Origin of the sequence: Burkholderia sp. BCC0398 (assembly GCF_902833245.1) — a bacterium.
GTDB classification, from domain to species: Bacteria; Pseudomonadota; Gammaproteobacteria; order Burkholderiales; family Burkholderiaceae; genus Burkholderia; species Burkholderia sola.
The window spans coordinates 175,592-231,462 of record NZ_CADFEM010000008.1 but is presented as its reverse complement, the minus strand read 5'-3'; the positions used below and the strand labels follow the sequence as shown (position 1 = coordinate 231,462).

General features: G+C 67.7%; 56 protein-coding genes (1 of these 56 cut by a window edge). 19 read left to right on the top strand and 37 right to left on the bottom strand.

What is annotated here, in order from left to right; genetic code table 11:
- Positions 1–4, top strand: the 3' end of a protein-coding gene (locus HWX76_RS19340; RefSeq protein ID WP_176016191.1) for an RNA-guided endonuclease TnpB family protein. Its footprint begins 1,049 nt before the window's first position; only the last 4 of its 1,053 coding nucleotides appear in the window; the start codon falls outside the window, past its left edge; it ends in the stop codon at positions 2–4.
- A 13-nt stretch (positions 5–17) separates the two neighbouring features.
- Here HWX76_RS19340 and HWX76_RS19335 read toward each other — a convergent pair whose 3' ends face one another.
- The 9 genes from HWX76_RS19335 to HWX76_RS19295 form a co-directional block, all read right to left on the bottom strand.
- Complete coding sequence (locus HWX76_RS19335) at positions 18–1,019, bottom strand: glycosyltransferase (protein ID WP_176016190.1); 1,002 nt, start codon at positions 1,017–1,019, stop codon at positions 18–20.
- Positions 1,019–2,761 (bottom strand): carbamoyltransferase C-terminal domain-containing protein, encoded by a 1,743-nt coding sequence (locus HWX76_RS19330; RefSeq protein ID WP_089490323.1) that lies wholly within the window; start codon positions 2,759–2,761, stop codon positions 1,019–1,021. Before HWX76_RS19330 ends, HWX76_RS19335 begins: the two co-directional genes overlap by 1 nt.
- Before the next feature lie 3 nt (positions 2,762–2,764).
- Complete coding sequence (locus tag HWX76_RS19325) at positions 2,765–3,967, bottom strand: glycosyltransferase family 9 protein (protein WP_089490471.1); 1,203 nt, start codon at positions 3,965–3,967, stop codon at positions 2,765–2,767.
- A complete protein-coding gene (locus HWX76_RS19320) occupies positions 3,964–4,575 on the bottom strand; it encodes an HAD-IIIA family hydrolase (protein WP_050014010.1) in 612 nt (203 codons plus the stop codon). Before HWX76_RS19320 ends, HWX76_RS19325 begins: the two co-directional genes overlap by 4 nt.
- Entirely contained in the window at positions 4,566–5,315 is a 750-nt protein-coding gene (locus tag HWX76_RS19315; RefSeq protein WP_089490470.1) for an SDR family oxidoreductase, read from the bottom strand. Before HWX76_RS19315 ends, HWX76_RS19320 begins: the two co-directional genes overlap by 10 nt.
- A gap of 254 nt (positions 5,316–5,569) precedes the next feature.
- Positions 5,570–6,097, bottom strand: coding sequence for a hypothetical protein (locus HWX76_RS19310; protein WP_034196537.1), 528 nt, complete (start codon positions 6,095–6,097; stop codon positions 5,570–5,572).
- Positions 6,039–8,858, bottom strand: a complete 2,820-nt coding sequence (locus HWX76_RS19305; RefSeq protein WP_244137989.1) for an ABC transporter transmembrane domain-containing protein — start codon at positions 8,856–8,858, stop codon at positions 6,039–6,041. The genes HWX76_RS19310 and HWX76_RS19305 overlap by 59 nt, the downstream gene beginning before the upstream one ends.
- A gap of 46 nt (positions 8,859–8,904) precedes the next feature.
- Positions 8,905–9,756 (bottom strand): BON domain-containing protein, encoded by an 852-nt coding sequence (locus tag HWX76_RS19300; RefSeq protein WP_050014011.1) that lies wholly within the window; start codon positions 9,754–9,756, stop codon positions 8,905–8,907.
- Between the two features lie 184 nt (positions 9,757–9,940).
- A complete protein-coding gene (locus HWX76_RS19295) occupies positions 9,941–10,303 on the bottom strand; it encodes a chemotaxis protein (protein WP_176016189.1) in 363 nt (120 codons plus the stop codon).
- 245 nt (positions 10,304–10,548) lie between these two features.
- Here HWX76_RS19295 and HWX76_RS19290 point away from each other — a divergent pair, with 245 nt between their 5' ends.
- Complete coding sequence (locus HWX76_RS19290) at positions 10,549–12,141, top strand: ATP-binding protein (protein ID WP_124653543.1); 1,593 nt, start codon at positions 10,549–10,551, stop codon at positions 12,139–12,141.
- A 10-nt stretch (positions 12,142–12,151) separates the two neighbouring features.
- Here the strand turns inward: HWX76_RS19290 and HWX76_RS19285 are convergent, their stop codons facing one another.
- From HWX76_RS19285 to HWX76_RS19270, 4 genes are all read right to left on the bottom strand, one after another.
- On the bottom strand, positions 12,152–12,475 hold the full coding sequence (locus tag HWX76_RS19285) for a four-helix bundle copper-binding protein (protein WP_175975264.1): 324 nt from the start codon (positions 12,473–12,475) through the stop codon (positions 12,152–12,154).
- Positions 12,476–12,519: 44 nt separating this feature from the next.
- The gene (locus HWX76_RS19280; RefSeq protein WP_050014013.1) at positions 12,520–13,725 is read right to left on the bottom strand and encodes a zinc-dependent alcohol dehydrogenase; all 1,206 of its coding nucleotides are present in this window, start codon (positions 13,723–13,725) and stop codon (positions 12,520–12,522) included.
- A gap of 145 nt (positions 13,726–13,870) precedes the next feature.
- Positions 13,871–14,278, bottom strand: coding sequence for a DUF1269 domain-containing protein (locus tag HWX76_RS19275; protein WP_235356218.1), 408 nt, complete (start codon positions 14,276–14,278; stop codon positions 13,871–13,873).
- A gap of 107 nt (positions 14,279–14,385) precedes the next feature.
- Complete coding sequence (locus tag HWX76_RS19270; protein WP_176016188.1) at positions 14,386–15,915, bottom strand: FAD-dependent oxidoreductase; 1,530 nt, start codon at positions 15,913–15,915, stop codon at positions 14,386–14,388.
- Between the two features lie 233 nt (positions 15,916–16,148).
- On the opposite strand from HWX76_RS19270, the gene HWX76_RS19265 reads away from it, so the two are divergent.
- Positions 16,149–16,889 carry an NAD(P)-dependent oxidoreductase gene (locus tag HWX76_RS19265; RefSeq protein ID WP_176016187.1) on the top strand — a complete coding sequence of 247 codons (741 nt, stop codon included), beginning with the start codon at positions 16,149–16,151 and terminating at the stop codon, positions 16,887–16,889.
- A 25-nt stretch (positions 16,890–16,914) separates the two neighbouring features.
- Here HWX76_RS19265 and HWX76_RS19260 read toward each other — a convergent pair whose 3' ends face one another.
- The 5 genes from HWX76_RS19260 to HWX76_RS19240 form a co-directional block, all read right to left on the bottom strand.
- Positions 16,915–18,339 (bottom strand): PLP-dependent aminotransferase family protein, encoded by a 1,425-nt coding sequence (locus HWX76_RS19260; RefSeq protein ID WP_176016186.1) that lies wholly within the window; start codon positions 18,337–18,339, stop codon positions 16,915–16,917.
- A 361-nt stretch (positions 18,340–18,700) separates the two neighbouring features.
- Positions 18,701–18,949, bottom strand: a complete 249-nt coding sequence (locus tag HWX76_RS19255) for a hypothetical protein (RefSeq protein ID WP_050014018.1) — start codon at positions 18,947–18,949, stop codon at positions 18,701–18,703.
- Positions 18,950–18,984: 35 nt separating this feature from the next.
- Positions 18,985–19,440, bottom strand: coding sequence for a DUF1269 domain-containing protein (locus HWX76_RS19250; protein ID WP_089490320.1), 456 nt, complete (start codon positions 19,438–19,440; stop codon positions 18,985–18,987).
- Positions 19,441–19,527: 87 nt separating this feature from the next.
- Positions 19,528–19,980, bottom strand: a complete 453-nt coding sequence (locus HWX76_RS19245) for a phosphate-starvation-inducible PsiE family protein (protein ID WP_050014020.1) — start codon at positions 19,978–19,980, stop codon at positions 19,528–19,530.
- On the bottom strand, positions 19,977–20,354 hold the full coding sequence (locus tag HWX76_RS19240; RefSeq protein ID WP_176016248.1) for a LysR family transcriptional regulator: 378 nt from the start codon (positions 20,352–20,354) through the stop codon (positions 19,977–19,979). The genes HWX76_RS19245 and HWX76_RS19240 overlap by 4 nt, the downstream gene beginning before the upstream one ends.
- 436 nt (positions 20,355–20,790) lie before the next feature.
- Here HWX76_RS19240 and HWX76_RS19235 point away from each other — a divergent pair, with 436 nt between their 5' ends.
- The 5 genes from HWX76_RS19235 (at position 20,791) to HWX76_RS19215 (ending at position 28,812) form a co-directional block, all read left to right on the top strand.
- The gene (locus tag HWX76_RS19235; RefSeq protein WP_050014021.1) at positions 20,791–21,870 is read left to right on the top strand and encodes a Dyp-type peroxidase; all 1,080 of its coding nucleotides are present in this window, start codon (positions 20,791–20,793) and stop codon (positions 21,868–21,870) included.
- Positions 21,863–22,678: a family 1 encapsulin nanocompartment shell protein gene (locus HWX76_RS19230; RefSeq protein WP_050014022.1), complete on the top strand. Its 816-nt coding sequence runs from the start codon at positions 21,863–21,865 to the stop codon at positions 22,676–22,678. Before HWX76_RS19235 ends, HWX76_RS19230 begins: the two co-directional genes overlap by 8 nt.
- Before the next feature lie 102 nt (positions 22,679–22,780).
- Positions 22,781–23,050: a hypothetical protein gene (locus HWX76_RS19225; protein WP_050014023.1), complete on the top strand. Its 270-nt coding sequence runs from the start codon at positions 22,781–22,783 to the stop codon at positions 23,048–23,050.
- A gap of 516 nt (positions 23,051–23,566) precedes the next feature.
- Positions 23,567–26,410 carry an AAA family ATPase gene (locus HWX76_RS19220; RefSeq protein ID WP_176016185.1) on the top strand — a complete coding sequence of 948 codons (2,844 nt, stop codon included), beginning with the start codon at positions 23,567–23,569 and terminating at the stop codon, positions 26,408–26,410.
- A 122-nt stretch (positions 26,411–26,532) separates the two neighbouring features.
- The gene (locus HWX76_RS19215; protein ID WP_176016184.1) at positions 26,533–28,812 is read left to right on the top strand and encodes an FdhF/YdeP family oxidoreductase; all 2,280 of its coding nucleotides are present in this window, start codon (positions 26,533–26,535) and stop codon (positions 28,810–28,812) included.
- Positions 28,813–28,872: 60 nt separating this feature from the next.
- Here the strand turns inward: HWX76_RS19215 and HWX76_RS19210 are convergent, their stop codons facing one another.
- Positions 28,873–30,294 carry a cytosine permease gene (locus HWX76_RS19210; protein WP_050014026.1) on the bottom strand — a complete coding sequence of 474 codons (1,422 nt, stop codon included), beginning with the start codon at positions 30,292–30,294 and terminating at the stop codon, positions 28,873–28,875.
- Between the two features lie 393 nt (positions 30,295–30,687).
- Here HWX76_RS19210 and HWX76_RS19205 point away from each other — a divergent pair, with 393 nt between their 5' ends.
- On the top strand, positions 30,688–31,611 hold the full coding sequence (locus HWX76_RS19205) for a LysR substrate-binding domain-containing protein (RefSeq protein WP_124557616.1): 924 nt from the start codon (positions 30,688–30,690) through the stop codon (positions 31,609–31,611).
- Between the two features lie 66 nt (positions 31,612–31,677).
- Here HWX76_RS19205 and argE read toward each other — a convergent pair whose 3' ends face one another.
- The 8 genes from argE to HWX76_RS19165 form a co-directional block, all read right to left on the bottom strand.
- Positions 31,678–32,841, bottom strand: coding sequence for an acetylornithine deacetylase (gene argE, locus HWX76_RS19200; RefSeq protein ID WP_176016183.1), 1,164 nt, complete (start codon positions 32,839–32,841; stop codon positions 31,678–31,680).
- Complete coding sequence (locus HWX76_RS19195) at positions 32,834–33,511, bottom strand: DUF1028 domain-containing protein (protein ID WP_050014028.1); 678 nt, start codon at positions 33,509–33,511, stop codon at positions 32,834–32,836. The genes argE and HWX76_RS19195 overlap by 8 nt, the downstream gene beginning before the upstream one ends.
- The gene (locus HWX76_RS19190; protein ID WP_050014029.1) at positions 33,508–33,957 is read right to left on the bottom strand and encodes a RidA family protein; all 450 of its coding nucleotides are present in this window, start codon (positions 33,955–33,957) and stop codon (positions 33,508–33,510) included. The genes HWX76_RS19195 and HWX76_RS19190 overlap by 4 nt, the downstream gene beginning before the upstream one ends.
- 69 nt (positions 33,958–34,026) lie before the next feature.
- On the bottom strand, positions 34,027–35,349 hold the full coding sequence (locus tag HWX76_RS19185) for an NAD(P)/FAD-dependent oxidoreductase (protein ID WP_176016182.1): 1,323 nt from the start codon (positions 35,347–35,349) through the stop codon (positions 34,027–34,029).
- 186 nt (positions 35,350–35,535) lie between these two features.
- Positions 35,536–35,982, bottom strand: a complete 447-nt coding sequence (locus HWX76_RS19180; protein ID WP_176016181.1) for a hypothetical protein — start codon at positions 35,980–35,982, stop codon at positions 35,536–35,538.
- Between the two features lie 233 nt (positions 35,983–36,215).
- Positions 36,216–36,803, bottom strand: coding sequence for a hypothetical protein (locus HWX76_RS19175; protein ID WP_239469013.1), 588 nt, complete (start codon positions 36,801–36,803; stop codon positions 36,216–36,218).
- Between the two features lie 35 nt (positions 36,804–36,838).
- Complete coding sequence (locus HWX76_RS19170; RefSeq protein WP_050014033.1) at positions 36,839–37,132, bottom strand: RebB family R body protein; 294 nt, start codon at positions 37,130–37,132, stop codon at positions 36,839–36,841.
- A gap of 114 nt (positions 37,133–37,246) precedes the next feature.
- Positions 37,247–37,804, bottom strand: coding sequence for a sigma-70 family RNA polymerase sigma factor (locus HWX76_RS19165; protein ID WP_050014034.1), 558 nt, complete (start codon positions 37,802–37,804; stop codon positions 37,247–37,249).
- Between the two features lie 407 nt (positions 37,805–38,211).
- Between HWX76_RS19165 and HWX76_RS19160 the strand changes: the two genes are divergently transcribed.
- A complete protein-coding gene (locus HWX76_RS19160) occupies positions 38,212–38,886 on the top strand; it encodes a Crp/Fnr family transcriptional regulator (protein WP_050014035.1) in 675 nt (224 codons plus the stop codon).
- Positions 38,887–38,967: 81 nt separating this feature from the next.
- Here the strand turns inward: HWX76_RS19160 and HWX76_RS19155 are convergent, their stop codons facing one another.
- The 5 genes from HWX76_RS19155 to HWX76_RS19135 all read right to left on the bottom strand — a co-directional run bounded on the left by HWX76_RS19155 (position 38,968) and on the right by HWX76_RS19135 (position 42,436).
- A complete protein-coding gene (locus HWX76_RS19155) occupies positions 38,968–39,294 on the bottom strand; it encodes a RebB family R body protein (protein WP_050014036.1) in 327 nt (108 codons plus the stop codon).
- Between the two features lie 177 nt (positions 39,295–39,471).
- On the bottom strand, positions 39,472–39,846 hold the full coding sequence (locus HWX76_RS19150) for a RebB family R body protein (RefSeq protein WP_089490310.1): 375 nt from the start codon (positions 39,844–39,846) through the stop codon (positions 39,472–39,474).
- A gap of 148 nt (positions 39,847–39,994) precedes the next feature.
- The gene (locus HWX76_RS19145) at positions 39,995–40,327 is read right to left on the bottom strand and encodes a RebB family R body protein (protein ID WP_050014037.1); all 333 of its coding nucleotides are present in this window, start codon (positions 40,325–40,327) and stop codon (positions 39,995–39,997) included.
- Between the two features lie 79 nt (positions 40,328–40,406).
- Positions 40,407–41,048: a hypothetical protein gene (locus HWX76_RS19140; protein WP_176016179.1), complete on the bottom strand. Its 642-nt coding sequence runs from the start codon at positions 41,046–41,048 to the stop codon at positions 40,407–40,409.
- A gap of 227 nt (positions 41,049–41,275) precedes the next feature.
- Positions 41,276–42,436 (bottom strand): DUF6396 domain-containing protein, encoded by a 1,161-nt coding sequence (locus HWX76_RS19135; protein WP_244137987.1) that lies wholly within the window; start codon positions 42,434–42,436, stop codon positions 41,276–41,278.
- Positions 42,437–42,843: 407 nt separating this feature from the next.
- Here HWX76_RS19135 and HWX76_RS19130 point away from each other — a divergent pair, with 407 nt between their 5' ends.
- A complete protein-coding gene (locus HWX76_RS19130) occupies positions 42,844–42,999 on the top strand; it encodes a hypothetical protein (RefSeq protein ID WP_176016178.1) in 156 nt (51 codons plus the stop codon).
- A 209-nt stretch (positions 43,000–43,208) separates the two neighbouring features.
- On the top strand, positions 43,209–44,222 hold the full coding sequence (trpS, locus tag HWX76_RS19125) for a tryptophan--tRNA ligase (RefSeq protein WP_124557622.1): 1,014 nt from the start codon (positions 43,209–43,211) through the stop codon (positions 44,220–44,222).
- A 9-nt stretch (positions 44,223–44,231) separates the two neighbouring features.
- Here trpS and HWX76_RS19120 read toward each other — a convergent pair whose 3' ends face one another.
- The 4 genes from HWX76_RS19120 to HWX76_RS19105 all read right to left on the bottom strand — a co-directional run bounded on the left by HWX76_RS19120 (position 44,232) and on the right by HWX76_RS19105 (position 48,187).
- Positions 44,232–44,645, bottom strand: a complete 414-nt coding sequence (locus tag HWX76_RS19120; RefSeq protein WP_089490308.1) for a VOC family protein — start codon at positions 44,643–44,645, stop codon at positions 44,232–44,234.
- A gap of 93 nt (positions 44,646–44,738) precedes the next feature.
- Complete coding sequence (locus HWX76_RS19115; RefSeq protein WP_050014041.1) at positions 44,739–45,659, bottom strand: bestrophin family ion channel; 921 nt, start codon at positions 45,657–45,659, stop codon at positions 44,739–44,741.
- A gap of 117 nt (positions 45,660–45,776) precedes the next feature.
- On the bottom strand, positions 45,777–46,784 hold the full coding sequence (cydB, locus tag HWX76_RS19110; RefSeq protein WP_050014042.1) for a cytochrome d ubiquinol oxidase subunit II: 1,008 nt from the start codon (positions 46,782–46,784) through the stop codon (positions 45,777–45,779).
- Positions 46,785–46,786: 2 nt separating this feature from the next.
- Entirely contained in the window at positions 46,787–48,187 is a 1,401-nt protein-coding gene (locus HWX76_RS19105; RefSeq protein WP_050014043.1) for a cytochrome ubiquinol oxidase subunit I, read from the bottom strand.
- A gap of 423 nt (positions 48,188–48,610) precedes the next feature.
- Between HWX76_RS19105 and fdhD the strand changes: the two genes are divergently transcribed.
- The 7 genes from fdhD to HWX76_RS19070 all read left to right on the top strand — a co-directional run bounded on the left by fdhD (position 48,611) and on the right by HWX76_RS19070 (position 54,436).
- On the top strand, positions 48,611–49,483 hold the full coding sequence (fdhD, locus tag HWX76_RS19100; RefSeq protein WP_124557623.1) for a formate dehydrogenase accessory sulfurtransferase FdhD: 873 nt from the start codon (positions 48,611–48,613) through the stop codon (positions 49,481–49,483).
- On the top strand, positions 49,480–50,694 hold the full coding sequence (gene glp, locus HWX76_RS19095) for a gephyrin-like molybdotransferase Glp (RefSeq protein WP_124593746.1): 1,215 nt from the start codon (positions 49,480–49,482) through the stop codon (positions 50,692–50,694). Before fdhD ends, glp begins: the two co-directional genes overlap by 4 nt.
- 217 nt (positions 50,695–50,911) lie before the next feature.
- Positions 50,912–52,036 carry a GTP 3',8-cyclase MoaA gene (moaA, locus tag HWX76_RS19090; protein ID WP_124631037.1) on the top strand — a complete coding sequence of 375 codons (1,125 nt, stop codon included), beginning with the start codon at positions 50,912–50,914 and terminating at the stop codon, positions 52,034–52,036.
- A gap of 47 nt (positions 52,037–52,083) precedes the next feature.
- Complete coding sequence (locus HWX76_RS19085) at positions 52,084–52,656, top strand: molybdenum cofactor biosynthesis protein MoaE (RefSeq protein WP_050014047.1); 573 nt, start codon at positions 52,084–52,086, stop codon at positions 52,654–52,656.
- 51 nt (positions 52,657–52,707) lie between these two features.
- On the top strand, positions 52,708–52,965 hold the full coding sequence (gene moaD / locus HWX76_RS19080) for a molybdopterin converting factor subunit 1 (protein ID WP_050014048.1): 258 nt from the start codon (positions 52,708–52,710) through the stop codon (positions 52,963–52,965).
- Positions 52,966–53,122: 157 nt separating this feature from the next.
- Entirely contained in the window at positions 53,123–54,049 is a 927-nt protein-coding gene (locus HWX76_RS19075; RefSeq protein WP_239469016.1) for a class I SAM-dependent methyltransferase, read from the top strand.
- Positions 54,050–54,169: 120 nt separating this feature from the next.
- On the top strand, positions 54,170–54,436 hold the full coding sequence (locus HWX76_RS19070) for a hypothetical protein (RefSeq protein ID WP_124631038.1): 267 nt from the start codon (positions 54,170–54,172) through the stop codon (positions 54,434–54,436).
- 746 nt (positions 54,437–55,182) lie between these two features.
- Here HWX76_RS19070 and HWX76_RS36710 read toward each other — a convergent pair.
- The coding region (locus HWX76_RS36710) for a PLP-dependent aminotransferase family protein (RefSeq protein ID WP_244137986.1) at positions 55,183–55,871 on the bottom strand (689 nt) is incomplete at its 5' end.

Genomic DNA, 55,871 nt, shown 5'->3' with positions numbered 1-55,871 from the left:
TTAGGGAGATGAGGGCGTCAAAGGAAAAACACCCGGAAGTGAAGCGCGCCGCGCATGCGCCAGTACAGCGACACGGGCGGAATCGCGATGGAGGTAACGATCATCTCTGCCACGTGCGACGCCGTGAGCTGCGTGCCGCGCAACCGTTTCGCGCAGAACCCCGCGGTAATCGCGGCCCACACCGCGACGCACACGATGGCCGGCGCCGGCCAGCCAGCGGCGAAACAGCCGATCGCGCCGAGCGCGGCGAGCACGGCCGCGTAGTAATGCCACGGCGGCACGGGCCGGATATGACGCCGGTACGTCGCGCGGTGCTTCTTGTACAACAGCGCATCGAAATACACCTTCGACTGCGCGCCGATGCTCGATCCCCAGCGCGCGGGGCGCACCGGATGCACGATGCGCGCGGCGTCGGCGTCGACGATCGGCCCCGCATGCTCGCGCAGCGCGAACATCAGGTCGGCGTCCTCGCGCCACGCGCGCGTGAAGCGTTCGTCGAAGCCGCCGATGCGTTCGAGCGCCGCGCGCCGCACGAAGCAGTTGGCGGTTGCGAATTCCGCATGCGCGAGCCCCGCCGCGTCGCGTTCGTAGTCGGTCGGGCGCGGGCGCAACGGCACGTCGATCCGGCCGGCGGCGGCCGCCGCCGACGGCGCGGCCTGCAGCGCGGCCGCGCCGTTGCGCAACCAGTCCGGATCGGGGATCGTGTCGTCGTCGGTGAACGCGATCAGCGCGCCGCCCGCGCTGCGCCAGCCGACGTTGCGTGCGCCGGCCGGGCCTTGCGTGTCGGGCGCGGTCATGTAGCGGATCACCGGCACGTCGGTCACGCGCGCGCGGCACGCATCGACGACGGCGCGCGCATTGCCGGCCGGGTCGTCGTCCACGACGACGATCTCGTAGGTGGTCGGGTCGAACACCTGCACGCACAGCGCGTCGAGGCAGCGTTCGAGCAGATCGGGCCGCCGGTAGGTCGGCACGACGACCGACACCACCGGCGGCAGCTGCGTGTCGCGCATGTTCATCACGGCTTCTCCAGCAGGAACGGGCCGATCACGAGCGCGTCGAGCGGCGACGTCCAGAAGCATTCGATCGCGTCGCGCGGCGAGCACACGATCGGTTCGCCGCGCGTGTTGAACGACGTGTTGACGAGCACCGGCACGCCGGTGAGCGCGTCGAACTCGGTCAACAGCGCATGCAGCAGCGGATGCTGCGTCGCGTCGACGGTCTGCACGCGCGCGGTGCCGTCGATGTGGCGCACGGCCGGAATTTTCTCGGCGCGCTCGGGCAGGACGTCGTACACGAACAGCATGAACGGCGCGCGCAGCGGCGTGCGCCGGCCGCCGCTGAACCAGTGATGCGCGCGATCCTCGAGCACGACCGGCGCGACCGGCCGGAAATCCTCGCGATCCTTGATCCGGTTCAGCTTGCGCTGCATGTCCGGATCGATCGGCGACGCGAGGATCGACCGTGCGCCGAGCGCGCGCGGGCCGAACTCCATGCGCCCCTGGAACCAGCCGATCACGCGGTTCGCCGCGAGCAGCGCGGCCGTCTGCGCGGCGACGTCGGCGAGCCGCCGGTACGGCAGCTGCGCTTCCTTCAGGAACGCCTCGATCGCGTCGTCGTCGTAGGCCGGCCCCAGGTACGCATGATCCATCCGCCAGCCGCCGCGCGCGCCGCGCATCCGGAAGTCGGTCCATAGCGCGGCGCCGAGCGCGGTGCCCGCGTCGCCGGCGGCCGGCTGCACCCACACGTCGTCGAACGGGCCGCGATCGCGGATCTTCGCGTTCATCACGCAGTTCAGCGCGACGCCGCCCGCCATCGCGAGCTGCCGCTCGCCGGTCTCGGCGGCGAGCCAGGCGACCGCCTGCAGCGTCGTCTCCTCGAGCACCCGTTGCAGCGCGTGCGCGATGTCGCAGTGATGCGGCTCGATCGGGCCGCCGCGTTCGCGCGGCGGGCCGAACAGTGCCGCGAGATCCGCGTCGCGCACGTCGTAGCGCCCTTCGCCGCGATACTGCACGAGCTTGCGCATCTCGTCGGCGAACACCGGCTTGCCGTACGACGCGAGCGCCATCACCTTGTATTCGTCGGACGAGTGCAGGAAGCCGAGATAGCGGGTCAAGCGCTCGTACAGCAGCCCGAGCGAATGCGGCAGATTGACCTGCCCGAGCCGCCGGTACGATCGGCCGTCGAACACGCCGTAGCTCGTCGTCGCCCGTTCGCCGCGCCCGTCCATCGTCATCACCGCGCAGCGTTCGAACGGCGCGGCGAGAAACGCGCTCGCCTCGTGCGCGAGATGGTGCTCGATGAAATGCCAGCGGAACGGCCCGTCGTGCGTGACGCCGCGAAAGCGCCGCTGCAGATGATGCGGCACGCCGCCCGCGAGCTGGCGCGGCGCGTTGACGATCGACGACAGGAACAGCGGATGCCACGGCGACGCGCCGTCCTCGCGCGGCGCATGCGCGGACGGCGACAGCGGCAGGGTCAGCGCCGGCGCCGTGCCTTCGCGGTCGAGTTCGAACCACGGGTCGTACGAATACGCGACGTGGTCGACGTCCGCGAGCGTGATGCCCGCTTCCGCGAGGCAATAGTCGATCGCGTGGAAAGGCAGCTCCCAGGTCGAGAACGGCACCGGGCGCTTCGCATGCTTCACGTGCGTGAAGCGTTCGTCCTCGGCCGCCGCGATCACGACGCCGTCGCGCACGATGCACGCGGCGCTGTCGTGGAAGGCGGCGTTGATGCCGAGCGTATGGATCGGATCAGGCATGCGTCAGTTCCTCGTGATGACGTGCGCGAACGGAATCACGTTCGATGCGTGCGCCGCGACCGGCTCGTCGTCGTGCGCGGCAGCCCGCGCGGCCGTGCGTTGCGCATGGCGCGCGCTGCCCCGCAGCAACGCGTGCACGGCGGCGGCGACGTCGTCGACGCTCACGCCGCGCAGGCACGGATGGCCGGGCTGGTTGCACACGCTGCGATAGCAGTTGCGGCACGGCACGTCGACGTTCAGCACACGGTGCGGCACACGCCACGGCATGTGCTGCGGATTGGTCAATGCATACAGGTCGACCACCGGCGTGCCGAGCGCGGCCGCGAGATGCACGGGGCCGCTGTTGTTCGACAGCAGCAGGTCGGCCGTCTCGATCAGCGCGCCGAGTTCGCCGAGCGGCAGCACGCCCGCGAGCGGCACCGCGCGCGAGCCCGCCCGTTCGCACACCGCGTCGACCAGCGCGCGTTCGTCCGCGCTGCCCGTCACCGCGATGCCGTCGAACAGCGGCGCGACCGCGGCGGCCGCTTCGCCGAAACGCTCGGCCGGCCAGCGCCGCGACGCGGCGGTCGCGCCCGGATGGACGACGAGCCAACGCGGGCGCTCCGCCGCCGGCCGCCGTGCACCGCCGAAGCGCTGCAACGCGGCCTGCAGGCGCGCATGCACCGCACGCCGCGCCGCGTCGCCCGGCTCGAACGCCATCCGCCAGTCCGCCGTCTTCGCGCCGACGGCACGCACCAGCGCGAGCTGGCGCGCGACCTCGTGGCGCACGTGCGATGCCGGCTCGGTTTCCGGCACGCGGTCGGTCAGCAATTCATACGGGTTCTCGCGGCAATGCGCGAGCCGCAGCGGGATGCCGGCGAGCCAGCACATCATCGCGGCGGGCAGCGGATTCTGGCTGTAGACGGTGAAGATCACGGCCGCGTCGAAACGGCCCGCCAGCAGCCGGTCGATCATGTCGAGATCGGCCACCGGATCGCCGCGCACGTCGGGATGCTTGACCCATGGCGCGTCGTAGCTCCACACGTCGTCGACCATCGGCAGATGCCGCGCGAGCGCGGCGCCCGTGCGCGACGTCAGCAGCGTCAGCTGGCGATCGGCGCCGCTCTCCTTCAGCGCGCGCAGCGCGGGCGTGGTCATCAGCACGTCGCCGATGCTGTCGAGCCGCACGCACAGGATGCGGCGGGCGCGGCTCCAGGCCGTGCTCATTGCCGCACCCACGAGCCGTGCCGACGCGCGGCTTCGCGCACGACGATGTCGGCGGCGAGGTCGATGCGATCGACGACGTGATGCGGCGTGCGCGCGGCGTTGAGCCGCCACTCGGTCTCGTTGCCGCAGTCGACCAGGATCGTGCCGCAGCGCGCGGTGCGGCCGGCCTCGACGTCGTCGAGGATGTCGCCGATCATCCAGCTCCATTCGGGCGCGGCGCCGAGCGCGGCCAGCGCGCGGCGCAGCATGCCGGGGCGCGGCTTGCGGCAGATGCAGTCGCAGGTGTAGCGCGGCACGCTGCCCCTCGGGTGATGCGGGCAGTAAAAAAAATCCGCCAGCGTCGCGCCGTTCGCTTCGAACAATTCGGCGAGGCGCTGGCGGACCGCGCCAAGCTCGTGTTCGGTAAAGCGGCCGAGCGCGACGCCCGGCTGGTTCGACACGACCGCCAGCGGCATCCCGGTCGCGCCGAGCGTGCGCAGCGCGCGCGCAGCGCCCGGCGCGAGGCGCATGCGCGCGGGATCGACGTTGTACGGCACGTCGTCGAGCAGCGTGCCGTCCTTGTCGAGCAGCACCGCGCCGGGCAGCCGGCGTTCGCGCTTCAGGGCCATGACGTCTCCTTCATCGGCAGCACCATCAGCTCCGGCACCACGGTGCCCGGCGGCTGCATCAGCACGAAACGCACGGCGGCCGCAACGTGCTCCGGCGGCTGCAGCGTGTCCTCGTCGATGTCGGGAAAACGGTCGAGCAGGAACGGCGTGCGCATCCCGCCCGCGACGATCGCCGACACGCGCACGCCGCTCGGCCGCAGCTCGGCATGCAGCGCGTGCGACAGGCCGAGCAGCCCCCACTTCGTCGCGTGATACGCGGACGCGTTCGGCCACGCACGCTTGGACGCGGTCGACGCGATGTTCACGATATGGCCGTCGCCGCGCGCCTTCATCATCGGCACGGCCGCGTGACACATCAGGTACGGGCCGAACAGGTTCGTCATCAGCACCTGCTGCCACGCGTCGACGCTCACGTCGTCGATCGGCGCGGTCACGTCGATCGCCGCGTTGTTGACGATCACGTCGAGGTCGCCGAGCGATTCGCGCGCATCGTGCACGACCTGCAGCACCGATGCTTCGTCGCGCACGTCGAGCGGCCGGCCCACCGCCTGCCCGCCGTGCCGTTCGAGCCGCTGCGCGACGGCTGCCGCGCGGTCCCCGTCGAGATCGGCGACGACCACATGCGCGCCGTGCTGCGCCAACTCTTCGCAAATGGCTTCGCCGAGACCGCGGCCGCCCCCGGTCACGAGTGCGGTCCGGCCGGCGAGCGGCGGTTTGGCTGGATCGTGAGTCGCGTTCACCTGCACCTCCTGTCGATGTCGGAAAGCAATCCGGCTGACGGCGACACTTGTCGCGACAACCGTCCGTGCAGGAGGTACAGCTAAAACCGTGCCGGCCTACGCGGGCCCGCGCCGCATCGGGCCGGAGGCACACGCTCGCTGGCTTTTTTATAACCTGCTGTAAAAACCGGCCCGGGCGGCCGCGCCTGGGCGGCCCCACCTAGGCGGCCCCACCTGGGCGGCCCCACCTGGGCGGCCCCACCTGGGCGGCCCCCTCAGATCGCGAGCCCGTCGGGCGTGGCCTGCGCGCGGTGCTTCGCGAGCGCGCGCAGGCAATGCGCGATGCAGCCCGCGAACGCCTCGTCGAACCACGGCTGCGCGCCCGACACGCCGACCACGATGCCGCCGAGCGCGACGCCGCCCCACAGGTTCGTGTCGCCCGCGCGCAGCCGGTACGGCTCCAGCGCCTGCACGACGTGGCCGTCGCGGCCCGTTTCCCACGACAGCCGCGCCTTGGCCCGTGCATACGCGCGATAGTCGGCGTCCCAGTCCTTCGGGTCGGGCAGCGAAAACTCATACAGGATCGCGTCCTCGAACGCCGCATCGTGCGGCCCGAGCGCCGGGTCCATGATCACGATGTGCAGGCAACCGCTGTCGCCGACGAAATCGCTCTGCAGCGCGGCGGACAGGGTCGGCAGCAGCAGCTCGACGGCCGCCACCGCGGCCTGGCGGTCCGCGAACGCGCTACCGCCGCGACGTGCGTTCAGGGCTTCGGGTGTCGTCGGATTCAGAAGGTTCGGCATGGATTTCTCCGGAGGAAAACGCGAGCGCACGCAACGCCGCGATCAGGTCGGCCGCTACCGCGGGCTTGGTCAGGTACGCATGGAAACCGGCTTCGACCGCACGCGTGCGGTCGCGATCGCGCGCATGGCCGGACAACGCCAGCGCTTCGAGCGGCGCACGGCCGTCGCGGTCGCGCGCGGCATCGAGCTGGCGCACGCGCGCCATCACCGCGTAGCCGTCCTCCTCGTCGTCGCCGAGATCGATGTCGCAGACGAGCAGCGCCGGCCAGTCGGCCCGGCGCGCGCGCCACAGGTCGTCCAGCAGCGCCTGGCCCGACGCATACGCGTGCACGTCGGCGCCGGCCACCTTCAAGAGCGCGGTGAGGGCCTCGCGCGCCTCGTCGTGGTCGTCCACGCACGCGATGCGCAGCCCGTCGAGCGGCTTCGCCGTGGCCGCCTTGCCGGCCTCCGGATGCGGCAACGCGCCGTCGGGCTGCATCGACGCCGGCGCCACCGCGTACATCGGCAGCGACAGGTGCAGCGTCACGCCAGTATCGTCGCGTTCGCGCACGACGTAGCCGCCGGCCTCCTCGATCGCGTCCTGCAATCGTTCGAGATCGATCAGCGACAGTTCGGTGGCGTCGACGCCCGCGCACGCGATCGTGATCCGCGCTTCGGGGTCGTGGCGCGCGGTGCGCACCTCGAGCTGCCCGCCGCTGCTCGCTTCGATCGCGCCGCGACACAGTTCCCACACGAAGCGCCGCAGCGCGGCCGGATCGGCGTTGACGACGAGATCCTCGTCCGACACATGGCGGAACACCGGCACGCCGCGCAGCGCGGCCGCCTCCGCCAGCGAATCGAGCACCTGCGACACGAGCGGGTTGATCCGCACCGGCTGCCGCGCGAACTTCGCCTCCGTGCGTTCCAGTTCGCGCTGCTTCGCCTGCAGCGACCACATCTGCGCATACACGCCGCCGCTTTCCAGCAGATCGTCGTGGGTGCCCTGCTCGACGAGCCGGCCGTACTCCATCACGAGGATGCGGTCGGCATCGACGATCGTCGACAGCCGGTGCGCGATGATGAGGCTCGTGCGATGCTGCGCGACGCGCATCAGCTCCTGCTGGATCGCGCGCTCCGAGCGCGTGTCGAGCGCCGACGTCGCCTCGTCGAACACGACGATCGGCGGCGCCTTCAGCAATGCGCGCGCGATCGCGACCCGCTGCCGCTCGCCGCCCGACAGCCGCACGCCGCGCTCGCCGACGCGCGTGTCGTACGCATCGGGCAGCCGCTCGATGAACGCGTCGAGCTGCGCGCCGCGCGCGGCCGCGATCACCTCGCCGCGGGTCGCGTCGCGCTTGCCGTACGCGATGTTGTACGCGAGCGTGTCGTTGAACAGGATGGTGTCCTGCGGGACGATGCCGAGCGCGTCGCGCAGGCTGCGCTCGGTAACGAGCCGTAAATCCTGGCCGTCGATCCGGATCGTGCCCGCGTCGGGCTGGTACAGCCGGAACAGCAGCCGCGCGAGCGTCGACTTGCCCGAGCCGCTGCCGCCGACCACGGCGATCGTCTGCCCGGGCTCGATGCGGAACGACACGTCGAACAGGATCTGCCGGCTCGGCTCGTAGCCGAAGTCGACATGCTCGAACTCGATCGCGCCGCCGCGCACGACGAGCGGCTGCGCGCCGGGCGCATCGCCGTCCTCGCCGGGCTTGCCGCGCGCATCGAGCAGCCCGAACAGCCGCTCGATGTTCGTCATCGCGTCGTTCGCCTCGCGGAACACGAAGCCGAGCGCATTCAGCGGCAGGCTGATCTGGATGATGTACGCGTTGATCAGTACGAGATCGCCGATCGTCATCGCGCCGCGCGCGACCTGCTGCCCGGCGAGCAGCATCACCGCCGCGATTCCCGCGCCGATGCACGCGCTCTGCCCGATATGCAGCGTCGACAGCGCGTACTGGTTGTCGACGCCGGCCTCGCGCCATGCGTCGAGCACGCGATCGAGCCGGTTGCGCTCGACGTCCTCGCGCGCGAAGTACTTGACCGTATCGACGTTCAGCAGGCTGTCGACCACGCGCGAATTCGACTCGGCCTCCAATGCGTTCACGCGCCGCTGGTAACGCATGCGCCGGCGCGTGAACACCACCGTATACGCCGCGTAGACGGCAAACGTGACGAGGATGATCGCGGTGAAGCCGCCGCCGTACTTGCCGATCACGATCACGAGCACCGAGCCGATCTCGATCGCCGTCGGCACGATCGTGAACACCGCGACGCCGAGCAGGTAGCCGATGCCGGCCGTGCCTTTCTCGAGGTCGCGCACGACGGCACCCGTCTCGCGCTGCGCATGAAAGCGCGCGCCGAGGCGATGCAGATGGCCGAACGTGCGCACGGTAAACGACGCGACCGTATGCTGCGTGACCTGCACGAAGGTCATGTCGCGGACTTCGTTCAGCGCGTTCGACGCGAAGCGCACGACCGCGTACGCGAACAGCAGCAGCACCGGCCACGCCATCGGCTGGCCGGCCGCGCGACCGAAGCCGTCGACGATGTCCTTGAGCAGCAGCGGCACCGACACGGCCGCCGCTTTCGCGAGCACCAGCAGCACGATCGCCGCGAGCACGCGTGCGCGGTAATGCCAGATCGCGCGCCACAGTTCGACCGCGATCCGGACGCGCAGGCCGCGCCTGTCGTGGCGGTGGCGGCGATGGCGGTGGTCGCGCGGGTCGCGGCCTGCCGCCGCATCACGTTCGTTGACGGGCGTTTCGTCGATTCCGGTCGTCATGCACGCATTACTCGCGGTCGGGGGCGCGGCGTCTCACGCACGGGGCTCAATGGCGCGGTTCGCGCTCGCGGCCGCCCACCACGGTGCCCGGTTCGGGGTCGCGTGCGGCAGGCTGGGTCGGCGTGACGGTCCGCTGGTCCGGATGCAGCACCATGCCCGTATCGTGTTCGTCGTCGCGGCGCACGCGCACGCGATTCTCGACGTCGCGCACGCCCAGGCAGCCGTCGGCCAGATCCTCGATGTCGTGCTTCATCCAGCGCGCCGGCACCGTGCCGTCCAGCTCGACGCGACCTTCCTTCACCTGCACGGCGACGTCGCTCACGTCGATCTCGAGCGCGTGCGCGAGCCGCTCGCAGACGTCCTCGCGAATCCGTTCGTCCGAGCGCGTATAGCCTTTCGGCCCGCGGCGATGGCGCAGTGCGTCGCGTTCGGTGTCCCTGCCGAAGCGCGACAGATCGGGGGCGCTGCCGCCGTAGCGCGGGTCGCCTATGTCGCGCTCGCCGCCGGATGCGCGCATCCGGTGCGGGCTGCGAAATTCGGGGCGCTCGCCGCCGTACCGGCCTTCGCGACCCTCCGCACGGCGACCCGGTTCGCCGTAGCCGCGCTCGGCGTCGCGCGCCGGCTGGCGCGCGCCGCCCGGCCAGTCCGGGTCGCCTGCGCCGCGCCGCTGGTCGACCGGCCGCGCGGCGCGCTCGGTCCATTCGCTGCCCCAGTCTTCCGGGCCCACGTCCTCGCTCGCGAAGCGGCGGTAAGCCGATTCGTCATCTTCTTCCGGCCATCGGGCCGGGTCGTCCGGGATGCCGCGCTCGCCGGCGCCCCGGTACGCGCGTTCGTTGCGCTCGTGCCAGTCGGGCGGGCCGCCGCGCTCGCCGGACCGTCCGGGATATCGTCGTTGCATCGTGTCTCTCCTTGATCGCCTACGCCGCACACGGCACCGTGCCGCGTCGCGGCGCGCGTCGGTCGGGTGAATGCAAATCGCGTGCCGGCGCCGTGGCCGGGCCGCGACGGTTGCGCGCCGCAGTGCCGGGAAGCCGTCAGGCGCCCCAATCTGCAACGCGATTGCAGTTTTTGCGTGCCGGGCGTCACCGCGCGGCGCCGGATTCGTCCGGGTCGTCCGGGTCGTCCGTGCGGCCGGGTTCGCTCAGCCGCTCGGTGCGGTCCGGCTCGATATCGGCGCCCTCCTCGAGCGTCGAATCGCCGTCCGCCGACGCGCGCTCGCCGGTCCCCGCGCGGTCCGTATCGCTGTCGAGCGCCGCGTCGCCGCGTTCGAGCGCGTGGTCGTCCAGCGGCGAATCGACGTCGAACGGATGGCGCCGCGCGCCCGCCGTGTCGCTGCCGCTGTCGGACGAGTCGCTCGGGCCGAGCGCCCTGCCGTCGCGACCGCGGCTGGCGTTGTCGTCGTCCGGGCCGGCCGGTTCGTTATCGGGATTCAGCGTGCTGTTCATGTCGATCTCCTTGCCTGGCTTGCCGCCGCGCGGCAGGCGGACCGTCCCGGCGTGCAATCGGCATGCCGCGCCCGGCGCGGACGGCGGGCCCTGCGGACGGCACGGCCCATGCGCACCCATTGATCAGCTGAATCGAGTTCCTTTATGCTTTCGGACGTGCCAATTCGCTCCGTATGGCCGCCGCCGGCGCGCCCGGCAGCGGGCCGGCGACCTGCGGCCGCCCGTATGTTCAACTTGCCGCTCCGATGAAGAAAGACGACGCCGATCTCCAACCGCATCCGCCGCCGCCCGGTTCGCCCGACGCGCGCGACCTGCTGCACCGCTTCGCCGAATTCCGGTTTCAGACCGTGGTGGAGTCGATCACCGACTACGCGGTATTCATGCTCGACCCGCACGGCAATGTCGCGACGTGGAACGCCGGCGCCCAGCGCATCAAGGGTTACGCCGCCGCCGAGATCGTCGGCCACCATTTCTCGCTGTTCTATCCGTCCGACGCGATCGCGGCCGGCCGGCCGGCGCACGGGCTCGCGCTGGCCGCCGCGCACGGCCACTTCGAGGACGAAGGCTGGCGCGTGCGCAAGGACGGCACGCAGTTCTGGGCGAGCGTGACGATCACGCCGGTGCACGACGCGACACACCAGCTGTGCGGCTTCATCAAGATCACGCGCGACATGACCGAGCGCAAGCGGCTCGAGGAGCTCGAAGCGTCGACGCATCGACTCAGCGTGTTCATCGCGATGCTCGCGCACGAGCTGCGCAATCATCTGGCGCCGCTGCGCAATTCGGTCGGCGTGCTGCAGAGCCTGCCCGATCCCGCGCCCGCGCTCGTGCAGTGTCGCGACGCCGTGCATCGCCAGGTCGGGCAACTGACGCGGCTCGTCGACGATCTGCTCGACGTCGGGCGGATCACGGCCGGCAAGGTCGAACTCGACGCGCGCCCCATCACCGTGCGCGACATCGTGTGCCGCGGCGTCGAAAGCATCCAGCCGAAGCTGGCCGCGCGCGGGCAGTGGATCCGCGTCGACCTGCCGACCGATTCCGTGGTCCTGCACGGCGACGACGCACGGCTCGTCCAGGTGCTGCACAACCTGCTCGACAACGCGTCGAAATTCTCGCCGCACGGCGGCCGGATCGACGTCGGCGCGCGGATCGAGGGGCCGTCCGTTGCGATCCGCGTCGTCGATCACGGCGTTGGCATCGCACCGGGCGCGCTCGAAACGATCTTCGACCTGTTCCAGCAGGAAGGCGCATCGGGTCGCTCCCCGTCCGACGGGTTCGGGCTCGGGCTCGCGATCTGCCGGTCGTTCGTCGAACTGCACGGCGGGCGGATCGTCGCGGAAAGCGACGGGCCCGGCCACGGCGCAACGTTCACGATATGGCTGCCGATCGCGCAAACGACCCGCAACGCCCCTTCCGCACCGCCCGCGCCAGCCGCGCTCGAACCGCCGGCCGACGCGCCGCTGCGCATCGTCGTCGTCGACGACAACCGCGATTCGGCCGATACGCTCGCGGTGCTGCTGCAAATGAAAGGGCATGCGCCGCGCGTCGCGTACAACGCGGCCGACGCGCTGGCCCTCGCGCGCGACTACGCGCCGCACCTGATGCTGCTCGACCTGACGATGCCGGACGTCGACGGCTTCACGCTGCTGCAGGAACTGCGCGCGATCGACGCGCTGCGCGACACGACCTGCGTCGCGCTGTCCGGCCATGCGCGCGCGTCCGACCTCGCGCGCACCGAACGCGCGGGCTTCGACGACCATCTCGTGAAGCCCGTCGAGATGGCCGTCCTCGACGCGCTGCTGCAGCGCGTCGCGCGCCAGGTTCAGGACACGCCGTAAGCGCCCGTACTCAGGCCATCGCGCGGCACATCGCCGCGCACGCCTCGCACGCGAGCGCGCAGCGGCGGCAATGCTCGTGCGCATGCCGCGAACACTCGGCCGCGCACAAGTCGCACGCGTGTGCGCACAGCGCGCAAATGCGCGGTGCGAGCCCGCTGCGGCGCGCCATCGCGCCCGACGCGAAGCGGCACAGCTGCGCGCATTCGATGTCGAGCGCGATGCAGCCGGCCAGCGCGTGCACGTCGCGCTCCGCGAGGCAGGCGGCCGCACAGGTGTCGCACGCGTGCGCGCACGCGTCGCACGCGGCCATGCAGTTGTCGTATTGATCGCTCATCGCAGTTCTCCCGGTTTCGGTTTGCATCGTTTCGGTTCGTGTCGTCACGGCGTCAGCTTCACTTTCATCCAGCCGGGCTCGCGCACGTCGAACGCGCGATACGCATCGATCGCGTTCGTCAGCGGCTCGCTGCGCGTGAGCACCGACAGCGGATCGAACGCGCCGCTGCGCACCAGCTCGACGAGCGGCGGCGTCACCGTCCGGTGATTGCAGTTGCCCATCTTGATCGTGAGGTTCCGGTTCATCGCCTCGCCGATCGGAAACACGCGCGCCGCCTGCGGATACACGCCGATCACCGAGATCGTGCCGGCCTTCGCGACCGCGCGCACCGCCCATTGCAGCACCTGCGACGGCCCGTCGCCCGGCACCCAGTTGCGGCCGTCCGGCTTGCGGTGCGGCGCGATCGCGTCGACTTCCGCATCGAACGCGCGCGCGGCGTCGCGATCGGCCGCGGCCGGCCCGTGCGTCGCGCGCATCGCATCGACGCCCACCGCGTCGATCACGCGATCGACGCCGATCCCGCCCGTCAGCCGCAATATCGTGTCGACCGGATCGTCCTCGGAAAAATCGACGATCTCGGCGCCCTGCGCGCACGCCATCTCGAGCCGCGACGCGATGCGGTCGACCGCGATCACGCGCCCGGCGCCCATCAGCTTCGCGCTCGCGATCGCGAACTGCCCGACCGGCCCCGCGCCGAACACGGCGACCGTATCGCCCGGCTTCACTTCCGCGAGCTGCGCGCCGAAATAGCCGGTGGGGAAGATGTCCGACATCAGGATCGCGCGATCGTCGTCGATCGCATCGGGCAGCCGGATCAGGCTCGCATGCGCAAGCGGCGTGCGCGCGTATTCGGCCTGCAGCCCGTCGAACGGGCCCGTTTCCGCCGGCCCGCCGAAGAACGAAGTGCCCGCGCGCGGGCCGCCGGGGTTCGCGACGTCGCATTGCGCTGTGTAGCCGGCGCGGCAGTACGCGCAGCTGCCGCACGCGATCGTCGACGGAATCAGCACGCGATCGCCGCGCCGCAGGTTGCGTACGTCGCGCCCGACCGCCTCGACGATGCCGACGCCTTCGTGGCCCAGGATCGTGCCGGGCTTCATCCCGCCGAGCGTGCCGCGCACCATGTGCAGATCGGTGCCGCAGATCGCGCTGGCGGTCAGGCGCACGACCGCGTCGGTCGGCGCGGAGACTTCCGGATCGGGCACCGTGTCGATGCGAATGTCGCCGATGCCGTGAAATACGACTGCTTTCATGTCAGGCCCTCCTTGTCGAAAGCGGAAACGGTGAATGTGACCGTCGAGCCGATCGAGCAAGGGGTGCGCCTGTGCAGCGCGCGCGGTGCGCGGGGATGCGCGGGCGGGAAGCGCGGCGATTTCGGGGAAAGACCGTGCCGGCGCGTCAGTTCGTCGGCGGGTCGTTGCCGCTGTTGCCGTCGTTGTCGTCGCGTGCGTTCGAGATCGCTTCGACGAGCTTCAGTTCGTCGTCGACCGACAGCGTCGTGTCGGCCACTTCGCCGCCCAGCGGCGCGAGCGCCGCGCTCAGCGCGTAGATGTCGACCTGCGTCGCGGCCAGCCCGAGCGACACCGTGCCGGGACGCGCCTTGCGCGCGACGCGGTCGGTCAGCGCATCGTCAACCGGCCGTTCGCGCCACGCGTCGAGCGACGATTCGATGTGCGCGACCACATTGTCGAGCAGCACGCCGGACGACACGCGGCCCGGGTCGACTGCATGCGTGCGCAACTGTCCGTCGGTCGAGCAGGCGACGATCACGACACCCGCGAGCGCGACGACGTGCCGGTCGCGCAACGTGCCGAGTTCGGCCAGCGCGGCGCGAACTCGGTTTCGAAACGTGCACGGACGTCGGGGTTCATCTCGTCTCCCTTCAAGGTTCGGTGGGGGTCGTCATGCTGCTTTCAGGCGGGCACGATCTGCCGCTCGAGCGCCGCTTCGGCCTTCAGGCTGTCGAGATCGCGGGCGATCGTCACGACCGCGCGCCGCGTGTTGCCGCGCCAGTATGCGATCGAGCAATCGTGCGCGCCGAGGTCGCCGTCGATCTCGACGCGATCCCATTGCTCCGCATGCCCGACATAGCGGAGCGTCAGGTCGTAATGCTGGCTCCAGAAAAACGGCACCGCGTCGAACGGCCGCTGCTGGCCGAGCATGTTGCGCGCGGCGACGATGCCCTGCCGTTCGGCGACGACCCAGTGCTCGACGCGAATCCGCTCGCCCGTCAGCGGATCGGGCCAGCGCGCGATGTCGCCGGCCGCGTAGATGCCGGGCGCGCTCGTCTGCAGGAAGCGGTCGACCGTCACGCCGCGCTCGACGGCGAGCCCCGCGTCCTGCGCGAGCGCGACGTTCGGATGCACGCCGATGCCGACCAGCACGACGTCGGCCGGCAGCACGTCGCCGTTCGACAGCGTCACGCTGTCCGGTCCGATCCGCGCGGGCGTCGCGCCGAGGTGGAACACGACGCCGTGCGCTTCGTGCAGCGCCTTGATCGTGTCGCCGAGCGCGTCGCCGAGCACGCGGCCCATCGGATGCGGATCGGGCGCGACCACCTGCACGTCGAGCCCGCGCGTGCGCAACGCGGCGGCCGCTTCGAGCCCGATGAAGCTCGCGCCGACCACCACGCAGCGGCGCGCCGTTTTCAGCCTGGCGATCAGCGCATCGCAATCGGCGCGCGAGCGCAGCACACAGACGTGCGGCAGATCGGCGCCGGGCACGTTCAGCCGGTTCGGCTCGGCGCCCGTGGCGAGCAGCAGCGCGCCGTATTCGATACGACTACCGTCGGCGAGCTCGACCGCCCGCTGCGCGGGATCGATGCGCGCGACCCGCGTGTTGCAGCGTACGTCGATCCGCTGCTCGGTATAAAACGACGGTGCGCGCAGCGGCAGCCAGTCGGCCTGAGCCGTGCCCGCGAGGTAATCCTTCGACAGGTTCGGCCGGTCGTACGGCGGATCGGCATCGGCGCTCAGCAGCGTGATCGGATGCGGATAGCCTTCCTGCCGCAGCGTGACGGCTGCCGCGATCGCGGCCGCGCCGCCGCCGACGATCACGACCGAGGCCGGCAGCCCGGCCGCCTTCAGCGCGGGCGGCACGGCCGCCGGTCGCGCATCGATAACGACCGCGCGGCCGTCGCGCCGCTCGACGCGCCAGCACGGCAGCCCGTCGAGCGCCGGTGCGCGCTCCATCTCGCCGGTGCGCAGGCAGAACGCCGCGTGATGCCACGGGCATCGAATCGTGTCGCCGACCAGCAGGCCCTTGGCCAGCGGGCCGCCGTAGTGCGGGCATTGCGCGCCCACCGCGAACAGTTCGTCGCCGCGGCGCACGAGCAGCACCGCCGCATCGCCGACATGGCCTTCGATCATCGCGCCGTCGGCGAGATCGTCGAGCGCGATCCCTTGCGTGAGATCGGGTGAGGACGCAGCATCGCTTCCAGTCATGACGTGGCTCCCGAAAAGTCAGGTAACGATCCCATTATCGACATCCCTCCTGAAAAGAACAGGTACAGACGCCCCGCAGCGCACGAGAAACGCGGACTGTAGCTTGTACGCGATCCACGACCGGCGTAGAACGTGATCGACGTTGCGGCGCAACACGCCGGCCGCGCTGCGAGCGCCCGCGCGACCCGCGCAATCCGCGTGCCGCCTTCCCCCTGTCACAGGAGCGCTACCCGATGGCCACCGTGCTGTGCGTGCTCTACCCCGATCCCGTCGACGGCTATCCGCCGCGCTACGTGCGCGATGCGATGCCGGTCATCACGCGCTATGCGGACGGCCAAACCGCGCCGACGCCGGCCGGCCCGCCCGGCTTCCGGCCCGGCGAACTCGTCGACTCGGTGTCCGGCGCGCTCGGCGCAGGGCGCATCGGTCTGGCCGTGCTGCGCCGGCTGCACCCGTTCGGCCTGCCTCTGCATTACACGCAGCGCCACCGGCTCGATGCGTCGATCGAGCAGGCGCTCGCGCTCACGTATCACGCCGACGCGGCATCGCTCGCGAGCGCCGTCGATATCGTCAGCCTACAGATTCCGCTGTACCCGTCGACCGAGCACCTGTTCGACGCGGCGATGATCGCGCGGATGAAGCGCGGCGCGCACCTGATCAACACCGCACGCGCGAAGCTGGTCGACCGCGACGCGGTCGTGAATGCGCTCACGTCCGGCCATCTCGCCGGCTATGGCGGCGACGTGTGGTTTCCGCAGCCGGCGCCCGCCGATCACCCGTGGCGCACGATGCCGTTCAACGGAATGACGCCGCATATCTCGGGCACGTCGTTGTCCGCGCAGGCGCGCTATGCGGCCGGCACGCTGGAGATCCTGCAATGCTGGTTCGACGGCAGGCCGATCCGCAACGAATACCTGATCGTCGACGGCGGCACGCTCGCGGGCACCGGCGCGCAGTCGTATCGACTGACATGACGTCGCACCGCGCGCGGCGGCGCGCTCAGCCGACGCAGGCGGCAGCGAGCTTGCCGACGGCGACGACCGCCTGCTCGATCTCCGGCGACCACGGGCTGCTGTAGTTCAGGCGGATGAAGTTTCGATAGGTGTCCGCGATCGAAAACATGTAGCCCGGCCCGATCGTGATCCCCTGCTCCAGCGCAAGCTGGTACAACCGCATCGCATCGACCTGCGCCGGCAACTCGACCCACAGCACATACCCGCCCGCCGGGCTCGACATGCGCGTGCCTTCCGGAAAGAACCGCGACACCATCGCGCGCATCAGGTTCGCCTGCTGCGCATACGCCTTGCGAATTCGCCGCAGGTGATGCTCGTAGCCGTCGCGCTCGAGAAACTCCGCGATCGCCAGTTGCGGCAACGACGGCGTCGCGAGCGTATTCAGGAACTTCAGCTTCTCGACCTGATCGCGATAACGGCCCGGCAGCGCCCAGCCGATCCGGTACGCGGCCGTCAGGCTCTTCGAGAACGACGAGCAATGCAGCACGATCCCGGTCCGGTCGTAGGATTTCAATGAACTCGGATGCGTATCGCCGAAATACAGTTCGTTGTATACGCCGTTCTCGATGATCGGCATGCCGGCCTTCGTTGCGAACTCAACCAGTTCGCGCTTGCGCTCGTCCGGCATCTGGAAACCCAGCGGATTCTGGAAGTTCGGCATCACCATGCACGCGGCGATCGGCTGCGACTTCGCGATCGCGGCCAGCGCCGCGATGTCGATTCCGTATTCCGGATGCGTGGCCACCTCGATCGCCTTCATCCCCATCCGCTCGATCGCGTGCAGCATCGCGTAGAACGTCGGCGATTCCACCGCGATCGTGTCGCCTGGTTTCGCGACCGCCTGCAGGCACAGGTTGATCGCTTCCGTCGCGCCGACCGTCACGATGATCTCGTTCGGGTCCACCGACATCCCGTTCTCCAGGTAGCGGCGCGCGATCTGCCGGATCAGCCGCGGATGGCCGGGCGGCAGCCCGTCGGTCACGCCCCACAGCGACTTGTCGCGGCCGGCCGCATACGCGTAGCGGTTCAGTTTCTCGAACGGGAACAGGCTCGGGTCCGGATACGGCGAGCCGAGCGGCACCGCGTCGTCCGTGCCGATCGAGCGCAGCGTCGACAGCACGAGCCGGCTCACGTCGACCGACGACGAGATCGCGATCGGCTTCGACGGCCGCAGTTCGCGCACCGGCGCGTGCCCGTCGTCGCGCCGCAGGTTCACGAAATAGCCGGACTGCGGCCGGCTTTCGAGCAGCCCGCGGCTTTCCAGCAGCAGATACGCATGCAGCACCGTCGTGATGCTGATCCGGTGCTGCTGGCTCGCCTGCCGCACCGACGGCACACGGTCGCCGTGTCGATATACGCCTTGCCGAATGAGTCGCTCTACGTCGTTCGCAAACTTCTCGTAGAGCTTCATCCGCCTCGCCCCGGCCGCGATGAACCGGCTTGCGCCGCATGGGCGGCACGGCCGCGCCGACGCATGAAGCCGGATAGCCGTCGCCGGGCGCGGGTATCCCGGCTGGAACCTCGTCCGTTATCGAAATTGAAGGCGGATAGCAATGCGAATCTCATCAAGACAAGGTTCGGCATCCTACTGCGTCATTTCGGCGAATGTAAGTGACAGTTTGGCGAGGAAACGTCAAATCAGGCCGGCGTGGTGAACAGATGCGCATGCGACGTCGCGACCGCCGTTCGCCGCGCGCACGTCATGATGTCCCGAGGATGGCGGAGCGGCCGGCGGTGTTGCGAAGCCCGGCCATGCGGGGGCCCGCTCGCCCTCACGCGTCGTCGACGTTGTCCGCGTAGTGGTCGATCGCGACCTTGCACTCGTCGAACACCACAGTCAGCAGCGCGACGTCGTTCGACTCGAGCCACTTGCGGATCTGCAGGAACTGGCTCGTGCCGAGATCGGCGAGGCGGCCCGGATCGTCGGTCGTCACGTCGACGCTCGCGATCGCGCGGTTGCCGGGCAGCGGCGACAGCGTCGCCGCGATGTCGAAGCGGCGGTACGATCGATCGATACGCATGCGGTTCTCCCGACTCGGTTCGAAAAGGGGCGGGCTCAGTCGAGCGTCTGGCGAAACACCTTGCCGCCGAATCCCGTGACGACGTTGTCGACCGAGAACGGCGTGTCCTCCTTCGCTTCGAGAATGACCGCGACGCTGCCGGGCACGAGCCGCGCCGCGACCGTCTCGACGAACGTGCCGTCGAGCAGCGCGTTGCCGGCCGCTTGCGCGAGAATGCCGGCGCCCGCGCCGGCCGCCATGCCGGTCACCACGCCGAGCGGTCCGGCCAGCAGGCCGAGCAAGCCGCCCGCGATCGCGCCGATCACGCCGCCCCTGAACGGCCGCGATTCGGCGTCGAGCACCGCGAGCTTGCCGTTCGCGTCCTTCTCGACGACGACGCCATTCTCGATATGGAATCCTTCGTTCTTCTCCGACAGCGCATCGAAATCGTTCGCGGCCCGGCGGGCCGTGTCGACGCTGCCGAATACGGCGACGATCAATTGCCTGGTCATGCGACACCTCGCGTGTTGGGATGAGAATGAGGCCGCCGCACGTCGCACGGCGCGCCGGGGTTCGCTTCGAATGCCGCCCGGGCCGCGTTACTTGCGCACATGCACGTCGTCCTCGACATCGTCGACGTCCGCCGGAAAGCGATGCTGGCCGAAGCTCAGGATCAGCACGCCGACCGCGAGCAGCACGATCCCGAAAGTCGTCATCAGCATCCGCTCGGGGCTGTCGGTCGCGCCGCGCAGGATCAGGTCGCGCGCGAGCGACGTCATCGCGATGAACAGCGGAAACCGCACCGGCAGCCGGCCGAGCCGCAGGTAGCGCAGGTCCATCGCGAGCACTTCCAGATACAGGAACATCAGCAGCAGGTCCGTCAGCGACACTTCGCCCGCGAGCACGACCTTCCACGCCTCCTGCGTCATCGCGAACGCGGTCGCCAGCCCGATCACGACCAGCCCGGCCAGCTCGGCCGCGTGAAGGAAATGGCCGAAGCGGCGACGAATGCGCTCGGCGGTCGTATCGGCGGATGCAGTGGAAATATTCAACGCGTTGTCCGGTGCAGTGTCGTCGGTGCCGCGATCGATGCGCCATCGCTGCGGCGGGGGGTGTCGGGAAACGGAAAGCCTGCGACGGGCGGACGGGAGACCGTTGCGCACGCACCGGTTCCGATCGCGCCGGTCGCCTGCGCGACCGCGGACAGCGTGCGCCGGCAACACGCATGAAACGCGACGCCGGCCTCGGTGCATATGACGTCGTCGCCCGAGCGGTCCAGCAGCAAGCGGCAACCGAGATAGCGTTCGAGGCCATCGAGCCGCGCGCTCACCTGCGCGACGTCGAGCTTCAGGTCGGACGCCTCGCCGGACAGCCCGCCGTGCTCGACGATTGCACCGAAAATACGCATCGCTTCCAAAAGGTTCATCATGATGGTCGTCGTCGGGCGGAGCGGAACCGTGGCGGGACCGTAGCGGGACCTAATCTACTGCACGCGACACGCACGCTCAAGAGCACAGCGCCGCGCGCGCCAGGAGTACAGCTGCGCGGGCGCCGCACAAAACCGGGCCCTGTTTGATCCATTCGAATGACAGATCATCGATACGTGTTCCAAAGACCCGTCGAAGCTGCTAGATTGCAGGCTCGACGCCGTTACGCGGTGCGGACAGCTCACGCGCCGGGCGAACGCGCGGCCGCCACGTCCGCCTCCCCTTCGCGCCGGGGGCCGGCCGCCGCCGCTGCGGCCCGTTGCGCGATGCCCGCGCAACGTCCTTCATCCGCACGTCACAAAGAGAACCGTCGCATGACACAGTTCAACCGTTCGCGTTCGCGCGCCGCGGCTGCCGCGGCCCGTCCGTCCCGACATGACTGACCGGCAGGCCGCGATGCAGACTACCCCTCCCCCGCTCTCCCAGGCCGTCCACAGCCCGATCACGCGCAGCGCGATCTTTCTCGTGGCGACGATCAATCCCGGCGCCGATCACGCCGACACGATCCGTTCATGGTGCGGCGACATCGCCGCGCTCGTGCGCTCGGTCGGCAAGCGCGTGCCGGGCGGCAACCTCACGTGCGTCTGCGGCTTCGGCTCCGACGCATGGGATGCGCTGTTCGGCGAGCCGCGCCCCGCGTCGCTGCATCCGTTCCGCGAATTCGGCGCCGGCCAGCGCGTCGCAGTGGCGACGCCCGGCGACATCCTGCTGCACATCCGCGCGGAAGCGATGGACCTGTGCTTCGAATTGGCGACGCAATTGCTCAATGCGCTCGGCGACGCGGTCACGGTCGTCGACGAGGTGCACGGCTTCCGCAATTTCGACCAGCGCGCGATGATCGGCTTCGTCGACGGCACCGAGAATCCGGAAGGCCGCGAAGCGGTCGACTTCACGGTGATCGGCGACGAAGACGCGGAATTCGCGGGCGGCAGCTACGTGCTCGTGCAGAAGTACCTGCACGACATGGCCGGCTGGAACGCGCTCGCGGTCGAGACGCAGGAGCGCATCATCGGCCGCACCAAGCTGTCCGACATCGAGCTCGCGCCGGACGTGAAGCCGTCGTGCTCGCACAGCTCGCTGACCACGCTCGACGAGGGCGGCCAGGAAGTGAAGATCCTGCGCGACAACATGCCGTTCGGGCGTCCGGGCGCCGGCGAATTCGGCACCTATTTCATCGGCTATGCGCGCTCGCCGGCGCCGATCGAGCAGATGCTCGAGAACATGTTCGTCGGCCGCCCGCCCGGCAACTACGACCGCCTGCTCGACTACAGCCGCGCGGTCACCGGCTCGCTGTTCTTCGTGCCGTCGGCCGACCTGCTCGAAACGCTCGCCGACCGCCCCGCGCCGGCCGCCGAAGCCGCCCAACCGGAATCCACGCCGTCCGCGCCTGCCGCACCGCGGCGCGACGGCTCGCTGAACATCGGCTCGCTGAAAGGAACCCCGACCTATGAATAACCTGCATCGCGAACTCGCCCCGATCTCGTCGTCCGCCTGGGAACAAATCGAGGAGGAAGTGGCGCGCACCTTCAAACGATCGGTGGCCGGCCGCCGCGTCGTCGACGTCGAGGGCCCCGCAGGCCCCGAGCTGTCGGCCGTCGGCACCGGGCACCTGCTCGACGTGGCCGCGCCGCGCGAACTCGTGAACGCGCGGCTGCGCGAAGTACGCACGATCGTCGAGCTGACGGTGCCGTTCGAGCTGAGCCGCGACGCGATCGACAGCGTCGAGCGCGGCGCGCGCGACGCCGACTGGCAGCCGGCGAAGGAAGCCGCGCAACGGCTCGCGTTCGCCGAAGACAGCGCGATCTTCGACGGCTACCGCGCGGCCGGCATCATCGGCATCCGCGAAGGCACGTCGAACCGCCGGCTCACGCTGCCGGCGGACGTCGGCGCGTACCCGGACGCGATCAGCGACGCGCTGGAAGCGCTGCGCCTCGCCGGCGTCGACGGTCCGTACTCGGTCGTGCTCGGGTCGGACGCGTACACCGCGCTCAGCGAAGCGCGCGACCAGGGCTATCCGGTCCTCGGTCATATCAAACGCATCGTCAGCGGCGAGATCATCTGGGCGCCGGCGATCAGCGGCGGCTGCGTGCTGTCCACGCGCGGCGGCGATTACGAGCTGCACCTCGGGGAAGACCTGTCGATCGGCTACACGAGCCACACCGACAAGGGCGTCCGCCTGTACCTGCGCGAAACGTTCACGTTCCTGATGTTGACGAGCGAGGCATCGGTGGCCGTGGCGCCGCAGGGTAACGCGGCCGCCTGAGCGCGGTTGCCGACGCGCGATGTCCGCCCGGGCGTCGCGCGCCGGCCGCGCCGCCGGCCACGGGTTCGTCGCCGCTCCAGCTCATCTTGCATGGAGGATTTCATGAGCGAATCGAATGATGCATTACAGGCGCTGCAGGCGTCCGTCGCGACCCTGAAGCAGACGGTCGACGCGAATGCCAGCCGCCAGGCCGGCGACACCGCCGTGCTGTTTACCGTCGTGTCGCTGATGCTGGCCGAGCTGCCGCCCGACACGCGCAACCTGATCGAGGATTCGTTCTCCGTCTGGGCCAATGGTCTGCAGAATGCGGCACTGTCGGCCGACGTCAAGCAGATCGCGCGGCAACGGCTCGCGATGACACTCTCCGACTGATCGTGGTGCACCGCGGTTGCGCGATGGCCGGCGCGTGCGGTGTCACCCGCCTTCGCCTTCCCCGGCCGCACCGCGCGTCTCGGCTGCGGTGCACGCATGGCCGGACGCCACCGGTTCGCGCTCGCGCGTCGCGTCCCGTCTGGCCCCCGTTCGGCCGCTGCCGGCGCACTGCGCGCCGATGTCGCACCGCGCGTCGTTCGGGCGCCGCCCTTTCCCGCGCCTTCCACCGCAAGCCGTACGCGCCGCACACGCCCGCGCCGCCGCCCGCTTGCGCGTCTGTACTCCTTGCCGCCCCGGCCCACGTCCATGTGAGGGTGCAATTCACGGCCGGTCCGGCATGGAACTGTGTCTTGGACGGGCCGCGTCGATTCGTTATTTTGAACGCAGTCGAAGCGATGCCGTGGGCTCCTTGCGGCACTCGCGCTTCCCGCCCCGACCGCGATCGGGACGCGCGAGCGCCGCACCGCATCGGGCGTCACGCTTCGACCCACCTTCACCGACAGGAGCCAGACCACCATGCCCGCACTTTGCGATATCTGCCACGCGCGGCCGGCCGTTGCACGCGCCACCGTGATGCAGGACGGCGAGCGCAAGACGATCTCGATCTGCGATTACCACTTCCGCCAGCTGATGCGGCATCAGAGCATGCTGAATCCGTTCGATTCGCTGCTCGGCGGTGGCGGACCGTCGTCGCTGTTCGGCGGGCTCGGCGACGAATCGCCGCTCGCCGCCGAGATTCCGCGCGAATCGGTCGATCCGACCGACGCGTTCAGCGAACAGACGCTCGAACTGCTGCAGCGCGCGGCCGAGAAGGCGCACGAGCTGCGCCGCAGCGAGCTCGATTCCGAACACCTGCTGTACGCGCTCGCGGACACCGACGTATGTGCCGCGCTGCTGAAGGAACTGAAGCTGTCGCCGGAGGACATCAAGACGTACATCGACGCGCACGCGCACACCGGCACGGCCGCTCCCGACGCGCCGCTCGACAAGCTGTCGATCTCGCCGCGCGTGAAGAAGGCCGTGCAGTACGCGTTTCAGGCGTCGCGCGATCTCGGCCACTCGTACATCGGCCCCGAGCACTTGTTGATCGGGCTCGCATCGGTGCCTGACAGCGTCGCCGGCACGCTGCTGAAGAAATACGGCGTGACGCCCGAGGCGCTGCGCCAGAAGGTCGTGAAGGTGGTCGGCAAGGGCGCCGAGGACGGCCGCGTCGATGCGCCGACCGGCACGCCGAACCTCGACAAGTTCGGCCGCGACCTCACCGCGATCGCGCGCCAGGGCAAGCTCGATCCGGTGCTGGGCCGCGCGCAGGAAATCGAGAGCACGATCGAGGTGCTCGCGCGCCGCAAGAAGAACAATCCGGTGCTGATCGGCGAGCCGGGCGTCGGCAAGACCGCGATCGTCGAGGGGCTCGCGCAGCGGATCGTCAACGGCGACGTGCCCGAAGTGCTGCGCGACAAGCGGCTCGTCGAGGTCAACATCAACTCGATGGTGGCCGGCGCGAAGTATCGCGGCGAATTCGAGGAACGCGCAAAACAGCTGATCGACGAAGTGACCGCGAAGCAGGACGAACTGATCCTGTTCATCGACGAGCTGCACACGATCGTCGGCGCGGGCCAGGGCGGCGGCGAAGGCGGCCTCGACATCGCGAACGTGCTGAAGCCCGCGCTCGCGCGCGGCGAGCTGAGCCTGATCGGCGCGACGACGCTCAACGAATACCAGAAGTACATCGAGAAGGACGCCGCGCTCGAACGCCGCTTCCAGCCCGTGTTCGTGCCGGAGCCGAGCGTCGAGCAGACGATCGTGATCCTGCGCGGGCTGCGCGACAGTCTCGAGGCGCACCACCAGGTGACGTTCGCCGACGACGCGTTCGTCGCGGCCGCCGAGTTCGCCGACCGCTATATCACGTCGCGCTTCCTGCCTGACAAGGCGATCGACCTGATCGACCAGGCCGCCGCGCGCGTGCGGATCGGCGCGACGTCGCGCCCGGTCGACATTCAGGAAGGCGAAGCGCAGATCGCGCAACTGAAGCGCGAGCAGGACTACGCGACGTCGCGCAAGCGCTTCGACGAAGCGAAGCAGTTCGAAGAGCAGATCAGCGCGAAGCAGAAGGCCGTCGACGAGATGATGGAGGCGTGGCAGCGCAAGACCGGTTCGGAGACGCTCGAGGTGACCGTTGAATCGGTGGCCGAGGTCGTGTCGCGGCTGACCGGCATCCCCGTGTCCGAACTCACGCAGGAAGAGCGCCAGAAGCTGCTGAAGATGGAGGAGCAGTTGCGCGAGCGCGTGGTCGGCCAGGCCGATGCGGTGGTCGCCGTCAGCGATGCGGTACGGCTGTCGCGCGCGGGGCTCGGCCAGACGCACCGGCCGATCGCGACGTTCCTGTTCCTCGGGCCGACGGGCGTCGGCAAGACCGAGCTCGCGAAGGCGCTGGCCGAGACCGTATTCGGCGACGAGCAGGCGATCATCCGCATCGACATGTCGGAATACATGGAACGCCACGCGGTCGCGCGTCTGATCGGCGCGCCGCCCGGCTACGTCGGCTACGACGAAGGCGGCCAGCTCACCGAGCGCGTGCGGCGTCGCCCGTACAGCGTGATCCTGCTCGACGAGATCGAGAAGGCGCATCCGGACGTCTACAACGTGCTGCTGCAGGTGTTCGACGACGGGCGTCTCACCGACGGCAAGGGTCGCGTGGTCGATTTCAGCAACACGATCATCATCGCGACCAGCAACCTCGGCGCGGCGATCATCATGGACAACCTCACGCAGCCGGAAGCCGCGCGCAAGACCGACAAGGCGATCCGCGAGGAACTGATGCAGGTGCTGAAGGGGCATTTCCGGCCCGAGTTCCTGAACCGGATCGACGAGGTGATCGTCTTCCACGCGCTGTCGAAGGACAACATCCGCGCGATCGTGCAGATCCAGCTCGATCGCGTGGTGCGTACCGCCGCCGCGCAGGACATCACGCTCGTGATGGGCGATTCGCTCGTCGCACACCTGACCGAAGCCGGCTACCAGCCTGAATTCGGCGCGCGCGAGCTGAAGCGCCAGATCCGGCAGACCATCGAGACGCGGCTCGCGAAGGAAATCCTCGCCGATCGGCTGAAGTCCGGCGACAAGTGCGAGGTCGACTACGACAAGGACAGCGACGAAGTGAAGTTCAACAAGCTCGCCGCGCCTGAAGCGAAGGAGGCGAAGGACACAAAGCAGGACGCCGGCGGCAAGGCCAAACCGACCGGCAAGGCCGCCAACGCAGCAGCGGACGCGAAGGCGGACGACACGCGTGCCGACGCCCCGCCGCCCGCCGCGAAGCCGTCGGGCAAGAAGTCGTCCGGCGCGAAGAAGGACGCGCACTAAAACAACGCATGCCCCACCACCCGGGGCACGCATGACCGGCTCCGTCCGCGGACGGAGCCGCCCCACGCCGCGACACGGCGCAACCGAGCCACCCGCATCGGGCCCGGCTATTGGAGATTCACATGACAAATCGACGCGAAGTGCCAGGCATCAGGAAATACGACGGGCCCGCCGGCGGTTGGGGCGCGCTTCGCGCGACAGCCGATGCGGTGCGCACGCAAATGGAAACCATCGAGGCGCCGATCGTGCTGATGCGGACCAACCAGCCCGACGGCTTCGACTGCCCCGGCTGCGCGTGGCCGGACAAGGAGCACAAGTCGACGTTCCAGTTCTGCGAGAACGGCGCAAAGGCCGTTACGTGGGAAGCGACGACCAAGCGCGTGACGCCGGAGTTCTTCGCGGCGAACACCGTGTCGTCACTGCTGCGCATGTCGGACTACGAACTGGAGAACATGGGCCGGCTCACGCATCCGCTCGTCTACGACCGCGCGACCGACACGTTCCGCGCGATCGAATGGGACGACGCGTTCGCGCGCATCGGCGAAGTGCTGCGCGCGCTGCCGCCCGAGCAGGTCGAGTTCTACACGTCGGGCCGCGCGTCGAACGAAGCCGCGTACCTGTACCAGCTGTTCGCGCGCGAGCTCGGCACCAACAACTTCCCCGACTGCTCGAACATGTGCCACGAGCCGACCAGCGTCGGCCTGCCGCAGTCGATCGGCATCGGCAAGGGCACCGTGTCGCTCGAGGATTTCGACCACTGCGAGCTGATCATCTCGATCGGCCACAACCCCGGCACGAACCATCCGCGGATGATGGGCACGCTGCACGAGTGCGCGCGCCGCAACGTGCCGATCATCGTGTTCAACCCGCTGCGCGAACGCGCGCTCGAACGCTTCGCCGATCCGCAGGACATGATCGAGATGGCGTCGTTCGGCTCGACGCGGATCGCGTCGACGTACTACCAGGTCGACGCGGGCGGCGACGCGGCCGCGCTGAAAGGCATCATGAAGGCGCTGCTGAAGCTCGAGGCCGAGCGCGGCGACGTGCTCGACCGCGATTTCATCGCGCAGCACACCGACGGCTTCGACGCGTTCTCGGCCGATCTCGAAGCCACGTCGTGGGACGACATCGAACGCGCGAGCGGCCTCGCCCAGGCGCAGCTCGAAGAGGTCGCGCTCGCGTACGCGAAGTCGAACGCGACGATCGTCACGTACGGGATGGGCGTCACGCAGCACAACAAGGGCACGGCTACCGTGCGCCTGATCGCCGACCTGCTGCTGATGCGCGGCAACATCGGCAAGCCCGGCGCCGGTGTGTGCCCGCTGCGCGGCCATTCGAACGTGCAGGGCAACCGCACGGTCGGCATCACCGAGAAGCCGTCGGCCGAATTCCTGAAGAAGATCGAGGACGTGTGCGGCTTCACGCCGCCCGCGAAACACGGGCACGATGCGGTGCAAGCGATGCAAGCGATGATCGACGGCACCGCGAAGGCGCTGCTGTGCCTCGGCGGCAACTTCGCGGTCGCGCTGCCCGATCCGGAGCTGTCGTTCCCGGCGATGGCGAAGCTCGACCTGAGCGTGCATCTCGGCACGAAGCTGAACCGTTCGCACCTGCTGGTCGGCAAGGAAACCTTCATCCTGCCGGTGCTCGGCCGCACCGAGCTCGACATGCAGGCCACCGGCCGGCAATCGATCACCGTCGAGGATTCGATGTCGATGGTCCATGCGTCGGCCGGCAAGCTGAAGCCGGCGTCGGACCAGTTGCGCTCGGAGCCCGCGATCGTCGCCGGCATCGCGCATGCGACGCTGCCGAACAGCAAGGTCGCGTGGCTCGACCTGATCGCCGACTACGACCGCATCCGCGACCTGATCGACAAGACGGTAGCCGGCTTCGACGCGTTCAACGAGCGGATCCGCACGCCGGGCGGCTTCCGCCTGCCGCTGCCGCCCACCGAGCGCGTGTGGCCGACGCCGACCGGCAAGGCGATGTTCTCGGTCTACAAGGGCGTGAAGGAGGACGCGGACGCGCTCGGCGCCGAGCAGGTGCTGCGGCTGATCACGCTGCGCAGCCATGATCAGTACAACACGACGATCTACGGGCTCGACGACCGCTATCGCGGCGTGTTCGGCCGGCGCGACGTGCTGTTCATGAACGCGGCCGATCTCGACAAGTACGGGCTCGAACACGGCGACCTCGTCGACATCGAGACGGTCACGGCGTCGGGCCGCACACTGCGCCTCGAGAAGATCACCGCGATCGAGTACGACATCGCGCCGGGCTCGGTCGGCGCGTACTACCCGGAAGCGAACGTGCTCGTGCCGCTCGACTACATCGACAAGGAAAGCGGCACGCCGTCGTACAAGTCGGTGCCGGTGCGCGTCGCGCGCTCGGCTGTGGCCTGATCCGCGGGCGGGCAAGGGTCGCGGCACACGCCGCGCCCGTGCCCGCCTGCCGCCCTGCGCTTACCGCACCGCCGTCGGCGGCAGGTGCGCGCCGCCCTGCCGGCGCCGATACGCGCTGTCGCGCGTCGCGAGCCAGTAGTACAGCGGCGACGTCAGCAGCAGGCCGACGAGCCACGACAGATCCGCGCCGCCCAGATGCGCGGGAATCGGGCCCGCATACATCGGCGTGTTCATGAACGGAATCTGCACCACGATGCCGATCGCATACGCGAGCAGCGCCTGCGGATTGAAGCGGCCGTAGATTCCGCCGTCCGCCATGAAGATCGACTGGATGTCGTACTTGCCCTTGTGGATCACGTAGAAGTCGATCAGGTTGATCGCCGTCCACGGCACCAGCACGACCAGCAGCGCGAGCACCAGGTCGACGAGGTTGCCGACGAAGTTCTTCGATGCGCCGATCGCCGCGTAGCAGCACGCAACGAAGATCACGACCGACACGATCGCGCGCGCCTTCGCGGTCGGAATCCACTTGTACGCGAACGTCTGCACCGACGTGATCACCGCGAGCACCGCGCCGTACAGGTTCAGCGCGTTGTGGCTGATCACGCTCAGCAGGAACAGCACGAGCATCAGCGGGCCGAGCGGGCCCGTCGCCTGCTTGACCGCGTCCATCGTGTCCGCGCCGGCCGGCACCGCGAGCACGGCCACCGCGCCGAAGATGAACGCGAGCGTCGAGCCGATCGTGCAGCCGAGGTAGGTCGCCCAGAACGTGGACGCGACGCCGACGTCCTCCGGCAGATAGCGCGAATAGTCCGACACGTATGGCGCGAACGCGATCTGCCACAGCGCCGACAGCGATACCGTCGCAAGCCAGCCCGCGAAGTCGAAGCCGCCGCGCGTCAGGAAATCGGTGGTGTTCACGTGCGAGAGGATCATCCAGAAGCCGACGGCGATGCCGATGCCGAGCACCCACGTGCCGATCCGGTTCAGGATGTGGATGAACCGGTAGCCGACGATCCCGATCAGCCCGGAGCCCACCGCGCCGATCACGATGCCGACGGGCACCGGCACCGACGACGCGATGCCGTGCACCGACTTGCCGGCGAGCACGATGTTCGACGCGAAGAAGCCGACGTACATCACGGCCGCGATCACCGTGACGAGCAGCGCACCCCACGAGCCGAACTGCGCGCGGCTCTGGATCATCTGCGGGATGCCCATCTGCGGGCCCTGCGCCGAATGCAGCGCCATCAGCACGCCGCCGACCGCCTGGCCGACGACGATCGCGACGATCCCCCACATCAGGTTCAGGTGGAACATCTGCACGCCGAGCGCGCCGGTCACGATCGGCAGCGGCGCGATGTTGCCGCCGAACCAGAGCGTGAACAAGTCGCGCACCTTGCCGTGGCGTTCGGCGGGCGGCACATAGCCGATCGTGTGCTTCTCTATCATCGGGGACGCATTGCGTTCCGCGTTCGTCATGGTGAAGTCTCCAGTCCTGCGCGGCAATGCGCGCGTGCCGTTCACGCCGGCGCGCGTCGGGGTGCGCGCCGGCCATCGGTCCGGATGCACGGGCGACGCCGCACCGCGTGCATGCGCGGCGGCGCCGAACGAAGCGGCGCGTGCGCGGCAAGCAGGGACGGATGACATGTCCCGCCGGCGCGCACGCGGCCCCGTCGCGATCCAGGTTGGAGACGATGGTGCGCCACGTGCATCGCGACCGGAAAATACTAAAAATATTTCCGCGACATACGAAAAAGCTCTGCAGCGGAAATTTCGGCGCCGATCGACTTCAGGTAAGGTGCCAGGGTCTGTTTCCCCATGGAACGCGCACGCGCCCGCGGCGGCACGCCGGGGCGGGCATCAGAGGTGCTTGTGGCTCACTACACATTGCGGCAACTGAAGTACTTCATCACGACGGTCGAATCCGGCAGCGTCGCCGAGGCATCGCGTCAGCTCTTCATCGCGCAGCCGTCGATTTCCAGCGCGATCAAGGGGCTCGAAGAGAGCTTCGGCGTGAAGCTGTTCATTCGCCATCACGCGCAGGGCGTGTCGCTGACGCCGAGCGGCACGCGCTTCTACCGGAAAGCGCAGGAACTGCTGCGCATCGCGCACGAGTTCGAACAGAACGCGCTCGCCGACAACGACGTGATCGCCGGGCAGATCGACATCGGCTGCTTCGAGACGGTCGCGCCGCTCTATCTGCCGCAACTGATCGCGGGCTTCCGCGAGCGCTACCCGGGCGTGAACATCCGGCTGCGCGACGGCGACCAGCAGGAACTCGTACAGGGGCTGACGTCCGGCACGTTCGATCTCGCGCTGATGTACGACCACGATCTCGACGGCACGATCGAAACCGAGCCGCTGATGCCGCCGCAGCAGCCGTACGTGCTGCTGCCCGAAAACCACCGGTTCGCGAGCCAGACGCACGTGTCGCTGCGCGACCTGTGCGTCGAGCCGATGATCCTGCTCGACGTGCAGCCGAGCCGCACGTATTTCGTCAGTCTGTTTCACGAACTCGGGCTGACGCCGAACATCGTGTTCGGCTCGCCGTCGATCGAGATGGTGCGCGGGATGGTCGGCCAGGGCTTCGGGTTCTCGCTGCTCGTCACGCGCCCGCATTCCGACTATACGTACGACGGCCAGCGTGTCGTGACGATATCCCTCAGCGAAACGGTCAGCCCGTCCGGGCTCGTGAGCGCGCGGCTGAAGCGCGGGCAGCTCACGAAACAGGCGCAGTCGTTCGTCGATTTCTGCCGCGAGCGGCTTGCGCAGATCGTCGCGGAAGCGGCGCGATGAGATCGCGATAGAGAACAAAAAAACGCATGCGCCGCCCGGTGCGGACCGTGCGTGTCGGTGGCCAGCTCAGTCGGCTGAAGAAAGATACGCGGCCAGACGACCGAGCATCGCGTCGCATCCGTGCAGTTGTTCGAGCGTGACGAACTCGTCGGGCTTGTGCCCCTGGTCCATGCTGCCGGGACCGCACACGACGGTCGGAATACCGGCCTGCCCGAACAGCCCGCCCTCGGTGCCGAACGCCACCGTGCCGAACGCGTCGGACCCGCTCAGCCACGCGATCAGCCGCGCGGCCTCGCCGTCCGGCGCGGTCGCCAGCCCCGGATACGCGCCGAGCGGTTTCAGTTGAATGTCGGTATCGGGCTGCACCGCGCGCATCCGCGGCAACAGTTCGGATTCCGCATAGTCCTGCAGCTTTCTCGGCACGTCGTGCGCATCGAAATCCGGCAGCGCGCGCACCTCGAAATCGAACTCGCATTCGGCCGGCACGATGTTCAGCGCGCGGCCACCCTTGATCAAGCCCGTCTGCACGGTCGAGAACGGCGGATCGAAGCGGCTGTCGTGCCGCTCGGGGCGTGCGAGCGCCGCGCCGATCTCGCCGAGCCGGCCGATCAGCTTCGCCGCATAGTCGATCGCGTTGACGCCCGACGGCGCGTAAGCCGAGTGACACGCGGCGCCCTTCACGTGGCAGCGCATCGCGAGCTTGCCCTTGTGACCGAGCACCGGCTTCAGTTCGGTCGGCTCGCCGATCACGCACAGCCGCGGACGATGTGCGCGCGCGGCCAGTTGTTCGAGCATCGGCCGCACGCCGACGCAACCGACTTCCTCGTCGTACGAGAACGCGAGATGCACGGGCACGCTCAGCGGCCGCGCGACGAACGCCGGCACGGCCGCGAGCACCGATGCGATGAAGCCCTTCATGTCGGCCGTGCCGCGACCGTACAGGCGGCCGCCGCGCTCGGTCAGCCGGAACGGCTCGACCGTCCATGCCTGCCCGTCGACCGGCACCACGTCGGTATGGCCCGACAGCGCGACGCCGCCGCGATCGCGCGGGCCGATCGTCGCGTACAGGCTCGCCTTCGTGCGTTCCGCGTTATAGAACAGCTCGCTTTCCACACCGAAACCCGCGAGATAGTTGCGGATGAAACCGATCATCTCGAGGTTCGAGTCGCGGCTGACCGTCGCGAAGCCGATCAGCCGTTCGAGCAGCGCGCGGCTCGACGGATCACTCATCGCCCGGTACTCCGTAACTCGGTGCGGCGGTCGGATTCAGCGCGCGCGTCTGGTAGTCCTGCATCTGCGGCCGATACGCGCGCCACAGCGCATCGAGTTGCCCGATCGGATCGGTATCGGCCCAGTCGACGCGCAGGTCGACGATCGGCCAGGTCACGTCACCGGCCACCTTCAGCGCGGCCGAATGCACGGGCCCGGCCTCGCCGCCGGCCGTCATCGCCGCGTGCATCGCGGCCAGCAGGCGATCGGCGAGCAGCCCGGGCGCGTGCTCGAAGGCCCGCACCATCGCATCGATCACGGCCGGCGCGGCCAGCAGATTGCCGGCCGCCACGCATTGCTCGCCCTGCACCGCGCGATGCGTGCCGAGCGCCTCCTTGCCGGTGAAGCATGCGGTCTGCCCCTGCCCGTCGATCGCCGTGACCTGCCGGTACTGGCTCCAGCCGTTCGCGCTCAACGCCCGGTCGAGCGCCGCGGCCGGCGCGAGCTGGTCGTGCTCGATCAGGTCGAGAATCTGCGGCCCAAGCGCCGGCAGCGTGATGTTCTGCGTCGCGACGGCGCCGACGCCCGCACGCACCCACGGGCAGCGCGCGCCCACCGCGATGCTCGACGAGCTGATCGCGATCCCGAGCTGCCCCGTCTCCGGGCAGCGTCCGACGATGGAGAACGTCATGTCGCCTCCCGTGCGCGGTTCGGCTGCCAGTTGTCGGGAATCACCGCGATCACGTCGATCTCCATCAGCCACTGCGGCTGACCGAGCGCGGAAACGACGAGCCCCGTCGAGATCGGGTAGACGCCCTTCAGCCACTTGCCGACTTCCTGGTACACGGGTTCGCGATAACGCGGATCGATCAGGTAGGTCGTCGTCTTCACGATATGCGTGATGTCGCTGCCGGCTTCCTCGAGCAACTGCTTGACGTTCTTCATCGCCTGCTCGGCCTGTGCACGCGGGTCGCCGAGGCCGATCAGGTTGCCGTCGAAATCGGTGCCGACCTGGCCGCGCACGTAGACGGTGTTGCCGGCCCGCACGGCCTGGCACAGGTCGTTGTCGAGCGTCTGGTTCGGGTAGGTATCCTTCGTGTTGAACATGCGGATACGCGTATGGGTAGGCTGGCTCATCGAGGTCCTTCGAGTGTCGGTGTGGTCGCCCGCCGCGCGGGAAGCGGTCGCGGCGGGGTCGTCAGGTCGTCAGTTCGCCGCTTCGGCGAGCGGGCGCGCGTCCGGCTGCGCCGCTTGGGCGGCCGCGCGGTGCTGCGCCGCATCGTGGTATGCGAGGTACTTGCGCTGCGTGACGATGTGATCGGCGATGCGCTTCGCGTCGTGCCACACGCCCCAGATGAAGCTGGAGCCGCGCCGCGACAGCCACGGCAGCCCGAGGAAATAGATGCCCGGCTCCTTCGACACGCCGCGCTGGTGCTGCGGCTTGCCGTTCGGCGCGAACGCGTCCACGTTCAGCCAGCCGTAGTCGACCGCATAGCCGGTCGCCCAGACGATCGACGTGACGCCCGCGCCGGCGAGATCGAGCGAGAGGATCGGATGCGAGACGCAGTCGGGATCCGGCAGGATGCGTCGCGCGGCCGGTTCTTCCGGCAGGTCGAGGCCATTGCGCGCCGCATACGCGTCGGCCGCGTCGAGCAGCGACAGGTAGTTCTCGTCGCCGCGCGCGAGATTGATCGCGAGATCGGGTTCGAACACGGCCACGCCGCCGTCGAACGACTTCGTCAACCCGACCAGCGTCACGCCCTGATTCGCGAGCGCGCGGAAATCGACCGTATGGCCGCCGCGCGCGCCGCTCACCGCGATCGTCACGTGTTCGCGGCCTGGCGTCGCGACTTCCTTGTCCCATTCGCCGAGCACGCCAAGCCACCAGCAGAAGTCGCGGCCGCGATACGCACGCGGCGGACGGTCGTGCGGCCCGACCGACAGGTAAACCTGCCGGCCCGCGCGCCGCAGCTCATCGGCGATCTGCACGCCCGACGAACCGGCGCCGACCACCAGCACCGCGCCTGCCGGCAGCTGGCCCGGGTTGCGATAGTCGGCGGAATGGATCTGCACGACGCGCGCGTCGTCCGGCGCGATCGGCGGAATCACCGGGCGCTGGAACGGGCCCGTCGCGACCACCACGCGGTTCGCCTCGATCATGCCGTCGGACGTCTCGACGACGAAGCCCGGCTTGCCCGTGTTGCGCACGACGTGTTTCACTTCGACGCCGGTGCGGATCGGCGCGTTGAATCGACGGGCATACGCTTCGAAGTAGTCCGCGACCTGGTCCTTCGTGGCGAACGCATCGGGATCGAGCCCGTCGAATTCGAGGCCGGGGAAACGGTCGTGCCACGCAGGGCCGTTCGCGACCAGCGAATCCCAGCGCCCGGTGCGCCAGCGTTCGGCGATGCGGTCACGCTCCAGCACGAGATGGGGCACGCCCAGCTTGCCCAGGTGCTCGCTCATCGCCACGCCGGCCTGCCCGGCGCCGACGACGAGCGTATCGATCGAGGTTGTTTCGACTGCCACGGCTGTCTCCTTCGGAAGTGCGGCTCATGCGACGCTTGTGTCGTCGCGTGAGCTGGAATGGAGACATTCTGCTGACAGGCCGCGTGGCGCGAAACGAGGTTTTTTGTTGGCGTTGACGAACAAAAAGCTGGGACGGGGCCGGCGCCCGCGCGCATCGCGGGCACCGGTTTCGACGGATCGCGCCGGCTACACGTTGGTCCACGCGGCGGTGCCCTTCTGATACTGCATCACGCCGCCATCAAGCCGCACCCGCAGGTTGCCGTCGGGCACCTGCACCCATTGGACCATGCCGAGGCTCATCATCAGCGCGACGAAGAAATCCTGCACCTCCGGCGACACGTTGGCCTGCCAGAGGTCGATGCGCCCGAGGCATGCACGCATGTTGCCGCTCTGCTGCATGATCGTCTCGACCTGTCCGGCGACATCCGCCGCCGTGTCGTAGACCTTCGTGCCGCCGTCGCCGACGATCGACAGATGGATGCCGCGCACCAACGTCGGCTGGCCCGGCGTCTGCTCGACGAGCGCGATGCAGCTCGTCATCGCGCCGAAATCGATTTCCGTCGCATCGCCCCATTTGCGCTCGCCAACCCGCAGCGGCGCGGCACCGTGTGCGTTCTGAATGATGTAAGACATGGGTTCCTCACATGATTGGACTGGACTGCCGGTAGCAGGCGCGACGCGTTCGACCACGAACGTGCATCGCGCCCGCCGCTCACATCCCGCATCGGGCCTGACGGCCCGGCGGGTCGTGTCGATGGAGACTGTTTCGCCCGCTGCACGCGTGGCCCGCGATTGCGCCGCGGTTCTCGACGCATGATCGCCCGCGACGTTCCTATCGACGCCGCGCCCGACGTGCGTGACGTGTCTCAGGTGCCCTTCTTGTCGAGCAGCGCCTGATACTTCTGCAGGCTCTCGTCGATCCGGTCGAGCGCGACGCTCGCGGCCTCCCCTTCGATCGCCTCCGCGGCGCCCGCGACGACCGCCGCGGTCGCGACGAACAGGTCCGTCAACAGCAGGCCCACCGCATCCATCGCCATGCCTTTCACGTCCTCGTCGATGGTCTTCTGCGCGAGGTCCTTCATCAGCACGCTCTTGCCCGCGATCGCCAGCGACGTCGACGCCTCGAAGTAGTTGGCCGCCGCCTGCGCGACCATGCCGCCGGCCTGCGTGATCATCATGTTCGGACCGACGGATATCTGCGTCGTCGCGTAGGACGCCGCCTCCGCGTTGATCGCCTGGACCGTCTTCAACGCCGATGGGGCGGCGCCGGACACGCCCGCGATCTGGTCCGGCGCCTTCAGCGCGTCGGTGAACCTGCGCAACCGGTTGACCGGCCACGCGCGCTTGCGGGCTGTCGACGTCGCGTCGTGCGGCGCAGCTTCGGCCGCGGCGTCCGCGACGTCGTCCGGTGCTTGCGTCGCGCCTTCTCCGCGTCCATCCAAAAGACCTTTCATGTTCATGGTTCAGGTGTCCCGATAGTCGTCGTGTCCTAGTGCGTGGAACCCGTCGGCGACCCGCCCGCCGCGGGCAGCGACGCGCCGCCCGATGCCGGCTTCGGCGATGCCTCGACGGACAGGATCATCGCCACGGCCTTCGACACGACGGCGTTCGAAATCTGGTTCAACGCCGCCTGCTGCTGGGTCATGTTCTGCGCCGAGATGCCGACGGCCTGGCTGAACATCTGGTAAAGCATGCCCAGCGCCTGGGCCGGCGAGCCCGCGACGACGTTGACGTTGGTCTGCGTCAGCGCATCGGTAATCTGCTCATTGACTTTGTCTGCCACGAGGCCTCCTCGGATCTCGGCTCCGGCATGCGATTGAAGGAACGGGCGGGCCGGCAGGCCATCGACCCCGCGCATGCCGTTAGGAACGCTGCGTGCCGGTATTCGTGAACGCGCTCACGCGAGTTCCTCGCGCAACTTCTTGCGCAGCAGCTCGACGCGCTTTCTGGCCAGCGGCTCGTTGATCCCGAGCGTCGCGGCGATGTGGAAATACGGCCGGTCCTCCTCGAACTTCAGCGTGAACAGCATCTGCTGCTGCGGCGAGAGCACCGACAACGCCTGTTCGAGACGCAGCAGCTGTTGCCGCAGCAGCAGTTGCTGCTCGACCGACGGCGCGTGGCCGGCCAGCTCGACGGCGTGATCGTCGTCCCACGCCGGGTCGAATTCGAGCATGCCGCTTTCGCGCAGGCGGCGGCGCGCGCCATCGAGGAACGCGTGGTTCAGCACCAGGAAGAGAAACCCGGCCAGGTTCTGAACGCGCCCGGGCGAACGCTGCAGGTAAATGTGGACCTTGAGGGCGGTGTCGGACAGCAATTCGTCGGCGCGGTGAATATCGCCCTTGCACAACAGGCGCGCGCGGCGCCGCAATTTCCCCTGCATTTCGCGCCACGTGCGATCGAGCTGCTGCGCCGGAGACTCGGGCGCGGCGGCAGCGTGCTGGTTCGAGGTTGTCATCCCGTGTCTTCCTTTTCTTTGGAAAACACAGAATCGATTCGATCCCGGGAATGGCGCTGTTACCCGCGTAACACCGCTATAACGATAATCGGAACCGGTAAATTTTCTTGATTATTGTGAACAGAAACATTAATCCCCCGGCATACTCCGATCCGTCGTTTCAGGTGCGTCGCCCGGCCTGAATTACGGCATTGCGATGAAAGAAAACGACTGCCGTCGCGCAGCGTTCGCGAGCCGGCACAAGGCAGTCCACGTCGCGCAGCCATGCGCCGTTGTCGCCGACGTGCCGCCATATCGGGACGGCCCGCCGATTATCCCGATATTTTCGTTATGCATTCTTCACGCCATGCCGAAGGCAGCGTTTTTCGCTAGGTGGCCGCATCGTCAAACAACCTCGCGCGGAAAACATGCCTGCCCTTGCCCACGCTCCAACGTTGCGCAACATACCGATACTCGCCGGTCTCCCGGAAAGTCTGATCGTCCATATCGAGCGGCATGCCACGCCCTGGCCCGAACACGGCAATCGCCTGTTGTTCTTCAAGGGCGATCCGGGGGATTTCGTCGCGTTCGTGCATCGCGGCCGCGTCTACAAGACGCTGCACGAACCCGGCGGGCGCGAGATCATTCTCGGCCACTCGATGCCCGGCGAACTCATCGGCGAAAACACGCTGATTCGCGCACACCGGCGCAACTTCACCGCCCAGTTGAGCCCCGACTGCCGCATTTCGGTGTTGCATCGCCAGTACTTCACGCCGCTGCTGGCGAACGCGGAATTCATGGGACGCATCCATGAGCAGCTGTGCCGGCATATCCAGCAGTTGAGCGATTTCGTCGAATCGGCATGCCTGTACCGCGTCGAAGCCCGGCTCGCGCGCCATCTGCTGAACCGCATGCAAGGGGACGGTCTCGAGGTGCCGCTGCCGGAGAACCAGAGCATCCTCGCGGCGATGCTCAACGTCAGCCGGCCGCGACTGAACAGCAGCCTGCAGAAGATGCAGCGCGACGGCCTGATCCGGCTGCACGAGCATGGTGTGACGATCGAGAAACCGGAGCAGCTCCGGACGATCGTCGACGCCAATTGAAGGCCGGCACGCCCGTGAGCCGGGCGGTGCCGTCGGCGGACGAAAGCCGCCTGCGCGGGTGGGGGCCGCGCGTCGCGCAGGTCAGCCGCGCCAGTGGCCGATGGCGTTCATCAACTGCGCGACCGCGGCCAGTTGCGACGCAACGCTGTCGTTCGCCGAGCGCGCCGCGCCAGCCGCCGCTGCCGCCGGCGACCCGGCATAGAGCTGCATGACGCCGACGGTCGTCGCGGCAAGGTTGGACATCGCCTGGTTCGCCTGCATCTGCACGGCGTTGTGCAGCAGGATCGCGGACGCATGACTGTTCGACTGCATGAGCGTGCCCAAGGCCACGGCGGGCGCTTCGCCCACCACCTTGACGTTGGCTTGCGTGACCGCGTCGGTCATCGCGGGAGAAACCTGTTCCGGCATGTCGTTGCTCCTGGTTGGCTCGCCGCTGCGGCGCTGTCACGGCGAAAGCATGAATAGGTCGGCCGGCGCCGATACGCGGCACCGGGGCCCGCTTGCGCGGGCAGGTCGACACGGCGTCCGACGCCGGGCGGCAGCGCCCGATGGGAGCCACCGCCCGGCGTCCGCGCCAGTGACGCGTCAGGCCAGCGCCTTGCCGAGCGCGAGCACGTCGGCCAGCACGGACAGCACGCCGTTCGAGCCGATTTCCGTCGCGGACGCGCCGGCGCTCGCCGGCCCGAGCGTGTACAGCTGCATCGTGCCAACGTTCGTCGAGGTCGGCAGTTGCACCGCGGCCTGCGACTGCTGCTGCACCGCGTTCTCGAACAACACGCTCAGCGAATGGCTCTGGGCCTGGTACAGCGAGCCCGTTGCCATCGCAGGCGCTTCGCCGACCACCTTGACGTTGGTCTGCGTGACCGCGTCGGTGATCGCGGCGTTGACCGCGCATGTCGTGCAGTTGCAGGGGTCTTTCGGGTCCTTCTCGTCTTTCGGGTCGTCTACACCGATAGGCATCGTATTTCTCCTGATTTGCGAACGGGCGCCGCATCGAATCGGCGCTGCCCGTTCTGTCGATTGCTCCGGAACACCGCGCGGCACGGCGGCGGCATCGGCGGCTCGCACCGCTTGCGCCGCCGCTCAACCACGGCGTTGCGATCGTGCGTCAGCCCTTGACTGCCTTCCCGATCGCGATCACGTCGGCCAGAATGGAAATGATCCCGTTCGCGCCGATTTCCGTGGCGGCCGCGCCCGCGCTTTCCGGCCCGATCGTGTAGAGCTGCATCGTCCCCACGTTCGTCGACGTTTGCGACTGGATCGCGGCCTGCGACTGCTGCTGCACCGCGTTCTCGAACAGGATGCTGAGCGAATGGCTCTGGGCCTGGTACAGCGAGCCCATCGCCATTGCCGGCGCTTCCGCGACCACCTTGACGTTGACCTGTGTGACCGCATCGGTAATCGCGGGATTGACCTGGCACACTTGACACGTTTCAGCCATTTGTTGCTCCTTGGTTCACGTAGTTGAGAGGTCGCACATCGAGCCGGCCGGTTCCGCTGTCGGCCGAATGACCCGCGTGCTAATCCATGGACGCTGGGCCGCGCGTATCGTGAACGGCAGCGGTGGGTTCGGTGGGTTCGACCGGGCCGGCGACGATGCTGCGCAACCGGTCCTCCATCGCGTCGAACCTGACGGCGAGCCGTTCGGCAAGCCGTTCGGCGAGCGCATCGCCGTATTGCCGGAAGCATGTTTCGATTTCCTGGCGGATCAGGCCCGTCAGTTGTTCGCCGATCATCGTCATCGCCTCGCGGGTGCTGTCCTGGATTCCGGCTGCGCCGGATGCCTGCGCGTCGCCGGCCGGCTCGTGCGCGTCGAGTACGCCCGATACTTTCCGTTGCTCCGACGCCAGCATGCCGAGCGTCGTCTCGTTCTGCGTGTCGATCGTCTGCAGGATGCCGCGCATCTTCTCGTACGCCTTTTGCTGGTTGAGTTGCAGAAAATGCTTGATCTGTTGGCGCGCCTCTTGCCGGGTTTTGAACTGGGGCAAGGGCGCGTTCGCGGTGCGCGCCTGCGTGGCAGGGCCGGCAGCGGGCGCCGACGCGTTTCCTTGCCGGCCCGACAGCCGCTCCAGCAGCGCCTGTTCGTCGGCGGGCTCGAGAGGCCGTCCGAGTCGCTTCTCCGCGAGCTGCCGCAGCAGCGGGTCGAGTGCTTCGTTGCTCATGGCTCACACCTCCTCGAGGTTCACGCGCGACACGGGTACGTGCGGTTCGGGGTTGGATGGACGCCGCGCCACGGCGGCTTGGTCGGCGTGCTGCAACGGATATCGCATGGGGTTCTCCGGGAAAGGGATGTGCGATGGCCTTGCCGGAAATTCGGCAGGACTGCTGCATGGACGAACCGTGCGACGGGTCTGTGAAGTCGGGCGGGGCCGCGTGCGGGCGGTGGGTGTCAGGTGAGCGGATAACCACCGACAGGCGCGGCCGTCGTTTGCGCATGCGGAGGAACGGCGACCTGCGGCCTCTCCGGCAGCATAGGGCCATCGGGCACGTATGCGCGGTCCGTACGCAGCGATACGGGATGCGACGCGGGTTTGACCGGCGACACCGGCACGGATGTGACCGCTTTCGCCGCGTCGATCAACGTCTCCTTGTTCCCGTCCCACTTGGGCAGCTTGGCAGGCGGCAGCGGCACGACCTTGTCCAGATTCGGCAGACGCAGGTCGGGGTCGCGTTCGAGGCGATCGGCAAGAACACTGTAGCGCTCGGCACGGGTTTCATCCTTGACATGGCCGACCAGTGCGTCCCCCTTGCCAAACGACGCACTCAACCACCCCGCGCTTTCGGCATTGCCGAATTTCACGCCTTCATGCAGCGTCTTGAGCGCGCGTTCGTTGTTCTCGCTCAATTCGGCTCGATCGCCCGCGATCGTCGTTCCCAATTCATACGCAGCAAGTCCGTTGCCTTGCGCGACCGCACATTCAAGCATCCGCAGGGCGATCTTGCGGTTGCCCCAGAAGCCCGCCTTCGGGTCGTCATAGAGCGCATCCATCTTGCCGCCCAGATACGCCATCGAACTCGGGCTGCCCATATCGGCGGCCAGTTGCCAGAATGCGTACGCGCGGCTGGCATCCTGCTTCACGCCCATTCCGTCCATGTGATACGTGCCCATCAGATCGTAGGCGGCCGGAATACCCAGCTTCATCGCCTGTTCGGTGATCTGAATCGCATGTTCCGAATCACGCTCCACGCCCTGCCCCTGCGCGTACGCATTCGCCAGATTCAGCATGGCCTTCCAGTGCTTGCGCTCGGCCGCTTTCGTCCACAAATCGACCGCGCCCTTGTAATCGCGCTGGTTCGGCCACAACAGCGAACTGGTCAGCGCCATGGCCTGCTGATTCCAGCGATCGGCGTCCGGATCGACAGGCGGAACCACGGCAGCTTCATGCCTGCACTCAAATGCCCCGCGATGCGGATTGAAGGCAGTCAGCGACATATTCCGGGGAAGCGTGTCGCCCTTCGAACAGGCTGTACCCGTGAAGATCAGGAAAACAGAAACCAATTGCGTGAAGCCAATGCGGCTGGCAGCAGTTGAACGTAATTGATTTCGCACGATTTCGAACACCCACGTAAGAAAAGGGAACACATTGTCGCGCGCTTATTATGGTGTGAGCGCACGAGATCAGAAGATCCCTCCGGTTTTTCCGAGCGATTTCATTGGCTACCGGCAATCGCGCCCGACCGGGAAACGCCCGGGCGTCGGCCCGTAGAGCGAACACGACGCCATCCATTCCGACCATTGCCCTACAATCCTTGACCATGCATACCGCCCCGAACTGGTAGCATGCGCATCGCTTCGCACGAGACCGTGCATTTCGGAATATACGATCCAACCCTTTTTTGAAGTCCCGGACACCCGGCCCTATGGGAAGCCCCGTTGACCCATTCCCGCAACACCCCGGCTCGCCTCGCGCGACCCGTTGCAGTAACCGTTGGAGTGGCGCACCCGCGCCTGCAAGCATGAAGAAATCGAAGCAGCCCACCCAGCCCCCTCGCGACAAGGACCGCACGCCGCTCGTACGCGCCGGCGCGTGGCTGCTGATGGCCGGCCTGCTATACCTGTTGTGGCCGTCCGCCGAAACCGCGTACCTCGCGATGGAGTCGGTGATCCGCTGACGCGCACGTCCGCGCGCGCACTACGCTATACTGCCGCGATGGAAACGAAACCCGCCTCGCCGATCGTGCATTGCTGGTGGCGCGCCTGACCCAGGCGGCCCGTTTCCTTTTGCATGTCCCAAACGTGATGCCGCCAGCGATGGCGGCATTTGCGTTTCTGCGATGACATCATGGCTGGCGGCTTCGATAACCCGGAGCCAACGACGACCATGACACACCCCACCCGCCCGACCATCCTCACTGGCGACCGCACGACCGGCCCGCTGCATCTCGGCCACTACATCGGCTCGCTGCGCGCGCGCGTGCAGATGCAGCACGACGCGACGCAATTCCTGCTGCTCGCCGATACGCAGGCGCTGACCGACAACATGGGCCGCCGCCAGCGCGTCACCGAGAACGTGATCGAGGTCGCGCTCGACTATCTCGCCGTCGGCATCGATCCGGCGATCTCGACGATCGTCGTGCAGTCGCAGGTGCCCGAACTCGCCGAGCTGTCGCAATACCTGCTCAACCTCGTCACGGTCGCGCGCCTCGAACGCAATCCGACCATCAAGGAAGAAATCCGCCTGCGCGGCTTCGAGCGCGACATCCCGGCCGGCTTCCTGACCTACCCGGTGAGCCAGGCGGCCGACATCACCGCGTTCAAGGCGACGCACGTGCCGGTCGGCGACGATCAGTTGCCGATGATCGAGCAGACCAACGAACTCGTGCGCCGCTTCAACGCGACCGTCGATAAGCCGGTGCTGGTCGAATGCGAGGCCGTGCTGTCGTCGGTCACGCGGCTGCCGGGCATCGACGGCAAGGCGAAGATGAGCAAGTCGCTCGGCAACGCGATCACGCTCGGCTCGACGCCGGACGAGATCGCGCAGGCCGTGAAGGACATGTATACGGACCCGAACCACCTGCGCGTGAGCGACCCCGGCCAGGTCGAAGGCAACGTCGTGTTCACGTTCCTCGATGCGTTCGAACCGGACGTGGCGAAGGTCGACGAGTTGAAGGCCCACTATCGCCGCGGCGGCCTCGGCGACAGCGTCGTCAAGCGCGTGCTGAACGAGCGGCTGCAGGCGCTGATCGAGCCGATCCGCACGCGCCGTCGAGCGTTCGAAGCGGACAAGGCCGAAGTGATGGCGATCCTGAAGCGCGGCACGCTGCATGCACGGGAAGTGGCGGGAGCGACGCTCGCGGAGGTGAAGGGGGCGATGGGGCTGACGTATTTCGATTGAGCGGCGCCGTCACGACCGCTCCCGCTCCGCGGCCGCCGCGTGACACACGGCCTCGATCCGGTTGCCGGCCGGATCGACCAGAAAAGCCGCATAGTAGTCGCCGTGGTACTGCGGCCGCAATCCGGGTTCACCGTCGGACTGGCCGCCCGTCGCAAGCCCTGCCTCGAAAAACGCATGCACCTGCTCGCGGGAAGCGGCCTTGAAACACCAGTGCCGCTTGCTCGCGCCGACTTCGGCGGGATCCAGATACACCGCCAAGAAGGTCGACTCCGGGTCATTCGCGCTGCAACGTTCGCCATAGCCGAGCGCATTGGGCCGGTCATAGACCTTGGCTGCGCCCAGCGCAGCCATGACGGCATCGTAGAAGGGGCGTGCCTGGTCGATATCCGGCACGCCGATCGACACGTGATCAAGCAATTGCATGGTGCGGGCTCCATTGAACGAGCACGAGTCTACACAACCGCCCCCGCTCGGGCCGAGCAACCTTACCGACGACTACACTACCGACCCCGCCGCCTACGTAATCTGATACGTCGACGCCGGCACGAATTCCTCGGGCATCGGCCGATCGCCGAGTTCGAGCACCGACCGCTCGATCGTGCGCGTGATCGCATCGAGCGCGAGCGCATTCGGCGCAAGGCCGAACGGCTCGGCCACTTCGTTCGCGATCGCCTCGAGCGCGATCAGCGTGTAGGAAATGAACACGCAGATCAGCGGCGTGAAGAACTCCGTCGAATCGACGAGCCCGAACGGCAGCAGCACGCAATACGCATACACGGTGCGATGGAGCAGTACGCTGTACGAAAACGGGATCGGCGTCGACTGGATGCGCTCGCAACCGCCGACCGACTTGCCGAGTGCGTCGAGTTGCGTCTCGAACATCCAGCAGGTCGCGTCGCTGCCGGGTGCGCGCCCCAGCGCACGCACGATGCCGCCGCGCAGTTCGTCGAGGATCGCGACCGGCTTGTAGCATTTGCCGCCGAGCGCGGCCGTGCGCTCCGCGCCGAGAATGCGCTGCAGGTCCGCGCTCGGATCGGTATGGCGCAGTTGATGCTTCAGCGCATACGCGAGCGCGATCAGCAGATCGGCGAGCCGGTTGCGCTCGGCGTCGCTCACGTTGTCGGGCAGGTAGCGATGCAGTTGCGACGTCACGGCGCGTGCGGCGATCAGCAGGTTGCCCCACAGATGCCGCGCCTCCTTGAAGCGCTCGAAGCTCGCGTTGTTGCGAAACCCGAGGAAGATCGCGAGCGCGAGCCCGAACAGCGTGAACGGCGCGGTGTTCAGCGGAATCTTCTCGCCGAAGATTCGGCCGTTCGTGAAGACCGCCAGCGTGCTGACGATCGCCATGAAGACGAGCTGCGGAATGATCGACTGCAGCACGGAGCCGTTCCATACGAACAGCATCCGGAGCCAGTTCTGTCGTGGTCGGACGATCATGATGTTTTCTCGACTGGCAAAGGAATAGGGAACCGGAATACGCAACCCGTTGCGCCCGCACCTGATGTGCAACGGCCCGCGCGTGGCGGGCCGCTTTCGCATCGAGTGCCGTGCCGCTCAGTGATAGCCGATGTCGCCCTCGCGCACCTTGCCGCGGAACACGCGGTACTGCATCGCGTTGTACACAAGGATGATCGGCAGCACGATCACGGTGCCGACGAGCGCGAACAACTGGCTCGAATGGCTCGACGATGCATCCCAGATCGACAGCGACGGCGGCACGATGTTCGGCCAGATGCTGATCACGAGCCCCGTGTAGCCGAGGAACACGAGCGCGAGCGTCAGCAGGAACGGCGTGGCCTCGTGCGCACGCTTCACCGCGTAGAAGATGCCCCATACGCATGCGACGACGAGGATCGGCACCGGCAGGAACCAGCCGAGGTTGCCGCTGCCGAACCAGCGGTGCGCGACGGCCGGCAGCCCGATCACGGTCCACAGGCTGACCACGCCCATCACCGCGAGCAGCACGCCCGTGAGCGGCTTCATCAGCAACCGCATCTTGCGCTGCAGTTCGCCGTCGACCTTCAGGATCAGCCAGCCGCAACCGAGCGTCGCATAGGTGACGAGCACGCCGATCCCGCACATCATGCTGAACGGCGACAGCCAGTCGAACGGCCCGCCCGCGAACTGGTTGTTCTCGATCTTGATGCCCTGCAGCAGCGAACCGAGCACGATCCCCTGGCAGAACGCGGCGAGCGCCGAGCCGCCGATGAACGCGAGGTCCCACATGTGCTGCGTGCGGGTCGCTTTCGCGCGCAGCTCGAACGCCGCGCCCCGGAAGATCAGCCCGACCAGCATCAGCACCAGCGGGAGGTAGTTCGCCGGCAGCAGCGTCGAATACACGACCGGGAACGCGCCATAGAGGCCCGCGCCGCCGAGCACGAGGAACGTCTCGTTGCCGTCCCACACCGGCGCGACGGTGTCGAGCATCACCTGGCGCTCGGCCTTCGCATCGAAGAACGGAAACAGCAGCCCGATGCCGAGATCGAAGCCGTCCAGCATCACGTAGATGAATACGCCGAGGCCGATGATCGCGGCCCACACGACAGGAAGATCGATATGCATGATTACTCCGCCTCCGTCACGTTCAGCGGCGTGGACAGCGCGCTCTTGCGCAGCCCCGGATGCCGGTGCAGCTCGATGTAGCCGGCCTGCGCAGCCGGCCCGCGCTTCATCAGTTTCATCATGTAGTAGATACCCGTTCCGAATACGAGGAAATACACGACCACGAAGATCAGCAGCGACACGCCGACCTGTTGCGCGGTGAGCGGCGCGACCGAATCGACGGTGCGCAGCACGCCGTACACGGTCCACGGCTGCCGCCCGACCTCGGTCGTGATCCAGCCGGCCAGCAGCGCGACGATGCCCGACGGCCCCATCGCGACCACGAACCACTGGAACCAGCGCGTCTCGTACAGGCGTCCGCCCTTTCTCAGCAGCAGCCCGAGCAGCGCGGTCAGCAGCATCAGCATCCCGAGGCCGGCCATGATCCGGAAGGTCCAGAAGATGATCGGTGAATACGGGCGGTCCTGCGGCGCGAATTCCTTCAGCCCGCGGATCTCGCCGTCCCAGCTGTGCGTGAGGATCAGGCTGCCGAGGTGCGGCACCTGGATCGCATAGCGCGTGGTTTCGGCCTGCATGTCGGGCAGCCCGACGAGGTTCAGCGCGGTGCCGCCCTTCTCCGTTTCCCACAACCCTTCGATCGCCGCGATCTTCGCCGGCTGGTATTCGCGCGTGTTCAGCCCGTGTGCGTCGCCGACGAAGATCTGGATCGGCGCGAGCACTAGCAGCATCCACAGCGCCATCGAGAAGCTGCGCTTCACCGGCTCGTCGCGGCGCCCCTTCAGCAGGTGCCACGCACCGCAGGCGGCGACGATGAAGCCCGCGACGATGAACGCCGCGATCGTCATGTGCGCGAGACGATACGGAAACGACGGGTTGAAGATGATCTTGAACCAGTCGACCGGCACGATGAGGCCGTTCTCGATCTTGTAGCCTTGCGGCGTCTGCATGAAACTGTTCGACGCGAGAATCCAGAACGTCGAGATCAGCGTGCCGACCGCGACCATCAGCGTCGCGAAGAAGTGCGCACGTGGGCTCACGCGCTGCCAGCCGAACAGCATCACGCCGAGGAAGCCGGCTTCGAGGAAGAACGCCGTCAGCACTTCGTACGTGAGCAGCGGCCCGGTGATGTTGCCCGCGACGCGCGAGAACCCGGACCAGTTGGTGCCGAACTCGTACGCCATCACGACGCCGGAGACCACGCCCATCCCGAAGCCGATCGCGAAGATCTTCGACCAGAACTGAAACATGGACTTGTAGGCGGCGTCGCCGGTGACGAGGTAGCGCCATTCCAGCACCGCCAGGAAGCTCGCCATGCCGATGCTGATCGCGGGGAACACGATGTGGAACGACACCGTGAATGCGAATTGCAATCGGGCGAGATGGAACGCATCGAAGATTTCCATGACCGTAATTTGCTCGTGGTTGTGAGGACGTACGCTCGAAGCAGGAAATCGCGCGACGGCTTGGCGACGACACATGCGAACCCGAACGGCGGCTCGCACGGCATCGAAGCGTGAACGACGATATCGCGTTTGCAACGATACTCGCAATCAATCGAACGTGCGCTGAAACTGTGCTGCTTGCACCGCCGAAGATGTGTGCACGGAAAATAGTTACCATGCCGACGGGACGCTCAGCTGTACTGCTTTTCGTGTGGCGGCGCTGTATCCCGGGCGCACTGTTCACTCCACTTAACATGTTGTCCAACGCCTGCCCGCGGCGGTCGCGCGCCCTTCGCCGCCCGCCCTGCGGCGTCGATTCCCGTGGTTCGGCGCACACGCCGGGCCCGGCCGGCCCGCCGGCCGCCCCGCCCTGGAGAAACCTGCATGGAGTCCTGCATCCGCCGCGACGATCCGACCGGCAGCACCGCGTGTCGGGTGACGCGCCATCGCGCCGGCGACGCGCTCGACACCGTCGATCGCGTCGTCGACGAAACCCCGGTTGCGCTCGTGTTCAACGGCATCTCGCACACGGTCATGATGGCGACGCCGATCGACCTCGACGCGTTCGGCCTCGGCTTCGCGCTGAGCGAAGGCATCGTCGAGCGCGCGTCGGACGTCTTCGACATCGAAAGCGAGTGCCGGCCCGGCAGCGCCGAAGTGCGGCTGACCGTGTCGCAGCAGGCGTTCATGGCGCTGAAGGCCCACCGCCGCGCGCTGGCCGGCCGCACCGGCTGCGGCGTGTGCGGCATCGAAAGCATCGCGCAGCTCGACCTGCACCCGCCACGGATCGCGGCCGCCGGCACGGCCGCGGGCATCGGCGGCGACGCGATCGCGCGCGCCGCGCGTGCGTTGCCGGCGCGGCAGACGCTGATGCGCGAGACCGGCGGCATCCATGCGGCCGCGTGGTGCGATAACAACGGCGCCGTGCTCGACGTGTGCGAGGACGTCGGCCGCCACAACGCACTCGACAAGCTGATCGGGCAGCGCGCGCGCCGCCGCGCCGACCTGCACGCGGGTTTCGTGTTCCTGTCGAGCCGCGCGAGCTACGAACTGGTGCGCAAGGCCGCGCGGGTCGGCATCCCGATGATCGCGACGATCTCGGCGCCGACGGCGCTCGCGATCGACGTCGCCCGCGAAGCCGGCGTGCGGCTGCTCGGTTTCTGCCGCAACGACGGCTTCGTCGAATACGTGTCGCCCGCCGCCGTTCACCTCGACCCACCCGCGCCCGCAACGGCGCATCCGGCCCACTCGTCATGACGCACCTGTCCGATTTCGATACCGCGCAGCAACGATTCGCCGCCGCGTTCGCGCCGCTCGAGGCCGCCACCTCCGTGCCGATCGCGCAAGCGGCCGGCCACGTGCTGGCCGCGCCGCTGACGGCCGTGCTCGACCAGCCGCCGGCCGACCATAGCGCGATGGACGGCTACGCCGTGCGTCATGCGGACCTCGCGCACGGCGAGCCGCTGCGTGTCGCACAGCGCTGCTATGCAGGCGATACGCCGGCGCCGCTCGCGCCGCGCACGGCTGCGCGCCTCTTCACCGGCAGCCTGATTCCGCCCGGCGCCGACACCGTCGTGATGCAGGAGCATGCGCACGAACAGGACGGCGGTGTCACGTTCGACGCGCCCCAGCGCAGCGGGTCGCACATTCGCCGCCGCGGCGAGGAAGTGCGTGCCGGCGAGCTGCTCGTGCCGGCCGGCGTGCGAATGGGCGCGATGCACGTCGGCGTGGCCGCCGCGCAGGGGTTCGCGCGGATCGACGTGCGCGCGGCGTTGCGCGTCGGCATCCTGACGACCGGCGACGAGCTGGTCGCGTGCGGCGAGCCGCGCGCGCCGCAGCAGATCTACAACAGCAATGCGCCGATGCTCGCCGCGCTGGTCGCGGGAACCGGCGCCGACGTCGCGATGAGCGTGCACGCGGCCGATACGGCGGCCGCCGTCGATCGGGCGCTGCGCGACCTGCACGCGCAGTGCGACCTCGTGATCTGCGTCGGCGGCGCGTCGGTCGGCGACAAGGACCTGCTGCGCCCCACGCTGGCCGCGCTCGGCGCGTCGTTCGTCGTCGCCGGCGTGCGCATGAAGCCCGGCAAGCCGGTCGCGCTCGCACGGCTCGATACGCGGCCCGTCGTGCTGCTGCCCGGCAATCCGGGCGCCGCGATGACGACGTTCGCACTGTTCGTCGCGCCGCTGATCCGCCGCCTGCAGGGGCGCGACGCGTGCGTGCCGGTCGTGCCGTCGCTGCCGATCGACACCGGCTTCGAGCCGGATGCGCAGCGCGAGCGCTTCGTGCGCGTGCGCTGTACGGTGGACGCAAACGGTGCGCCCGTGCTCGATACGCTGCGTCAGCAAGGCGCCGGCACGCTGCAGTCGCTGGTGCAGGCAAGCGGGCTCGCGCGGCTGCCGGCCGGGCGCACCATCGCGCGCGGCGACGCGGTTCCGTACTACGAATTCGCGCGCTGGCTCGCATGAGCGTGAAGTCGACTTTCCACCCGATACGGCGCGTTCGCCTCACTTGCCGCGCCTGTCGCGCGTCCCGGGCGGCGAACTGTATTCCTGCGATTCGGACGCGATTGTGTCTCTGCCGGCCCAACCCGGCGGACTATGCTCACGATGAGGCTCGTCACGACCTGTGCGCCGATACGTCGGCACACGCACGGCCGAGCGGCGACGCCCCTCCGCTTACTACATGCAGGCCGACGACCCGATCGTGAATGCCATCGTTTCCGCCGCGCCGGCCGCCGCCGTTTCATCCGGCGACGCATCGCCCGGTGCTTTCCTCCGCCCGTCCGACACGCTCGGCCGTCCGCTGCGCGACCTGCGCCTGTCCGTCATCGACCAGTGCAATTTCCGCTGCGGCTACTGCATGCCGCGCGAAAGCTTCGGCGCCGACTACGCGTTCATGCCGTCGTCCGAGCGCTTGTCGTTCGCGCAACTGGAAAAGATCGCCCGCGCGTTCACATCGCTCGGCGTCGAGAAGATCCGCATCACGGGCGGCGAGCCGCTGCTGCGCCGTCACCTCGAAGCGCTGATCGAACGGCTCGCCGCGCTGACGACCGTCGACGGCAAGCCCGTCGAAATCGCACTGACGACCAACGGCTCGCTGCTCGCCGCGAAGGCGCGCACGCTGCGCGACGCGGGGCTGTCGCGCGTGACCGTGAGCCTCGATGCGCTCGACGACACTGTGTTCCGCCGGATGAGCGACGCCGACGTGCCGGTGTCGCGCGTGCTGGCCGGCATCGAGGCCGCGCACGCGGCCGGGCTCGCGCCGGTCAAGGTCAACGCGGTGATCGAGCGCGGCGTGAACGACGACCAGATCCTGCCGCTCGTGCGGCACTTCCGGCACACGGGCGTGGCCGTGCGTTTCATCGAATACATGGACGTCGGCGGCGCCAGCTTCTGGTCCGGCGACAAGGTCGTGCCGGCCGCGCGGATGCGCGAACTGATCGACGCGCACTATCCGCTCGTGCTCGTCGGCGAGCCGGGGCACGACGCCACCGCGATTCGTTGCGCGCACATCGATGGAGCAGGCGAAGTCGGCTTCATCGCGAGCGTGTCGCATCCGTTCTGCGGCACGTGCTCGCGCGCCCGCGTGTCGGCCGACGGCCAGCTTTATACGTGCCTGTTCGCGACGCAGGGTGCCGACCTGCGGCCGTGGCTCGACGATGCGGCGTCGATCGCCGACCTCGCCACCGCCGTGCGCGAACGCTGGACGCGGCGCGACGACCGCTATTCCGAGCGCCGGGCCGCACGGCCGGCCCGCGCGCCGGGCAAGACCTATCCGACCGTGCGCATGTCGCTCGTCGGCGGCTGAAGGGCCGCCGCGCGACACCGGATGCGCCGCCTACTGGAGAACCTGTCATGACGACTTTCACCGAATCCCGCGCCGGGCTGCCGGACGATCCGCTGCATGCCGGCAACCCCGCGCCGCCCGTCGATGCGGCCGGCACTCAGCCCGAATCGGCGCCCGCGATTGCGGCCGGCTTCGAAGTACGCGTGCAGCATGCGCCGATCGACGCGGGCGCGGAGCTTGCACCGATCGTTCGCAATCCGAATGTCGGTGCGGTCGTGAATTTTCTTGGGGTGGTGCGCAAGGAAGGCGATGTCGACGACGTCGTCGCACTGGAAGTCGAGCATTACCCGACGATGACCGAACAGGCGCTGTGGAGCATCGTCGAGGAAGCGAGCGCGCGCTGGCGGCTCGAAGCGGTCAGGATCGTGCACCGCGTCGGCCGCATTCCGCTCGGCCAGCCGGTCGTCCTGGTCGTGGTGGCCGCCGCGCATCGCGCGTCCGCGTTCGATGCGTGCGAATTCCTGATGGATTTCCTGAAGACCCATGCGCCGTTCTGGAAGAAGGAGATTCGGCACGACGGGGAATCCGGGTGGGTCGAGGCAAAGGCGCACGACGACCAGGCGATGCGACGCTGGGGGTGATTGCGTTCGCTTCGTGTCTCCGATTCCGCTGTTCCTTCTGAAGACAATCCAATGAAACTGACGATCAAATACTTCGCAAGCATTCGCGAACAACTGGCAATCGATGAAGAAGCCGTCGAGATCGATGCCCGCGAACTCACCGTCGACGCGCTACGCGGCACGCTGGCCGCCCGCGACGCGCGCAGCGCGGACGCGCTGCGGATGGACCGCCCCGTGCGGGCGGCCGTGAACCTCGAAATGGTGACCGGGGACTTCGTCGTGCGGGAGGATAGCGAGGTCGCGTTCTTTCCGCCGGTGACGGGGGGATGACGCGACGCGCGGGGTTGCGCGCTTGCATGCAGTCGTTTCGCCGCGCTCGATGGATCGAGCGCGAACGCGGTCATCGGCGCCGGCGTGGAAAAACAAAGGTTCTTCACGGATTCCCGGCGAGAGTCGGGGAGGAACATCGGCTGCCGGTCATTTTGAGATGTTCGACATCGTGGTCTGGTTCGTCGACAATCCGCTTGGGGTTCAGGCTCTAGAGTCACGAGTGCTCCCAATTAGCGAACAATCGAATGGCGCGAGAATGACCTCGTACGCAGAAATATATTTGAAAGATTTTCACTGCCGCCGGGCAGGAGCAACGCGTCGAGCCTACGGTAATCGACCTGCACGATCTGCGCAGGCAGCATACCCCTCCTCCTATCACGCACTGGCGAATCGTGTACCGAATGACGCGATGTCGCGGACTGTGCTCGATCTGGCATGTGGTGATGGGCCATTGCTGCAAATTCTGAACGACAGGGGGCATGCAGCAACGAAGCTAATTGGCATAGACATGAGCGATGGCGAGTTGAGCCTGGCTCGGCGAATATTGCCGCACGAAATACGATTGCTTAACGAGCGTGCACAAGAAGTGTCGCTCGGTAGCGGCTCGGTAGACTACGTGCTGTCGCACATGGCTCTCATGTTGATGGACGATATCGAACAAGTTGTTCGAGAGATTCGCCGGGTATTGCGTGACGGCGGCAGCTTTTCCGCTATCGTCGGGCGGAGCTTTTTGACTGGCAAGGTCGGCGAAGTATTTTTGGACATCTTCAAGCCAATCGCGAAGGATCAGCTCACAGAGTTGCGGCTCGGTGATGCGCGCACACGCAGTGAAGCGGGGTGGCAAGAACTATTAAAGCCCGATTTTGTTGATGTGGCTTTTGAAGACATCGAAATCGACTGGGCACCTACACCCGAGCAGCTGTGGTTGAAAATGCTGGACACCTACGACGCCGACCGGATGTCGGAAGCGGCGCGCGTACAGTTCAAAAGTGAACTGTTGTCGGCGTTCGCGCCCATGCAAAGCGAAGACGGTACGTTGCAAACTGGATGGGGCCTGCGTCTTGTTCAGGCCACTGCTGCCTAGATGCTCGCTCGTCCAGCGATACAAAACGCATGATTCCGCTGTCGGCCAGTTTCAGACACTCGACCATACGGACTAGATCGCCGACAATCGGCAGTACCCGCTTACGTTTGGTCAATATCGATGAAAGTTTCGAGAGATTTCGGAATCGTTGTCCGGCGGGCTGCGCTAGCAGCCAAGAATGTCGACCTATCGACGGTCATGGTCGAATTCAATTTTCGGGAATATTTTGACGAATCCGATAGCCTCTTGTCGCTTGGCCCGTTCTTCGGCGGCGATGCGGCCGATGAGTGCACGAAGTCATTGGAACGGCTTGGGCTAACATACATCGACGACTTTTTTGTCTTTGAGCAGTTTGTGCCCGCCTGGTGTTCGTTCGAAGTATTTTGATGTGAGTGTCGATATCGAGTTGCCGAGGTTGAATCCGCATCCAAAAGCGGTCGCTCGACGCTGCAGCCTAGATCGACGACATCGACCAAACTGAGCGAAATCCAAATGAAGACCAGATGCGCTAGCGCTGAGCCCACCCCAGGCGCCCGGCTGCAATACAACAGGAAGCTCTATGCCGACATTCTCGTGGGAGCCGTTGGATTTTCTTGAAGCACTTGAAGTCTCTCCAGTCGAGGAAGAGTATGGGATCTCCTACCGGTATCTCGTTTCGAGAGGCTCCGTTTTCTTGAGTCTAACTATATGGCCACTCAATTGCGACGTTGAGATTTTGCTTGGCAATGCAAGGGGTGCAGAGCCGCTTGTTCGGCTCAACTTGTTGGATTGTCCAGGTGCGCGTGTCATGCGAGACGATGAGCGGACATATATCGAATTCTGTGCTGCCAAGGTATTCGGAGGGCGATACGACCAGACACATACGCCGCCTTACGGATTTCGATTGCAACTCGAGCCGTTTATTCAGATCTCGACGTTTTCGTACCCCGTCTAATAAAACTTGGACGTTGGCGACAAGGTCCGCTGCGGTCCTAGGGCGGTACGATTGTGCGCCACCGAACGACCGCTTTGGGGACATCCCGCTGACCGCTCAGGGTCGGCCAGCGACGTCCACGGAAAACCATGAGGAACCAAAACAAAGCCGGCACGAGGCCGGCTTTGTCATCGAAACACAACGTACCGCCCGCGCCCCTTCACCGCATGCACGCCACGGCCAGCTTCCCGACCGTGATCACCGCCTGCTCGATCTCCGGCGACCACGGGCTGCTGTAGTTCAACCGGATGAAGTTCCGGTAGTTGTCCGTGATCGAAAACATGTAGCCCGGGCCGATCGTGATCCCCTGCTCCAGCGCAAGCTGGTACAACCGCATCGCATCGACCTGCGCCGGCAACTCGACCCACAGCACGTACCCGCCCGCCGGGCTCGACATGCGCGTGCCTTCCGGAAAGAACCGCGACACCATCGCGCGCATCAGGTTCGCCTGCTGCGCATACGCCTTGCGAATTCGCCGCAGGTGATGCTCGTAGCCGTCGCGTTCGAGAAACTCCGCGATCGCCAGCTGCGGCAACGACGGCGTCGCGAGCGTATTCAGGAACTTCAGCTTCTCGACCTGATCGCGATAACGGCCCGGCAGCGCCCAGCCGATCCGGTACGCGGCCGTCAGGCTCTTCGAGAACGACGAGCAATGCAGCACGATCCCGGTCCGGTCGTAGGATTTCAATGAACTCGGATGCGTATCGCCGAAATACAGTTCGTTGTATACGCCGTTCTCGATGATCGGCATGCCGGCCTTCGTTGCGAACTCAACCAGTTCGCGCTTGCGCTCGTCCGGCATCTGGAAACCCAGCGGATTCTGGAAGTTCGGCATCACCATGCACGCGG

What these genes read in the sequence shown, in the direction of transcription:
- HWX76_RS19115 (WP_050014041.1), bottom strand. Translation starts at nt 45,659, where the DNA reads ATGATCGTCCGACCACGACAGAACTGGCTCCGGATGCTGTTCGTATGG.
- HWX76_RS19175 (WP_239469013.1), bottom strand. Translation starts at nt 36,803, where the DNA reads ATGAAAGGTCTTTTGGATGGACGCGGAGAAGGCGCGACGCAAGCACCG.
- HWX76_RS19255 (WP_050014018.1), bottom strand. Translation starts at nt 18,949, where the DNA reads ATGCGTATCGATCGATCGTACCGCCGCTTCGACATCGCGGCGACGCTG.
- HWX76_RS19300 (WP_050014011.1), bottom strand. Translation starts at nt 9,756, where the DNA reads ATGCAACGACGATATCCCGGACGGTCCGGCGAGCGCGGCGGCCCGCCC.
- moaD (WP_050014048.1), top strand. Translation starts at nt 52,708, where the DNA reads ATGAAACTGACGATCAAATACTTCGCAAGCATTCGCGAACAACTGGCA.
- HWX76_RS19280 (WP_050014013.1), bottom strand. Translation starts at nt 13,725, where the DNA reads ATGAAAGCAGTCGTATTTCACGGCATCGGCGACATTCGCATCGACACG.
- fdhD (WP_124557623.1), top strand. Translation starts at nt 48,611, where the DNA reads ATGGAGTCCTGCATCCGCCGCGACGATCCGACCGGCAGCACCGCGTGT.
- trpS (WP_124557622.1), top strand. Translation starts at nt 43,209, where the DNA reads ATGACACACCCCACCCGCCCGACCATCCTCACTGGCGACCGCACGACC.
- glp (WP_124593746.1), top strand. Translation starts at nt 49,480, where the DNA reads ATGACGCACCTGTCCGATTTCGATACCGCGCAGCAACGATTCGCCGCC.
- HWX76_RS19075 (WP_239469016.1), top strand. Translation starts at nt 53,123, where the DNA reads ATGTTCGACATCGTGGTCTGGTTCGTCGACAATCCGCTTGGGGTTCAG.
- HWX76_RS19335 (WP_176016190.1), bottom strand. Translation starts at nt 1,019, where the DNA reads ATGAACATGCGCGACACGCAGCTGCCGCCGGTGGTGTCGGTCGTCGTG.
- HWX76_RS19120 (WP_089490308.1), bottom strand. Translation starts at nt 44,645, where the DNA reads ATGCAATTGCTTGATCACGTGTCGATCGGCGTGCCGGATATCGACCAG.
- HWX76_RS19310 (WP_034196537.1), bottom strand. Translation starts at nt 6,097, where the DNA reads ATGCCGAACCTTCTGAATCCGACGACACCCGAAGCCCTGAACGCACGT.
- HWX76_RS19220 (WP_176016185.1), top strand. Translation starts at nt 23,567, where the DNA reads ATGCCCGCACTTTGCGATATCTGCCACGCGCGGCCGGCCGTTGCACGC.
- HWX76_RS19285 (WP_175975264.1), bottom strand. Translation starts at nt 12,475, where the DNA reads ATGAGCGATCAATACGACAACTGCATGGCCGCGTGCGACGCGTGCGCG.
- HWX76_RS19165 (WP_050014034.1), bottom strand. Translation starts at nt 37,804, where the DNA reads ATGACAACCTCGAACCAGCACGCTGCCGCCGCGCCCGAGTCTCCGGCG.
- HWX76_RS19070 (WP_124631038.1), top strand. Translation starts at nt 54,170, where the DNA reads ATGAAAGTTTCGAGAGATTTCGGAATCGTTGTCCGGCGGGCTGCGCTA.
- HWX76_RS19225 (WP_050014023.1), top strand. Translation starts at nt 22,781, where the DNA reads ATGAGCGAATCGAATGATGCATTACAGGCGCTGCAGGCGTCCGTCGCG.
- HWX76_RS19230 (WP_050014022.1), top strand. Translation starts at nt 21,863, where the DNA reads ATGAATAACCTGCATCGCGAACTCGCCCCGATCTCGTCGTCCGCCTGG.
- moaA (WP_124631037.1), top strand. Translation starts at nt 50,912, where the DNA reads ATGCAGGCCGACGACCCGATCGTGAATGCCATCGTTTCCGCCGCGCCG.
- HWX76_RS19290 (WP_124653543.1), top strand. Translation starts at nt 10,549, where the DNA reads ATGAAGAAAGACGACGCCGATCTCCAACCGCATCCGCCGCCGCCCGGT.
- HWX76_RS19145 (WP_050014037.1), bottom strand. Translation starts at nt 40,327, where the DNA reads ATGGCTGAAACGTGTCAAGTGTGCCAGGTCAATCCCGCGATTACCGAT.
- HWX76_RS19260 (WP_176016186.1), bottom strand. Translation starts at nt 18,339, where the DNA reads ATGAAGCTCTACGAGAAGTTTGCGAACGACGTAGAGCGACTCATTCGG.
- HWX76_RS19330 (WP_089490323.1), bottom strand. Translation starts at nt 2,761, where the DNA reads ATGCCTGATCCGATCCATACGCTCGGCATCAACGCCGCCTTCCACGAC.
- HWX76_RS19190 (WP_050014029.1), bottom strand. Translation starts at nt 33,957, where the DNA reads ATGAGCCAGCCTACCCATACGCGTATCCGCATGTTCAACACGAAGGAT.
- HWX76_RS19305 (WP_244137989.1), bottom strand. Translation starts at nt 8,858, where the DNA reads ATGACGACCGGAATCGACGAAACGCCCGTCAACGAACGTGATGCGGCG.
- HWX76_RS19155 (WP_050014036.1), bottom strand. Translation starts at nt 39,294, where the DNA reads ATGCCGGAACAGGTTTCTCCCGCGATGACCGACGCGGTCACGCAAGCC.
- HWX76_RS19105 (WP_050014043.1), bottom strand. Translation starts at nt 48,187, where the DNA reads ATGGAAATCTTCGATGCGTTCCATCTCGCCCGATTGCAATTCGCATTC.
- HWX76_RS19140 (WP_176016179.1), bottom strand. Translation starts at nt 41,048, where the DNA reads ATGAGCAACGAAGCACTCGACCCGCTGCTGCGGCAGCTCGCGGAGAAG.
- HWX76_RS19270 (WP_176016188.1), bottom strand. Translation starts at nt 15,915, where the DNA reads ATGACTGGAAGCGATGCTGCGTCCTCACCCGATCTCACGCAAGGGATC.
- HWX76_RS19215 (WP_176016184.1), top strand. Translation starts at nt 26,533, where the DNA reads ATGACAAATCGACGCGAAGTGCCAGGCATCAGGAAATACGACGGGCCC.
- argE (WP_176016183.1), bottom strand. Translation starts at nt 32,841, where the DNA reads ATGAGTGATCCGTCGAGCCGCGCGCTGCTCGAACGGCTGATCGGCTTC.
- HWX76_RS19250 (WP_089490320.1), bottom strand. Translation starts at nt 19,440, where the DNA reads ATGACCAGGCAATTGATCGTCGCCGTATTCGGCAGCGTCGACACGGCC.
- HWX76_RS19160 (WP_050014035.1), top strand. Translation starts at nt 38,212, where the DNA reads ATGCCTGCCCTTGCCCACGCTCCAACGTTGCGCAACATACCGATACTC.
- HWX76_RS19265 (WP_176016187.1), top strand. Translation starts at nt 16,149, where the DNA reads ATGGCCACCGTGCTGTGCGTGCTCTACCCCGATCCCGTCGACGGCTAT.
- HWX76_RS19210 (WP_050014026.1), bottom strand. Translation starts at nt 30,294, where the DNA reads ATGACGAACGCGGAACGCAATGCGTCCCCGATGATAGAGAAGCACACG.
- HWX76_RS19130 (WP_176016178.1), top strand. Translation starts at nt 42,844, where the DNA reads ATGAAGAAATCGAAGCAGCCCACCCAGCCCCCTCGCGACAAGGACCGC.
- HWX76_RS19235 (WP_050014021.1), top strand. Translation starts at nt 20,791, where the DNA reads ATGACTGACCGGCAGGCCGCGATGCAGACTACCCCTCCCCCGCTCTCC.
- HWX76_RS19195 (WP_050014028.1), bottom strand. Translation starts at nt 33,511, where the DNA reads ATGACGTTCTCCATCGTCGGACGCTGCCCGGAGACGGGGCAGCTCGGG.
- cydB (WP_050014042.1), bottom strand. Translation starts at nt 46,784, where the DNA reads ATGCATATCGATCTTCCTGTCGTGTGGGCCGCGATCATCGGCCTCGGC.
- HWX76_RS19150 (WP_089490310.1), bottom strand. Translation starts at nt 39,846, where the DNA reads ATGCCTATCGGTGTAGACGACCCGAAAGACGAGAAGGACCCGAAAGAC.
- HWX76_RS19325 (WP_089490471.1), bottom strand. Translation starts at nt 3,967, where the DNA reads ATGAGCACGGCCTGGAGCCGCGCCCGCCGCATCCTGTGCGTGCGGCTC.
- HWX76_RS19320 (WP_050014010.1), bottom strand. Translation starts at nt 4,575, where the DNA reads ATGGCCCTGAAGCGCGAACGCCGGCTGCCCGGCGCGGTGCTGCTCGAC.
- HWX76_RS19240 (WP_176016248.1), bottom strand. Translation starts at nt 20,354, where the DNA reads ATGAACCTTTTGGAAGCGATGCGTATTTTCGGTGCAATCGTCGAGCAC.
- HWX76_RS19085 (WP_050014047.1), top strand. Translation starts at nt 52,084, where the DNA reads ATGACGACTTTCACCGAATCCCGCGCCGGGCTGCCGGACGATCCGCTG.
- HWX76_RS19295 (WP_176016189.1), bottom strand. Translation starts at nt 10,303, where the DNA reads ATGAACAGCACGCTGAATCCCGATAACGAACCGGCCGGCCCGGACGAC.
- HWX76_RS19180 (WP_176016181.1), bottom strand. Translation starts at nt 35,982, where the DNA reads ATGTCTTACATCATTCAGAACGCACACGGTGCCGCGCCGCTGCGGGTT.